Origin of the sequence: Collinsella sp. 1033st1_E11_1033SCRN_220408, from assembly GCF_039062465.1 — a bacterium.
GTDB lineage: Bacteria > Actinomycetota > Coriobacteriia > Coriobacteriales > Atopobiaceae > Parolsenella.
The window spans coordinates 1-57,671 of the sequence record NZ_JBCLNF010000005.1 but is presented as its reverse complement, the minus strand read 5'-3'; the positions used below and the strand labels follow the sequence as shown (position 1 = coordinate 57,671).

47 protein-coding genes and 1 pseudogene (1 of these 48 running past the window's edge) are annotated in these 57,671 nt (G+C 62.1%); 30 read left to right on the top strand and 18 right to left on the bottom strand.

From position 1 onward, the window contains the following. The 11 genes from rpsI to ABCN07_RS05635 all read left to right on the top strand — a co-directional run. Nucleotides 1-12 carry the final stretch of a 30S ribosomal protein S9 gene (gene rpsI / locus ABCN07_RS05685; RefSeq protein ID WP_293815297.1) on the top strand. Its footprint begins 384 nt before the window's first position, so the window shows 12 of its 396 coding nt (coding positions 385-396); its start codon lies off the left edge, out of view; its stop codon occupies nucleotides 10-12. Between the two features lie 386 nt (nucleotides 13-398). Further along, entirely contained in the window at nucleotides 399-2,246 is a 1,848-nt protein-coding gene (glmS, locus tag ABCN07_RS05680) for a glutamine--fructose-6-phosphate transaminase (isomerizing) (protein WP_343005783.1), read from the top strand. Between the two features lie 266 nt (nucleotides 2,247-2,512). Further along, entirely contained in the window at nucleotides 2,513-3,004 is a 492-nt protein-coding gene (gene acpS / locus ABCN07_RS05675) for a holo-ACP synthase (protein WP_343005782.1), read from the top strand. Between the two features lie 6 nt (nucleotides 3,005-3,010). Beyond that, a complete protein-coding gene (locus ABCN07_RS05670) occupies nucleotides 3,011-4,645 on the top strand; it encodes an NAD(P)H-hydrate dehydratase (RefSeq protein ID WP_343005781.1) in 1,635 nt (544 codons plus the stop codon). A 68-nt stretch (nucleotides 4,646-4,713) separates the two neighbouring features. Then, nucleotides 4,714-5,874, top strand: a complete 1,161-nt coding sequence (gene alr / locus ABCN07_RS05665) for an alanine racemase (protein ID WP_293815288.1) — start codon at nucleotides 4,714-4,716, stop codon at nucleotides 5,872-5,874. 12 nt (nucleotides 5,875-5,886) lie between these two features. Then, nucleotides 5,887-6,597: a uracil-DNA glycosylase gene (locus ABCN07_RS05660; protein ID WP_343005780.1), complete on the top strand. Its 711-nt coding sequence runs from the start codon at nucleotides 5,887-5,889 to the stop codon at nucleotides 6,595-6,597. Next, on the top strand, nucleotides 6,594-7,073 hold the full coding sequence (tsaE, locus tag ABCN07_RS05655) for a tRNA (adenosine(37)-N6)-threonylcarbamoyltransferase complex ATPase subunit type 1 TsaE (RefSeq protein ID WP_343005779.1): 480 nt from the start codon (nucleotides 6,594-6,596) through the stop codon (nucleotides 7,071-7,073). Before ABCN07_RS05660 ends, tsaE begins: the two co-directional genes overlap by 4 nt. Nucleotides 7,074-7,239: 166 nt before the next feature. Continuing rightward, complete coding sequence (gene tsaD / locus ABCN07_RS05650) at nucleotides 7,240-9,642, top strand: tRNA (adenosine(37)-N6)-threonylcarbamoyltransferase complex transferase subunit TsaD (protein ID WP_343005778.1); 2,403 nt, start codon at nucleotides 7,240-7,242, stop codon at nucleotides 9,640-9,642. A 150-nt stretch (nucleotides 9,643-9,792) separates the two neighbouring features. After that, entirely contained in the window at nucleotides 9,793-10,530 is a 738-nt protein-coding gene (locus ABCN07_RS05645) for a transposase (RefSeq protein ID WP_343005777.1), read from the top strand. A 40-nt stretch (nucleotides 10,531-10,570) separates the two neighbouring features. After that, nucleotides 10,571-12,631 carry an NAD(+) synthase gene (locus tag ABCN07_RS05640; protein ID WP_343005776.1) on the top strand — a complete coding sequence of 687 codons (2,061 nt, stop codon included), beginning with the start codon at nucleotides 10,571-10,573 and terminating at the stop codon, nucleotides 12,629-12,631. A 651-nt stretch (nucleotides 12,632-13,282) separates the two neighbouring features. Continuing rightward, nucleotides 13,283-14,563: a LuxR C-terminal-related transcriptional regulator gene (locus ABCN07_RS05635; RefSeq protein ID WP_343005775.1), complete on the top strand. Its 1,281-nt coding sequence runs from the start codon at nucleotides 13,283-13,285 to the stop codon at nucleotides 14,561-14,563. A 118-nt stretch (nucleotides 14,564-14,681) separates the two neighbouring features. Here the strand turns inward: ABCN07_RS05635 and ABCN07_RS05630 are convergent, their stop codons facing one another. After that, on the bottom strand, nucleotides 14,682-15,398 hold the full coding sequence (locus ABCN07_RS05630) for an ABC transporter ATP-binding protein (protein WP_343005774.1): 717 nt from the start codon (nucleotides 15,396-15,398) through the stop codon (nucleotides 14,682-14,684). Next, complete coding sequence (locus ABCN07_RS05625) at nucleotides 15,395-16,594, bottom strand: hypothetical protein (protein ID WP_343005773.1); 1,200 nt, start codon at nucleotides 16,592-16,594, stop codon at nucleotides 15,395-15,397. Before ABCN07_RS05625 ends, ABCN07_RS05630 begins: the two co-directional genes overlap by 4 nt. Nucleotides 16,595-17,058: 464 nt before the next feature. Here ABCN07_RS05625 and groES point away from each other — a divergent pair, with 464 nt between their 5' ends. From groES to ychF, 4 genes are all read left to right on the top strand, one after another. After that, complete coding sequence (groES, locus tag ABCN07_RS05620; RefSeq protein WP_293815268.1) at nucleotides 17,059-17,352, top strand: co-chaperone GroES; 294 nt, start codon at nucleotides 17,059-17,061, stop codon at nucleotides 17,350-17,352. 91 nt (nucleotides 17,353-17,443) lie between these two features. After that, on the top strand, nucleotides 17,444-19,081 hold the full coding sequence (groL, locus tag ABCN07_RS05615) for a chaperonin GroEL (protein WP_343005772.1): 1,638 nt from the start codon (nucleotides 17,444-17,446) through the stop codon (nucleotides 19,079-19,081). 370 nt (nucleotides 19,082-19,451) lie between these two features. Further along, complete coding sequence (locus ABCN07_RS05610) at nucleotides 19,452-20,723, top strand: 4Fe-4S ferredoxin (RefSeq protein WP_343005771.1); 1,272 nt, start codon at nucleotides 19,452-19,454, stop codon at nucleotides 20,721-20,723. An 84-nt stretch (nucleotides 20,724-20,807) separates the two neighbouring features. Beyond that, complete coding sequence (ychF, locus tag ABCN07_RS05605) at nucleotides 20,808-21,884, top strand: redox-regulated ATPase YchF (RefSeq protein WP_343005770.1); 1,077 nt, start codon at nucleotides 20,808-20,810, stop codon at nucleotides 21,882-21,884. A 549-nt stretch (nucleotides 21,885-22,433) separates the two neighbouring features. Here the strand turns inward: ychF and ABCN07_RS05600 are convergent. Together ABCN07_RS05600 and ABCN07_RS05595 are read right to left on the bottom strand one after the other, a co-directional pair. Next, complete coding sequence (locus ABCN07_RS05600; protein ID WP_343005769.1) at nucleotides 22,434-23,879, bottom strand: LCP family protein; 1,446 nt, start codon at nucleotides 23,877-23,879, stop codon at nucleotides 22,434-22,436. A 27-nt stretch (nucleotides 23,880-23,906) separates the two neighbouring features. Further along, nucleotides 23,907-25,379, bottom strand: coding sequence for an LCP family protein (locus ABCN07_RS05595; RefSeq protein WP_343005768.1), 1,473 nt, complete (start codon nucleotides 25,377-25,379; stop codon nucleotides 23,907-23,909). A gap of 298 nt (nucleotides 25,380-25,677) precedes the next feature. Between ABCN07_RS05595 and guaA the strand changes: the two genes are divergently transcribed. Further along, nucleotides 25,678-27,273, top strand: coding sequence for a glutamine-hydrolyzing GMP synthase (gene guaA / locus ABCN07_RS05590; RefSeq protein WP_343005767.1), 1,596 nt, complete (start codon nucleotides 25,678-25,680; stop codon nucleotides 27,271-27,273). A gap of 205 nt (nucleotides 27,274-27,478) precedes the next feature. Here guaA and abc-f read toward each other — a convergent pair. Together abc-f and ABCN07_RS05580 are read right to left on the bottom strand one after the other, a co-directional pair. Next, nucleotides 27,479-28,949: pseudogene (abc-f, locus tag ABCN07_RS05585) on the bottom strand (ABC-F type ribosomal protection protein). Between the two features lie 261 nt (nucleotides 28,950-29,210). Next, entirely contained in the window at nucleotides 29,211-30,497 is a 1,287-nt protein-coding gene (locus ABCN07_RS05580; protein WP_005987410.1) for an MFS transporter, read from the bottom strand. An 837-nt stretch (nucleotides 30,498-31,334) separates the two neighbouring features. On the opposite strand from ABCN07_RS05580, the gene ABCN07_RS05575 reads away from it, so the two are divergent. Then, nucleotides 31,335-31,502 (top strand): hypothetical protein, encoded by a 168-nt coding sequence (locus ABCN07_RS05575; RefSeq protein ID WP_157966984.1) that lies wholly within the window; start codon nucleotides 31,335-31,337, stop codon nucleotides 31,500-31,502. A 922-nt stretch (nucleotides 31,503-32,424) separates the two neighbouring features. On the opposite strand, the gene ABCN07_RS05570 is transcribed toward ABCN07_RS05575, so the two are convergent. From ABCN07_RS05570 to ABCN07_RS05545, 6 genes are read right to left on the bottom strand one after another with little or no spacing between them, the layout of a single operon-like run. After that, nucleotides 32,425-33,822 carry a HAMP domain-containing sensor histidine kinase gene (locus ABCN07_RS05570; protein WP_343005766.1) on the bottom strand — a complete coding sequence of 466 codons (1,398 nt, stop codon included), beginning with the start codon at nucleotides 33,820-33,822 and terminating at the stop codon, nucleotides 32,425-32,427. 26 nt (nucleotides 33,823-33,848) lie between these two features. Further along, nucleotides 33,849-34,511, bottom strand: a complete 663-nt coding sequence (locus tag ABCN07_RS05565; RefSeq protein ID WP_343005765.1) for a response regulator transcription factor — start codon at nucleotides 34,509-34,511, stop codon at nucleotides 33,849-33,851. 45 nt (nucleotides 34,512-34,556) lie between these two features. Continuing rightward, nucleotides 34,557-34,739, bottom strand: coding sequence for a hypothetical protein (locus ABCN07_RS05560; RefSeq protein ID WP_343005764.1), 183 nt, complete (start codon nucleotides 34,737-34,739; stop codon nucleotides 34,557-34,559). After that, nucleotides 34,732-35,547, bottom strand: a complete 816-nt coding sequence (locus ABCN07_RS05555) for a lantibiotic ABC transporter permease (protein ID WP_343005763.1) — start codon at nucleotides 35,545-35,547, stop codon at nucleotides 34,732-34,734. Before ABCN07_RS05555 ends, ABCN07_RS05560 begins: the two co-directional genes overlap by 8 nt. Beyond that, complete coding sequence (locus tag ABCN07_RS05550; protein ID WP_343005762.1) at nucleotides 35,547-36,317, bottom strand: hypothetical protein; 771 nt, start codon at nucleotides 36,315-36,317, stop codon at nucleotides 35,547-35,549. The genes ABCN07_RS05555 and ABCN07_RS05550 overlap by 1 nt, the downstream gene beginning before the upstream one ends. After that, on the bottom strand, nucleotides 36,314-37,042 hold the full coding sequence (locus ABCN07_RS05545; protein ID WP_343005761.1) for a lantibiotic protection ABC transporter ATP-binding protein: 729 nt from the start codon (nucleotides 37,040-37,042) through the stop codon (nucleotides 36,314-36,316). Before ABCN07_RS05545 ends, ABCN07_RS05550 begins: the two co-directional genes overlap by 4 nt. 195 nt (nucleotides 37,043-37,237) lie before the next feature. Between ABCN07_RS05545 and ABCN07_RS05540 the strand changes: the two genes are divergently transcribed. Beyond that, nucleotides 37,238-37,339 carry a TetR family transcriptional regulator gene (locus ABCN07_RS05540; protein WP_343005760.1) on the top strand — a complete coding sequence of 34 codons (102 nt, stop codon included), beginning with the start codon at nucleotides 37,238-37,240 and terminating at the stop codon, nucleotides 37,337-37,339. 40 nt (nucleotides 37,340-37,379) lie between these two features. Then, the gene (locus ABCN07_RS05535) at nucleotides 37,380-37,793 is read left to right on the top strand and encodes a restriction endonuclease subunit S (RefSeq protein WP_343005759.1); all 414 of its coding nucleotides are present in this window, start codon (nucleotides 37,380-37,382) and stop codon (nucleotides 37,791-37,793) included. Nucleotides 37,794-37,997: 204 nt separating this feature from the next. On the opposite strand, the gene ABCN07_RS05530 is transcribed toward ABCN07_RS05535, so the two are convergent. Both ABCN07_RS05530 and ABCN07_RS05525 read right to left on the bottom strand, forming a co-directional pair. After that, the gene (locus ABCN07_RS05530; protein ID WP_343005758.1) at nucleotides 37,998-39,149 is read right to left on the bottom strand and encodes an ATP-binding protein; all 1,152 of its coding nucleotides are present in this window, start codon (nucleotides 39,147-39,149) and stop codon (nucleotides 37,998-38,000) included. Beyond that, a complete protein-coding gene (locus ABCN07_RS05525; RefSeq protein WP_343005757.1) occupies nucleotides 39,146-39,820 on the bottom strand; it encodes a response regulator transcription factor in 675 nt (224 codons plus the stop codon). Before ABCN07_RS05525 ends, ABCN07_RS05530 begins: the two co-directional genes overlap by 4 nt. Nucleotides 39,821-39,910: 90 nt before the next feature. On the opposite strand from ABCN07_RS05525, the gene ABCN07_RS05520 reads away from it, so the two are divergent. The 6 genes from ABCN07_RS05520 (at nucleotide 39,911) to ABCN07_RS05495 (ending at nucleotide 44,745) form a co-directional block, all read left to right on the top strand. After that, nucleotides 39,911-40,057 carry a CD1871A family CXXC motif-containing protein gene (locus ABCN07_RS05520; RefSeq protein ID WP_342994854.1) on the top strand — a complete coding sequence of 49 codons (147 nt, stop codon included), beginning with the start codon at nucleotides 39,911-39,913 and terminating at the stop codon, nucleotides 40,055-40,057. Beyond that, nucleotides 40,050-40,952, top strand: a complete 903-nt coding sequence (locus ABCN07_RS05515) for a 4Fe-4S binding protein (RefSeq protein WP_343005756.1) — start codon at nucleotides 40,050-40,052, stop codon at nucleotides 40,950-40,952. Before ABCN07_RS05520 ends, ABCN07_RS05515 begins: the two co-directional genes overlap by 8 nt. Nucleotides 40,953-40,982: 30 nt before the next feature. Beyond that, nucleotides 40,983-41,954: a TlpA disulfide reductase family protein gene (locus ABCN07_RS05510; RefSeq protein WP_343005755.1), complete on the top strand. Its 972-nt coding sequence runs from the start codon at nucleotides 40,983-40,985 to the stop codon at nucleotides 41,952-41,954. 458 nt (nucleotides 41,955-42,412) lie between these two features. After that, complete coding sequence (locus tag ABCN07_RS05505) at nucleotides 42,413-42,928, top strand: DUF3800 domain-containing protein (RefSeq protein WP_343005754.1); 516 nt, start codon at nucleotides 42,413-42,415, stop codon at nucleotides 42,926-42,928. 393 nt (nucleotides 42,929-43,321) lie between these two features. Then, nucleotides 43,322-43,906, top strand: a complete 585-nt coding sequence (locus ABCN07_RS05500; RefSeq protein ID WP_343005753.1) for a type IV toxin-antitoxin system AbiEi family antitoxin domain-containing protein — start codon at nucleotides 43,322-43,324, stop codon at nucleotides 43,904-43,906. Beyond that, entirely contained in the window at nucleotides 43,903-44,745 is an 843-nt protein-coding gene (locus tag ABCN07_RS05495) for a nucleotidyl transferase AbiEii/AbiGii toxin family protein (RefSeq protein ID WP_343005752.1), read from the top strand. Before ABCN07_RS05500 ends, ABCN07_RS05495 begins: the two co-directional genes overlap by 4 nt. A gap of 544 nt (nucleotides 44,746-45,289) precedes the next feature. Here ABCN07_RS05495 and ABCN07_RS05490 read toward each other — a convergent pair. After that, nucleotides 45,290-45,643, bottom strand: a complete 354-nt coding sequence (locus ABCN07_RS05490) for a cupin domain-containing protein (protein ID WP_343005751.1) — start codon at nucleotides 45,641-45,643, stop codon at nucleotides 45,290-45,292. Between the two features lie 151 nt (nucleotides 45,644-45,794). Between ABCN07_RS05490 and ABCN07_RS05485 the strand changes: the two genes are divergently transcribed. The 3 genes from ABCN07_RS05485 (at nucleotide 45,795) to ABCN07_RS05475 (ending at nucleotide 48,313) form a co-directional block, all read left to right on the top strand. Further along, the gene (locus tag ABCN07_RS05485; protein ID WP_343005750.1) at nucleotides 45,795-46,121 is read left to right on the top strand and encodes a helix-turn-helix domain-containing protein; all 327 of its coding nucleotides are present in this window, start codon (nucleotides 45,795-45,797) and stop codon (nucleotides 46,119-46,121) included. 304 nt (nucleotides 46,122-46,425) lie between these two features. After that, nucleotides 46,426-46,956, top strand: coding sequence for a flavodoxin family protein (locus ABCN07_RS05480; protein ID WP_343005749.1), 531 nt, complete (start codon nucleotides 46,426-46,428; stop codon nucleotides 46,954-46,956). A gap of 79 nt (nucleotides 46,957-47,035) precedes the next feature. Further along, nucleotides 47,036-48,313, top strand: a complete 1,278-nt coding sequence (locus ABCN07_RS05475; RefSeq protein WP_343005748.1) for an ATP-binding protein — start codon at nucleotides 47,036-47,038, stop codon at nucleotides 48,311-48,313. Between the two features lie 102 nt (nucleotides 48,314-48,415). On the opposite strand, the gene ABCN07_RS05470 is transcribed toward ABCN07_RS05475, so the two are convergent. The 3 genes from ABCN07_RS05470 to ABCN07_RS05460 form a co-directional block, all read right to left on the bottom strand. Then, complete coding sequence (locus ABCN07_RS05470; protein ID WP_343005747.1) at nucleotides 48,416-50,650, bottom strand: DNA gyrase subunit A; 2,235 nt, start codon at nucleotides 50,648-50,650, stop codon at nucleotides 48,416-48,418. 81 nt (nucleotides 50,651-50,731) lie between these two features. Then, the gene (locus ABCN07_RS05465) at nucleotides 50,732-52,729 is read right to left on the bottom strand and encodes a toprim domain-containing protein (RefSeq protein WP_343005746.1); all 1,998 of its coding nucleotides are present in this window, start codon (nucleotides 52,727-52,729) and stop codon (nucleotides 50,732-50,734) included. Nucleotides 52,730-53,011: 282 nt separating this feature from the next. Next, entirely contained in the window at nucleotides 53,012-54,295 is a 1,284-nt protein-coding gene (locus ABCN07_RS05460) for an MFS transporter (RefSeq protein WP_343005745.1), read from the bottom strand. Between the two features lie 565 nt (nucleotides 54,296-54,860). Here ABCN07_RS05460 and ABCN07_RS05455 point away from each other — a divergent pair. Next, entirely contained in the window at nucleotides 54,861-56,450 is a 1,590-nt protein-coding gene (locus ABCN07_RS05455; protein WP_343005744.1) for an SHIRT domain-containing protein, read from the top strand. Nucleotides 56,451-56,641: 191 nt separating this feature from the next. Beyond that, nucleotides 56,642-57,598: a DUF4236 domain-containing protein gene (locus ABCN07_RS05450; RefSeq protein WP_343005743.1), complete on the top strand. Its 957-nt coding sequence runs from the start codon at nucleotides 56,642-56,644 to the stop codon at nucleotides 57,596-57,598. The last annotated feature ends 73 nt before the right edge of the window (nucleotides 57,599-57,671 follow it).

Genomic DNA, 57,671 nt, shown 5'->3' with positions numbered 1-57,671 from the left:
TCGAAGCGCTAAGTCTCAGGCATATTTGCTTGTCAGACCCGTCAGCCATTCGGCTGGCGGGCCTTTTTTTAACGAGAGACGGACCGGCGTTCCACGCGGCGTTCGCCTGCGATGTCTGCTCAGGTGGCGTTCGCCTGCAGCGAAGGCATCGCTTGCTGGCGCCGAACCCCCGATACGCCACTGTAAATATTCCGTGGTTGATATATCAAGCGATTAAATTTTACCTGCGATTATCCAGTTCCCCTAAATTCCACTGCTACTTTTTCGCAAACGAAACCTCCGGACGAAAAATCAGCCGCTAGGCTATTTCCCCGTAGGTTTGTCACCACGTTGCGAGGTCTTCGAGGGTGCGCCTCATCGCGCCAAATCGGAGCGCGACACAACGGAGGGAGAACGAAATGTGTGGAATCGTAGGCTATACCGGCTCTGAAGCCGTAAAGAACATTCTCATCAATGGCCTGAAGCGTCTCGAGTACCGCGGCTATGATTCTGCGGGCGTGGCGCTTGAGTTGGGCGACGGCGCCGAGACCCGCCTTGACGTGATCCGTCGCGTGGGTAAGGTCGCGGGCCTCGAGTCCGAACTTGACCACATGGACGAGGAGTCGACTTGTGGCATTGGCCACACGCGTTGGGCGACCCACGGCAAGCCCTCTGTCGCCAATGCCCATCCCCACACGAGCTGCGACGGCCGCATCGCGATCGTCCACAACGGCATCATCGAAAACTTTGCGGAGCTCCGCGAGGAACTTATCTCCCGTGGCCACGTCTTCAAGTCCGAGACGGACACCGAGGTGTTCGCCCACCTCATCGAGGAGGGCTACACGAAGACCGGCGATCTCATGGCCGCCGTCCGAGAGGCCTGCACGCATGTCGTGGGTGCCTACGGCCTTGCCGCTGTCTGTGCCGACGAGCCTGGCGTGGTTGCCGTCGCCCGTAAGGATTCGCCCATCGTTATCGGTCGCGGCGAAACCGGCTCTTACGTGGCCTCTGACGTGATCGCCCTCATCGATGCGACTCGCGACGTCGTCGTTCTCGAGGATGGCCAGTTCGCGAAGCTCACCCCGGAGGGAATCTCCTTTACCGACGAGACGGGCGCCGCGATCGAGCCTGAGGTCACCCACATCGACTGGGACATCGACATGGCAGAGAAGGCGGGCTATCCGGACTTCATGCTTAAGGAAATTCACGAGCAGCCGCGCGTCGTTCGCGACACGCTTGTCGGGCGTCTGAGCGCCGCTGGCGGCATCGACATCGATGAGCTTGGGCTTTCCCTCGAGGAGCTGAATGACGTCGACCGCGTCTATGTCATCGCCTGCGGCACCTCTTACCACGCCGGCCTCATCGCCAAGAACCTCATCGAGTCCTGGGCGCGCATTCCCACCGAGGTCGAGGCCGCGAGCGAGTTCCGCTATCGCGATCCGATCATCACGCCCTCCACGCTGGTCGTTGCCGTGTCGCAGTCAGGCGAGACGGCTGACACCCTCGCTGCCATCCGCGACGCGCGCATCAAGGGCGCCAAGGTCTTCGGCATCACGAACGTCGTCGGCAGCCCGGTGGCTCGCGAGAGTGATGGCGTCATCTACACCAAGGCGAACAAGGAGATCGCCGTCGCTTCGACCAAGAGCTTCATCGGCCAGGTCGTGAGCCTCACGCTTCTGGCGATGCTTCTGGGTCAGGTGAAGTACCGTCTCACCACCAAGCAGTGCCGCATGCTCTTCCGCGAGCTGGGCGATACCGCCGAGCAGATCCAGCACATCCTCGACACCCAGGGCGCTGCCATTCGCGAGGCGGCGCTCGCATGCAAGGACGCGCAGTCTGCGCTGTTCGTTGGCCGTGGCATGGGTGCCGCCATTTCCTACGAGGGCGCGCTCAAGCTCAAGGAGGTCAGCTACCTGCACGCCGAGGCCTACGCTGCCGGCGAGATGAAGCATGGCCCCATCGCCCTGATCGACCCCGGCTTCCCGGTCATCGCCGTGACCACCAAGAGCCCGACGTACGACAAGACCGTCTCCAACCTCAAGGAGTGCGAGGCCCGCGGCGCCATGATCATCGCGATTGCGACCGAGGGGGACGAGGAGATTGGCAAGATCGCCGACCATATCATCTGGGTCCCCAAGGTGCGCGACGCCTTCAGCGCCATCACGGCTACGGTGCCGCTGCAGCTCCTGGCTCGCGAAGTCGCGATTCTGCGTGGCTGCGACGTCGACCAGCCGAGGAACCTCGCCAAGTCCGTTACCGTGGAGTAGGGCGGAGACCTGGCAACTGGCGCCCGGCGGCGGCCTGGCGTCTGACGGCGTGGGCTGCGACGAGCTGCGACTCGCAAGACCTTGCGGTCTTGGTCGAAAGGAACAGGCCTCGCGTGGACACCGACTGCGCGCGTTAACTATGTCGAGGGAGGGGCACGCTGCCCCTCCCTTTTTTGTTGTCATCCTAGTCCGCTCCTTGTGAGACTCCTCCTCGAAGCGGTCTTCTCGCGCTAGACTAGATGGGATACCGAGAGGCTGGGAGGCTCATGGCACTGGCAGGAGTTGGCGTCGATATCGTCGAGATCTCGCGCATGGAGAAGATCTTGTCGCGTACCCCGCGTTTTGCTCTCCGCGTGTTCACGGACGAGGAGCGCGAGTACTGCGAGCACAGCACGCGTCCGGCGGCGCATTACGCGTGCCGCTTTGCCGCCCGCGAGGCGGTTCTCAAGGCGCTGGGCTGCGGCTTTGGCAAGGGCGTGCGCTTTGATGACGTGAGCGTCTCGAGGGATGCCACGGGCAGGCCCCAGGCGGTCCTCAAGGGCCGCGCGGCTGAGGTTGCCCAAGAGCGCGGCGTCCTGTCAGTCGCCATTTCGCTGTCGTTTACTCGCGAGATGGCAGTTGCGAACGCTGTCGCCACGACGGCGGAGACGGCCCCCAAGGTTGACGATGCACGCGATCCCCGCCGCGAGCTGGCGGAGTCGTTCAAGGAGGCACGCTCGATTATCGATGAGCTCGAGCGTGTCGATAACGGAAGGTGATCGGGTATGCAGCCGGTTCTTAATATCGAGGATATCCGCGCGGTCGAGAGGCGCCTCTCCGATGCGGGAGTGAGCATCTCCGAGCTCATGCATCGCGCCGGTGGCGCGGCGGCTCAGGAGGTTATGCACCTGGGCGACGTCTCGCGCGTCGTCGTCCTTGCGGGCTTTGGCAACAACGGCGGAGACGGCTGGGTTGCCGCCGAGGACCTCAAGGCGTCGGGCGTTGACGTTCGCGTGGTGACGCCTTGCGAGCCCGAGAACCTCCATGGTGACCTCGCTCCCATGGTGGCCCGCGCCGCCATCGAGTCTGGCGTGAAGTATCTGGTGGGTCCCTCTCGCGACGAGCTCGACCAGCTGCTCGGTGCGGCTGACGTCGTGCTTGACGCCATGCTCGGCACGGGTTTCCATGACGCTCCCGTCGCCCCGCTCTCCATTTGGATTGACGCGCTGAATTCCTCCGGAGCCCGCGTGGTCTCCGTCGACGTTCCGAGCGGCCTTTCCGCGCAGACCGGCCGTGCCCCGGGGGCCGTGGTGGTGGCGGACGTTACGATCACGATGCTCGCCCTGAAGCCCGGTCTTCTCTCTGACGATGGCCGCGACGTCTGCGGCTCCATCGTGGTGGCTCCGCTCGCGGAGCAGACAGCCAAGCTCGTGTACGAGGCGGATCCCGTGGCCTGGCGCTGCGAGACGGCGGATTACGTCGACGTTCTGCAGCCCCCCACGTGCGTGGTGGATAAGTACACGCGCGGTAGCGTCCTCGTGGTTGGCGGCTCGACGCGCTTCCCGGGCGCTGCGATCATGGCTGCCAAGGCCGCCGCGCGTGCCGGCGCCGGCTACGTGACACTCGCCGTGCCGGAGCCCGTTGCGAACCTCGCGCGCACGCACCTGCTGGAGATTCCCGTCGTGGGCCTTCCGGCGGATGCGGACGGCACCTTCTCCAATGCCGCGCGCGCCCAGGTGGCGGAGCTCGCCGCGCGTCGCTCGGCCGTGCTCGTGGGCCCTGGCATGTGCGTGACGGGCGGTACCGTGGGTGTCGTCTCCACGCTGCTCGAGGGCAAGACGCCGCTCGTCGTCGACGCGGACGGTCTCAACAGCATCGCGCGCCTCACGAACAACGCCCTGGACGAGTTCCCCGAGCTCCTGCGTCGCAGCGCCCCTCTCGTCCTCACCCCGCACCGTCGCGAACTGGGTAGGCTCGTGGGCCTTACCGGCGACGCCTCTCCTGACACCCTTACCTCGGCCCTTGACGCGGCGCGTCGTGTGGTCTGGGCAGATGGCGGCAGCGAGATCGTGGTTGTTGCCAAGGGCACCGCCACGGCTTGCGTGGGCGTCGAGGTGGCCCTGCTGCCCAAGCCAGGCCCCGCTTGCCTCGCGACCGCAGGCTCGGGCGATGTGCTTGCCGGCATCACGGCGGGCCTGCTCTCCCGTGGCGTCGAGACGGAGAACCTACCCACGCTCACGGCCCTCGCCTGCGAGGTCCATGGCTGCGCCGCGTCTATCGCCCAGGAGCGTTTCGGTTCGAGGGGTGTCATGGCGGCGGATATAATCGACTCCGTTGGGGTCGCGCTCGACGCGGTCGAGGACCGTGCGGCCTTTAGCGGCGCGGACATCGCCCCTGAGGCGGAGGGCGAAGAACAGTAAGACAGTGCACCGCCGGCGATGTCGGTGGTCGAGGGCCGGCCCTGCCGGCGACACGGAGGCGCATACCCATGGTTCAGCATAGGTGTCCGGACACGCGTTGGTCCTGGGTCGAGATTGACAAGGGCGCGCTGCGTCGCAATACGCGTGCGTTCAAGGAGAAGCTCGAGCCGGGCGTGCGCATGATGGCCGTCGTCAAGGCGGATGCCTATGGACACGGTGCCGTCGAATGCGTGAAGGTCATGCATGCCGCCGGCGCGGACCAGTTCGCCGTCGCCACGGTGGAGGAGGGGCTCGAGCTCCGCCGCGCAGGCGTCACCTGGCCCATCCTCATCCTCTCCGAGCCTCCGATGGAGTGCGTCCAGACCCTTATCGAGAACGACATCATGCCGAGCGTCTACACGCCCGAGTTCGCCCTTGCCTATGGGGAGTGCGCCGCGGCATTCGACAAGGTGGGCAAGTACCATCTCGCCATCGAGACGGGTATGACTCGCATCGGTGTGGGCTGGAAGGACGCCCTCGAATTCCGCCACAGCATCGATTTCCACCGCGGGCTTTCGTGTGCGGGCACCTTCACGCACTTTGCCACGGCGGATGTCCCCAATGACTGGACCTTCGGCCTGCAGTATCGCCGCTTTACCGAGGCCGTCGCCGAGATGCGCGCCGCTGGCGTTGACTGCGGCCTTGTGCACTGCGACAACACGCCGGCTACGGTGCTCCATCCGGAGACCCACCTCGACATGTGTCGCGTGGGCGTTGGCCTTTACGGCATGCAGCCTGCGGAGTCCACGCGCCCTCACATCTCCCTCGACCCGGTCATGAGTGTGCGCGCCCGCGTGACGCGCGTCGTGTATCCGCCGGTAGGCTCTGGCGTGGGTTATGGCCAGACCTACTCCGTCGCCAGGCAGAACGTTCAGATCGCGACCTTTCCGATTGGCTATGCGGACGGTCTCGCGCGTTCGCTTTCCGGCAAGATGGACGTCCTGGTCCACGGCACCCGTTGCCCACAGGTGGGAAACATCTGCATGGACCAGTGCATGTTCGCCGTAGACGTCAACACGACTCGCGCCGCTCGCCCGATGGACGAGGTCCACTACGGTGACCTCGTGACCGTCATGGGCGCGGACGGCGACGAGCGCATCACCGCCGAGGAGATCGCTGACCTGCGCGGAACCATCAACTATGAGGTCACGTGTAACTTCGGCGCCCGCCTCGAGAAGGTTTACATCTAGGAGGTTTTCCTCGTGTCCGTCATGAAGATCCCCGGCCACGTCAACCAGAAGCCTGGCGAGGTCATGCTCGAGGAGATCGAGAACCTGCTCGGCGACTGCAAGCGCTGCGAGCTCGGGCAGACACGCTCTCACCTTGTCTTTGGAACCGGAGACCACCATGCTCGCGTGATGTTCGTGGGCGAGGGTCCGGGCAAGAACGAGGACCTCAAGGGCGAGCCCTTCGTGGGCGCCGCCGGTAAGAAGCTGGATTCCCTCCTTTCCATCGCAGGTCTCACGCGTGAGGAGATATACATCGCCAACGTCGTGAAGTGCCGCCCGCCCGGAAACCGCAACCCCAAGCCGGACGAGATTGAGGCGTGCTCGCCCTTCCTGCGTGAGCAGATTCGTTCCGTCTGGCCTGACGTCATTGTCTGCTTGGGCAACTTTGCCTCGCAGTGGGTTCTCAAGACCGATCGCGGCGTGACGCAGCTGCGCGGCAAGCTCTACCAGCAGGGTCACTTCGTCGTGGCACCCACGTTCCACCCGGCCGCATGCATCTACCACTCCGATTGGCAGCCCCTGCTCGAGGAAGACCTCGCACGCGTGGGTGCTTGGCTTGCCGCCAATCCGCGCGGAGAGGTCACGGCTGCTGCGGCGACCGCCCACAACGTGAGGCCGGTCGCGGACGCTGCCGGCAAGAAGGCGCCCGCAGGCGCGGGTCTTCCGGAGGAGGCGGCGCGATGAACGGATGTTTCGAGAGCACGAGCCCCGAGGAGACGTTCGAGCTGGGCAGACGCCTGGGAGCCGTGCTCGAACCGGGCGACGTCCTGGTGCTCACGGGAGACCTCGGTGCCGGCAAGACGCAGCTCACGAAGGGCATTGCTGTCGCCATGGGCGTCGAGGACGAGGTCACGAGTCCGACGTTCGCCCTCGAGGCCGTGCACGAGGGCGAACGCATGCCGCTCTACCACTTCGACCTCTATCGTCTGCATGATGCCGAGGAGCTCGGCGACGCTGGCGTGTGGGACGTGCTTGGCGGCGATGGCGTCTGCGTCATCGAGTGGGGCGAGCAATTCTCTGACGAATTGGGCGACGAGCGCCTTGACGTGTTCGTAACGCGTGACGAGGAAGGCGCGGCGCCGGGCGAGGAGCCTCGCCGCGAGATTCGCCTCGTCGCGCACGATGCACGCGGCGAGGAGATCGTGGCCGCGCTGGGGTAGGGCCTGCGTCGCGAACGCGTGTCGCAGACGCGCGCTTTGCGTGTTGGGACGCCGCTTGGCGCCATGCATGTCGTTGGCATAGCGCTTGATGTCCCGCGCGTGCGTCGCGCGTGCTAGACGGCTACACTTGATGGGTTAAACGCACTGCCGAGAGGGGCCGTAACCCATGAGCCTAGCCGCATCTTCACACATCGTTCTCGCCGTCGATACCTCGACGGATATGCTCGCATGCGCCGTTGGGCGCGTCGAAGGCGAGCGCGTCGAGCTGCTTGCCGCGGGCGATCACCTGTGCCGTCGCCATGCGAACGAGGAGCTTGTGAACACGTGCGCCGGCGTGCTCGAGCGTGCCGGCCTTACGCGCGGGGATGTGGATTGCGTTCTCGTGGGGCGTGGCCCCGGCAGCTTTACGGGGGTGCGCATTGGCATCGCGACTGCAAAGGGCCTTGCCTGCGGCCTCGAGCGCCCGCTCTTTGGCGCCTCGACTCTCGATGCCGTCGCCTGGGGCGTCTGGAAGTCTGGCGTGCGCGGCCTCGTGGGTGTTGTTGGCGATGCCATGCGTCGCGAGGTCTACCCCGGCCTGTATCAGGTTGACGAGAGCGGTCCCGTGCGCCTGTTTGAGGTGGAGACCGTCGTCAAGGCGGCGGACGCCGTTGCCGCTTGGGCGGAGCGCGCGGACGCTGGGGAGATCATCCTCGCGGGTGACGGCCTTGCCAAGTACCGCGCCCAGTATGAGGAGGCCGGCTTCGCGCGTTTTGCGAGCGAGGATGCCTGGCATCCGGTGGGCGAGGGCCTGATTCGTGCCGCCGCGGCGGCTGGGGCGTTTGACGGCGAGAGCACCGCGCCGGCAAACAGCGGTGACCCCGCGCTCGTACTTCCCGTCTACACGCGTCTCTCCGACGCCGAGGAGAACGAGGCAAAGCGCCTCGGCCTCGCCTCTCCCGCAACCGTTACCACCACGGGGTGCGATGACGCACTCGCAGACCGTCACCTCCAGCTTCGCCCGGCAAACGCCAATGACCCGGCGGCGCTCGCGGCGCTTGAGCTCGAGGTCTTTGGCGATTCGAACCACACGCCCTGGAGCGAGAACCTGTTTGCGGATGACCTCGCGCTTCCCGGCCACATTTGGTGGGTCGCCCATGACGAGGGCTCCATCGTGGGTTATGCCGGAGGTGTCGTCGCCGGTGGAGAGATCCAGGTCGACAACGTCGCCGTGGCCCCCTCGCGTCGCCGCGAGGGTATCGCTGCGAGGCTGCTCGCCCGTGTGACCTATGACGCGCAGATGCTGGGCGCCACGACCTCCGTGCTTGAGGTGGACGTTGATAACGCAGCAGCTCAGGCGCTTTATGCGGGTCTCGGCTATGCCGAGGTCGGCCGTAGGCCTAACTATTATGGACAGGGTCACGACGCTCTCATCATGGAGGCGCAGCTTCCGCTCGTGACGCCAAGCCGCCACGACACGCCCGATCCGCACGCTTCCGTCCGCCCGTGGCCCATCGTGGCCGCTCCGCGCGACGACGCCGCGCGCGAGGCAATCGCTGCCGCTGGCCCCCTGATCCTTGCTATCGAGAGCAGCTGTGACGAGACCGCGATGGCCGTCATTGACGGCGCGGGCGAGATCGTCGCCAACGTCGTCGCCACCCAGATCGACTTCCACGCGCGCTTTGGCGGCGTGGTTCCGGAGATCGCGAGCCGTAAGCACACGGAGGCGATTGTCGGCGTCTACGAAGAGACGATGGCGAAGGCTGGCGCTCACTTTGGCGTCGACACGCTCGTTCCGGCGGACCTCGCCGCCGTGGGCGTCACCCAGGGGCCGGGTCTCGTGGGTGCGCTTGTGGTGGGCATCGCGTTTGCCAAGGGCCTTGCCTCAGCCGCTGTCCTGCCTCTTATTGGTGTGAACCACCTCGAGGGGCACCTCTTTGCGAACCTCTTCGAGACACCCGATCTCAAGCCGCCCTTCGTGGCGAGCCTCGTCTCGGGCGGCCATACGATGCTCGTCCACGTACGCGACTGGGGCGATTACGAGGTCCTCGGCCAGACCATCGATGACGCCGTGGGCGAGGCCTTCGACAAGGTCGCCAAGGCGCTGGGCCTGGGTTATCCGGGTGGCCCCGTCATCAGCCGCTTGGCCGAGAAGGGCAACCGCAAGGCGATTCACTTCCCGCGCGCGATGATGCACAGCGGCGATTACAGCTTCTCGCTCTCGGGCCTCAAGACCAGTGTCATCACCTACATCAACAACGAGAACCGCGCCGGTCGTGCCATCAACCTGCCGGACCTCGCGGCGAGCTTCGAGGCCGCGGTCATTGACGTGCAGGTGGCGAAGGCGGCCGAGGCCGTCTCGAAGACCGGTGCTCGCGACTTTTGCGTCGGCGGCGGCGTCGCGGCGAACCCCCAGCTCCGCGAGGCATACAAGCGCAAGTTCGGCCGCATGCACGTGCGTGTCACCGTGCCGCCCCTCACTGCCTGCACCGACAACGCCGCGATGATCGCCCTCGTGGCCAAGCGCAAGTTCGACCTCGGCGAGTTCTCCGACCCATCCATGGACGCCACCCCCAACATGAGCCTGTAAAAGTTGACAAAGGGACAGTCCCTTTGTCAACTTTCCTTTGTCAACTTTTGGCGTTCTACCTGCATAAAGTGATGCCGTTTTGTCAGGTTTTTTGCGAAGCGAACGGGTATAAGCCTCCTCACCTTAATCGACGGGTGGGGAGGCACTCTTATGCCGAGGGCTGCGCGCGCAAGGTCAGAATCCGGTTTCTATCACGTGGTCGCGAGGGGGAACGGCGGCCAAAACCTGTTCGAGGATGCAAGCGACTATCGCGCGTTTCTCGAGCTCGTCGCTGCGGCGGCCGAGAAGTGCGGCATGCTCGTCCACGCCTACTGCCTCATGTCCAACCACGTGCATCTCCTCCTCGAGGACCAGGGCGGTCGCCTCAGCGAATTCATGAAGTCACTCATCACGGGATACGCCATACGCTTCAACGCGAAGACGGGTCATATCGGCCACGTCTTCCAGCAGAGGTTCAAGAGCCAACCGATTGGGAGCGAGGCCTACCTGCTGCAGGCGGCGCGCTATATCCACAACAATCCTGCCAAGGCGGGCATTTGTTCGGCGGACGAGTATTTGTGGAGCAGCTACCACGAGTATGTGTCGGACGTCCGGGGAATCACGACCGTTTCGCTGATACTCGAGTTTTGCGGCGGCAGAGAGGGCTTCCGGGCCTTTCAGGCGCAGGGTGGGGGCGACTATCGCTTTGGTCAGCGCTCGCGGGTCACAGATGCCGAGGCCCGTGAGGTCGCGCTGCGTATCCTTGGCGATATTGCCCCGGGAGACGTCAAAGCGATGGAGCGACCGCGCCGCAATGCGCTACTCTTTGACCTTAAGGATGCGGGCCTGTCCGTGCGTCAGATCGAGAGACTGACCGGCATCGGCCGCGGGACGATAGCGAAAAGTTGACAAAGGGACTGTCCCTTTGTCAACTTTTGGGAGGTATGAGATGCGAGACGGATTCATTAAGGTTGCGGCGGTGACGCCGGCGGTGCGTGTGGCGGACGTCGAGTTCAACGTTGAGTCGTGCGCGGCGGCCATGCTCGCCTCCGATGCCCAGGTTATCGTGCTGCCTGAGCTCGCTATCACATCCTACACCTGCGAGGACCTCTTCTGGCAGGACGCCCTGCTGCGTGCCGCCGAGGAGGGCTTGGCGACCTTTGCTGCCAAAACGGCCGAGGTAGACGCCCTCGTTCTCGTGGGCGTGCCGGTGCGTGTCGCCTCCAAGCTCTACAACTGCGCCGCCATCCTCTCGCGCGGCGAGCTCCTCGGCCTCGTGCCCAAGCGCAACATCCCCACCTATGGCGAGTTCTACGAGGGCAGGCGCTTCTCCGCCGGCCCTGAGGACGTGACACTCGTGAGCTTCGCGGGTTTCGACGAGGTGCCGTTCGGCGCCGAGCAGCTCTTCGAGTGCGAGGACGTGCCCGGGCTCGTCGTCGCAGCGGAGATCTGCGAGGACCTCTGGGTTCCCAACCCGCCGAGCACTGCCGCTGCCATGGCGGGCGCGACGCTCATCTGCAACCTCTCCGCCTCGAACGAGCTCGTGGGCAAGGCGGACTACCGCCGCGACCTCGTGAGCGCCACGAGCGCCCGTCTCATCTGCGCCTACGCCTACGCGAGCGCCGGTTGGGGAGAGTCGACCCAGGACGTCGTCTATGGCGGGCACTGCCTCGTCGCCGAGAACGGCCGCGTTCTCGGCGAGGCCAAGCCGCTTGACGATAATCTGCTCGTTCGTGCCGAAGGCCCTGCCTGCACCGGTGCCACTTCCGTCGTTGACCTCGGCCTTATTGCCCACGACCGCCTGCGCATGTCGACGTTCGAGGTCGACCCGATGGCTTCGGGCTACGTCACCACGCTCTTTTCGCTCGAGCCGCGCGAGACACCCCTCGACGCGCGCTACGTGGATCCGCACCCCTTCGTCCCGGCAGACCGCGCCCGTCGTGCCGAGCGTTGCGAGTCGATCTTTGCCATCCAGGCCCATGGCCTGGCGAAGCGCCTCTCCCACACCCACTCCGCCCGCGCGGTCATCGGCGTCTCCGGCGGCCTCGACTCCACGCTGGCGTTGCTCGTCTGCGCTCGAGCCTTCGACCTGCTCGGCCTCGATCGTTCCGGCATCCTCGCCATCACGATGCCCGGCTTTGGCACCACGGATCGCACGCACGATAACGCCCGCGCCATGTCCGAGGCGCTCGGCTGCGAGCTGCGCGAGGTGAGCATCGCCGCGGCGGTTCGCCAGCACTTCGCGGACATCGGCCATGACGAGGCTGACCACTCCGTGACCTACGAGAACGCGCAGGCCCGCGAGCGCACTCAGATTCTCATGGACGTCGCGAACAGGGAGGGCGGCCTTGTGGTCGGCACGGGCGACCTCTCCGAGCTCGCCCTCGGTTGGGCCACCTACAACGCGGATCACATGAGCATGTACGGCGTGAACGCCGGCGTGCCCAAGACGCTCGTGCGCCACCTCGTGCGCTACGTCGCCGACGAGGCCCGTGCGAAGGGCGACACCGCGCTTGCCGCCGTGCTCGATGACGTGCTCGACACGCCGGTCTCGCCGGAGCTCCTGCCCGCTACGGGCGACGGCAAGATCTCCCAGAAGACCGAGGACCTCGTGGGTCCCTATGAGCTCCATGACTTCTTCCTCTATAACGTGCTGCGCTGCGGCTTTGGTCCGGCGAAGGTCTATCGCCTGGCGCTCGAGGCCTTTGCCGGCGACCGCGGCGGCCACGGCGGAAGCGACGGCAGCGCCGGCCACGGCGACGGCAGCGCCGACAGCCGCGTCGGCGGCGCGGATGCCGATGACGCCGCGGTTGGCACCTATGATGCCGAGACGATCATGAAGTGGCTGCGCAAGTTCTACTGGCGCTTCTTCTCGCAGCAGTTCAAGCGCAGCTGCCTGCCGGACGGCCCCAAGGTCGGCAGCGTGGCCGTGAGCCCGCGCGGCGACCTGCGCATGCCGAGCGATGCTGTCTGTGCGCTGTGGCAGCGCGAGCTCGACGGACTGGAGTAGCCAATGGGCGCGAGGCGGACATACCCTTGCCTCCGTCTCTTGGCCTTCATGCCGCTTGAGTGGCTTGCCCTGCTTGTTGGGGCACCTCAGGTGCTTGCGCCGCCGAGTCCGTTTGCCTGCGATGGGCTATCGCTCGCGTTCTCCACGCTAACGCCCGCGATGGCCTTGGCTGGGCTTGCGGGATGCATGGCGCCGCGTATCCGCAGAGAGCACGAGCGCGTGCTTGCCGTGGCCGGTGTGTTGGCGATGCTCGCCTACCTGTCTGGTTGCTGGTGGGGAGCGGCTGGATTCTCATGGGAGAGCGTGGGCTCCACCCCACGCGTCTCCAGTGCTCTGGCGCTGTCCTGCGTTGTCTGTTTGTGTGCAGCGCTTGCCTCGTTTACCTGCGGGTATATGGTCTCCGTCGACGCGGCTGAGTTCTCCGCTGGCGAACACGGCGAGCGTGTGTGGACGGCGGGGTGCGCGCTGCTTGCGGCCGCGTTGCTTGGGTTGTCTGCCCGCCTCATGCCCAACTGGACGCTCGTTAGAGTTTCGGCCGCTGCAGCTGGGCCGGATGACGAGCTGCTACTAGGAGCGTTCACTCTGGGTGGACTGGGCAATATGCCGGGGATGCGGCCGCTGAGTTCGGGGGTGCCTTCCTGTGGATTGGCCATGCTGCTGCCGTCGATCGCCTGGTCCGTTGTGACTCTTGGCCTTGGAGCTATTGCATTGCGTCTGCGGGCCTGTTCGGCACGTTCGATAATCCGCGGCTACTGCGCGGGACTATTTCTTGTGTGGCTTCTCAGCTCGCTCTTTCCCGTGCTTGGTCGTGCCCTGGTTTGGGGTATGTCGGTTCCTTTCGTGCTACTTGCGCTTTCGTTGGCGGTAATGGCCATTGGAGCCGCCTCTTCTGCGCGCAAGGCGGAGGAATGCGATGAGGAAATAGCGGATACCGGGCGCATCGGAACGGCGTTTGAAGGTTCTGGGCTGTCGCCGCGTGAGTCTGAGGCTCTGCGGCTTCGCCTGGTGGGGCTCTCCTCTGCCAAAGTTGCCGTTCAAATGGGGATTAGCGCCTCTACGGTGAGGAATTTGCAGTCGCGTGCGTTAGACAAACTGCGCGTGGCATCGATTGACGAGTTGCGAGCCGGGACGCCCATGGATAAGCCGCACCATGCGGGTGACGAGGCCTCTCGCTCGTGGCACATTCTGCTTCTCGCGGTGATTTGCATTGCCGTAGTGGTGGACTGGGCGCTCGGCCAAGACTGGGCTACGGATTACGTGGCAGTGATATTGCTGAGTCTCTGCCTGGTGTTTTATGGGTTTGTGAGTCCCGGAGGTGGCATGTCGCGCACTGCTCTTCGCGTGGCGCCGTCAATCTGTTTTGTGGGGTGGTTGCTGGGGCTTATTCCGCTACTTGCTCTGATTCTCACATTGACCATGGTCGTTGTCCGGCTCGCCGGCCATGGGGTGTGGCTCCTGCGCACCCCAGTGCTGGCATTCTCGTGTCTTGGGTTGGGAATGCTTCTCGGTGGCTACTCGTCATGGCTCGTGCCTCGTCTGCCGGCGCTTCTCGCGCTCATTTCGAATGACGAGGCCGCTATGGCATGTGCCATGCTTGCGGGCCTTGTCTCTGGGGCGTACGTAATTGCCGGGGCCGTCTCGCTCTTTCTCTCGGTGAGGGATGAACTTGAGTGGGCGTCAAGCAGCGCCGGGATGAGCGCCGATGGGGGACGGAGCCGCAGGCTGTCTGCCTATCTCGTGAGTCGCGGACTCAATGAAACCGAGGTAGATGTGGTAATGCTTCTGGTCGCTGGTTGCGACGGCGCCGAGATTTGCTCCAAACGCTGCCTCTCTCCCGGCGCCGTCAACTCCGCCCGTCGAACTGCCTATCGCAAGCTCGGCATCCATTCCCTCGTCGAGCTTGTTGACCTGTGCCAAGATGCTGTGAAATGAAAGCCGCCCGATGATCGCCGGGCGGCTAGGTTCTACCAGGTCGTTATGAGAGCCGCTAGGGCGTGAGCATGGCTTTTTTGGTTCTGCTTAGCATGCTCGCTCCTCCTGTCGGTTCTCTTTAGTGCGCTGGTGCGTTTCCTCCCTTTTCGTAAAGCTCGTGGTAGCGGGCGGCGCAGGAACCAGTGCGGTTTCTTATACGGTCGTGAAGCTCAACCTGCTTGTTGACGATGAAGGCGACGCGGTCGCAGGAAAGGTCAACGTTTGCGAGGTTGTGGCTAGACAGAACGATCGAGCGGCCGGTTCGCACGTAGGACCGCATGGCTCTTGTGACGGTTCCGACATTGGTGGGGTCAAGCGCGCTCATGGGCTCGTCGAAAAGGAGCAGGTTTGCTCCTGTTGCCATGGCGGTGGCAATGGAGGCGAGCTGCGCCATTCCTTGCGAACACTTTCGGATGGGAAGATTGAGGAATCCCTCAATGCCAAGGCGGGAGGATAGCTTTGCAACGTCTACCTGCGATCCCCAATAATCTCTGGCAAATTCGATGTTCTGCCGAACGGAGGCGCGCGGGCTCAGGACGGATGGCGACGGCAGGTAGAAGACGACCCTTTTCCATTCGACGGCGCTCGGATTGCGTGTGACCGATGTGTTCCCGCCGTCGATCTTGCATGTGACGTGCCTGCTCCATGGCTCATAGATTGACTCGAGCAGCGTTGTCTTGCCGCTTCCGTTGGGGGCGACGAGCCCCGTGACGGTGCCGGTGGGTATTTCGATGTTGGCGTTGTCCAGGACAAGCCTGTCTCCGCGTCGTGCACAAAGGTTGAGGAAGCCAATCATGAGAATCGCCTCGCTAGCTGCTTTGTTGCCGTGCGTTCGCGAGCCATGTCCGTAAAGAGGGCGATTGCCAGGAGGGCGATCGCGAATAGGAAGAGCGTCACGAGCCCAAGCTCCCACGTGGTGCCTGGAATCGCCCGGATATCAAGTCCGTTTGCATAGACCGGCAGTCCCACGACGCTTCCGCACGAGATGTATGAGCTGGGAAGATGCCGCGCGACCGCTCTCCATCTCGACGACTGAGACGTGTAAATGGGAATCAGGGGGCAGACGAGCAACGCGAACGCAACTCCCAACCCGCAGTGTGCCCGGACGGATTCTGCCGCCGCGACGAGTGCGACTACCATAAGCGACGCAAACGTCATGAGCGTGGCGTCCTGCGCGAGCACATCCCCGATGGTGCTCGAGCTCACGACCCCATCGGTGATGCTCACTACGGGGTATGCAAAGTCGCCGATGCCGTTCCTTATCGCTGCGAGAAGTGCTGCCGGGAGAAGTATGGCCGCGAGGCACGCAAACGACAGAGCGGACGCAACGGCGGTGCATGCCAGTCGCTTGGATGCTCGCGAGACTGGCGCCATTGAGACTAGAGTTCTGCTTCCGAGCCTCCTTTGGGAACCGCTCGTGAGCAGTGCCACTGGCAGCAGCAGAATGATTCCCGGCATGAGGCCCAGTACAAATGCTAGATAGTACACGGCCGGCATCTCTGTCGCGCTGGCGTATGCCTCGGGGTTTTCAAGGCCGGCCAATCGATGGATGAGTTCAGAGCGAGCGTACAGGCTTGGAGTCGACTCGGTGTGGCCGAGCTTCGCGCATTCGATCTCTACGTCGTAATACTGCGCGTAGGCGATGAAGAACTCTTTGCTCGGATAGGGCGCGTTTGAGGCGGCCGTGAGCGCTTCGAGCTCGCGCGCGTTGATGTCCTTGAGCGCGTCCGGTGCCGAGTCGTAGACGCCGCCCTCCATTCCGGTCAACAGGATCTCCAGGGTCTGGTTGACCTGCTCCTGGCCGATCGCCAGGTCGGAGAGCGTTGGATAGCCCACGAGTCCCGGGAGCAAGAAGAGCACCTGTGCGAGGACGAGCACGACAATGAACGTCTTGCTGCTCAGGCAATCGCTTAGGGATGTACGCACCATGGCTGCCATCGGGCTTCTGGGCACTTTGACGCCATCGCGGTCAATGCGGGTGAGGTTTCTCATGGCTCACTCCTTTCGGCCTGCCGATATCGTCCGTCCGAGACGGCGTTTTGTCTGTAGACAGTGCATATGAAATTGTCAGCGTGGGTGTCTACAGCACATCTGCCTCGATGTTTGGCAAGCAATCTACGGCCTCTCATCGAGCTTCTGCTTTGACGCATAAAACGGGCTGAACGAGGCTGACGTGCGGGGTCCTAATTCATTAATCGCGCCAAGGCAATTACCGTTCGCGGATTTGCCAAATTTGATTGCAAGGCAGCATTTTCCCTGCATAGGGGCGCTCACGTTCTTTACTCGAGCCGCTATCACAAAATCTAAGCGCGTTCGCAGAAGATTTTTTCAATCCGTCTGGTATAAGTTGGATTGTCTGGGTATCATTCTCAACGTTGGAATTGGCGATGCGGAATCGCAATCGCACGTTGGATATTCGTGCGCCCAGAAGGGCGCCCAGAAGGAGGTTCTTGGATATGACGACTCTCAAGCCGCTCGGTGACCGCGTCCTGGTCAAGCCCGCTCCCAAGGAGGAGAAGACCTCGACCGGCCTCTACATCTCCAGCGGTGCCCAGGAGAAGCCGCAGAAGGGCGAGGTCATCGCCGTCGGCGCTGGCAAGTTCACTGACCATGGCGAGCGCATCGCCCTGGACGTCAAGGTTGGCGACGAGGTCTACTACGGCAAGTTCGGCGGCAGCGACGTCAAGGTCGACGGCGAGGATTACCTGCTTCTCCGCGCTGATGACATCTACGCCGTCATCGAGGCCTAGCTCTTTCGCGGGCAATGCCCGCATTCCATGAAACTTCAACCGCGCGTGCCAAGACTCGGCGAAGCGCGGTCAACTCGAAAGGAAGCCACCAATGGCCAAGAACATTACGTTCGGCACCGATGCTCGTGCCAAGCTCGCCAAGGGCGTCAACACCCTGGCTGATGCCGTTACCGCCACCATGGGCCCCAAGGGCCGCTACGTCGCCCTCGAGCGCAACTTCGGTGCCCCCACGATCACCAATGACGGCGTCTCCGTCGCCAAGGAGATCGAGCTCAAGGATCCCGTCGAGAACATGGGTGCTCAGCTCGTGAAGGAGGTCGCCACCAAGACCAACGACACCGTGGGTGACGGCACCACCACCGCTACGCTCCTCGCCCAGGTCATCGTGAACGAGGGCCTCCGCAACGTCGCCGCCGGTGCTGATCCGCTGGCCATCCGTCGCGGCGTCGACAAGGCCGTCACCGCCGTCGTCGACTCCATGAAGGCCTCCGCCAAGAACGTCGACACCAAGGAGCAGATCGCTTCCGTCGGCACCATCTCAGCCTCTGACCCGCAGGTTGGCCAGAAGATCGCCGACGCCATGGAGGTCGTGGGCAAGGACGGCGTCATCACCGTTGACGAGGACAAGACCAACTTCGGCATCTCTGTCGACACCGTCGAGGGCATGCAGTTCGACAAGGGTTACATCTCCCCGTACTTCGCGACCGACAACTCTGCCATGGTCGCCGAGCTCGAGAACCCCTACATCCTGATGTCTGATCAGAAGATCTCCAACATCCAGGACATCCTCCCGGTCCTCGAGGCCGTCCAGAAGTCCGGCTCCTCCCTCCTCATCGTGTGCGAGGACGTCGACGGCGAGGCTCTCGCCACCCTGATCCTCAACAAGCTCCGCGGCACCCTGAAGGTCGCCGCCGTGAAGGCCCCGGGCTATGGCGATCGTCGCAAGCGCATGCTCGAGGACATCGCCGTCCTCACTGGCGGTCAGGTCGCCATGGAGGAGCTCGGCATCAAGATCTCCGACACCACCGCTGAGATGCTCGGTCGCGCCAAGGCCGTCAAGATTACCAAGGACACCACCACCATCGTCTCTGGCGCTGGCTCCAGGGAGGCCATCGACGAGCGCGTCGCCCAGATCAAGGGTGAGATCGAGCACACCGATTCCGAGTTTGACCGTGAGAAGCTCCAGGAGCGTCTCGCCAAGCTCTCCGGCGGCGTTGCCGTGATCAAGGTTGGCGCTGCCACCGAGGTCGAGCTCAAGGAGATCAAGCACCGCATCGAGGACGCCCTCCAGGCTACCCGCGCTGCTGTTGAGGAGGGCATCGTCGCCGGCGGCGGCGTCGCGTTCCTCGAGGCTCTGCCGGCTCTCGACCAGATTGATGCCACCGACGAGGAGAAGATCGGTGTCGAGATCGTCCGCAAGGCTCTGACTGCCCCGGTCAAGAAGATTGCCGAGAACGCTGGTTACGAGGGCTCCGTCGTGGTCGAGAAGATCAAGGGCCTGGCTGCCGGCGAGGGCCTCAACTCCGCCAACGGCGAGTGGGGCAACATGATTGAGATGGGCGTCCTTGACCCGGTCAAGGTTTCCCGCGTGACCCTCCAGAACGCCGCCTCCGTCGCTGGCTTGATCCTCATCACCGAGGCCACGGTTTCCGACGAGCACAAGGACAAGACCATCGAGGAGGCCATCACCGCTGCTGCCTCCCAGGCTGGCGGCCCCGGCATGTACTAAGCCCGATCGGCTAACCACCTGACGAGGCCCCGGGCCTTGCCTCGCAAATGTCCTCGCGCCTTTGGCGCTGCGGAATGTTTGCTACGGCAAGGCCCGGGGCCTCTGCTGTTTAGCGATGCGTACGGCTTGAGCTGCTTAGCAACACCGGTGTCGGGGCTTCTGCTGTTTACGCCGCCGATGCGTACGGCTTGAGCTGGCTGCGCTTGGTTGTTTGCTACGGCAAGGCTTGGGGCCTCTGCTGTTCGGCAATGCGCATAGATTGAGCTGTTGACGCTGAGGATGTCCTTTACGGAGGGGCATCCTCAGCTGTTCTTGGGTATGATTAAACAGTTGTGCCGCTGGGGAGCGGTGTGGTTGCGAGGGGAGAGACATGGCCGAGAAGCGCGACCTGCTCGATGAGTTCATCGACATCAAGAATGACTGGCAGTCGCTTTCCAATCCAGTCGAAGACATCACGAACGCCCTCGCGGCGAATCCCGAGGAAGTCGAGACGTGGAACCCGTCTGACTACAAGGACCGCCCCCGCGCCAACGTGAACAGCTGCATCGCTTGCCAGGGTAAGAGTACCAAGCTCTGCCATGCCTGCGCGGACGTCTGTCCGGTCAAGGCGATTGATTTCTCCGAGGGCTCGATCGAGGTCCTCGACAGTTGCCGTAAGTGCGGCCTGTGCGTGACGGCCTGCCCTGCCGGCTCCTTCACCTCGCCCCAGATCAACCCGCGCCGCCTCTACGAGCGCATCGTCCGCGCGGCGAGCGCCTACGAGCACGCGTATGTCACCTGCACGCGCGCCATCGGCCGCATGCCGCAGGAGAACGAGGTCGTCCTGCCGTGCATCGGTGACGTACCCGCCGAGGTCTGGTTCGCCATCCTTGCGGACTACAAGAACGTGAGCGTCTACCTGCCCCTCGGCATCTGCGACCGTTGTCGCAACACCACGGGCGAGGAGATGCTCGGCTCCCAGATCGAGCTCGCCGAGCAACTCTCTGGCAAGGGCATCGGCCTCGAGGTGGACGAGAAGGACCTCGACTACACCAAGAACCACGATTTCGAGCGCAAGGAGTTCCTCGAGAGCATGAGCAAGCAGGGCATGGCCGCCCTTGGCGCCGCCAACCCCGCCCTTGCTGCCGCTCGCACCATCAAGCAGAAGCTTGACGAGAACACCCGTCGCATCAATGCCATCACCCATGCGGTCGAGGGTGGCGCCGCCCCGGCGCCCACTCAGCGCCGCCGCGTGCTTACTCAGCGCCGCCAGCTTGTCATGACGACGCTCCAGCGCCACCCCAAGCTCGCCGTCCGTCTTTCTCCGCAGCGCCCCACCTGCGACCCTGAGCGCTGCAACCTCTGCGGCGACTGCGTCGACGTTTGCCCCACGCGTGCGTGCGAGCTTGCGGAGAACGGCATCTTCAAGGTCGAGAGCGCCTACTGCATCGAGTGCGGCGCCTGCCTCAAGGCTTGCGGCGAACATGCCCTTACCTGGGAGAAATACGAAGGCGCGGAGCTCGTCGTTCCCGATAAGGAAGAAGTCGAGCGCAAGAAGCGCCAGGCCGAGCAAAAGGCCGAGATGGAGAAGCTCAAGAAACAGGGTATGGCCCAGCTCAGGCGCGGCCTCGACATCCTCGAGAAGCTCGACACGGATAACTAGTACACTCCGGCGCGTGGCCCTGCGCCCGCGCCGAGCGACACCAAACCTCGAGGCTTCGCCTCGGAAAGCACGGAAGGATCAAACGTGGCACTTTCAATCGGCATCGTGGGACTCCCCAACGTCGGCAAGTCGACCCTCTTCACCGCACTCACCAAGAAGGGTGGCCTGGCGGCAAACTACCCCTTCGCCACGATTGACCCCAACGTCGGCATCGTCGACGTGCCGGATTCGCGTCTTCAGAAGCTCGCGGACATCGTGCATCCGGGCCGCATTGTGCCTGCGGCGGTCGAGTTTGTTGACATCGCCGGTCTCGTGAAGGGCGCGAGCGAGGGAGAGGGCCTCGGCAACCAGTTCCTCGCAAACATCCGCGAGACCGATGCCATCTGCGAGGTCGTTCGCTACTTCAAGGATCCCAACGTCATGCGCGAGGTTGGCCGCACGGCTGATTTCGTCGATCCGGCGGGCGACGCGGACACCATCATGACCGAGCTCATCCTGGCAGACCTCGGCACGCTCGAGAAGCAGCTCCCCAAGCTCGAGAAGGAGTCGAAGCGTGACAAGGAGCTCATGCCCAAGTTCAATGTGGCCAAGCGTCTCGTTGATTGGCTGAACGAGGGCAACCGTGCCTCCACTATGGAGATGACGGACGAGGAGCGCGTTGCCGCGAAGGGTCTCTTCCTGCTCACGATGAAGCCGATCCTCTACGTCGCTAACGTCGATGAGGATATGCTTGGCGACGATTTCGCGCCCATCGATGGCGTCACGCCCATCCCCATCTGTGCGAAGGTCGAGGCCGAGCTTTGCGACCTCGATGCTGAGGAGGCTGCGGAGTATCTCGAGAGCCTCGGCCTTGAGCAGCCGGGCCTCGACGTGCTTGCCCAGGCGGCCTACAAGCTTCTGGGTCTCCAGAGCTACTTCACCGCTGGCGAGATGGAGGTCAAGGCGTGGACGATTCCCGTCGGCGCCAAGGCTCCTCAGGCTGCTGGTGTCATTCACTCGGATTTCGAGCGCGGCTTCATTAAGGCCGAGGTCGCTAGCTATGAGGACTACGTTACCCTCGGCGGCGAGGCTGGTTGCAAGGCGGCGGGAAGGCTCCGAATGGAGGGCAAGGACTACGTCGTGGCTGACGGCGACGTGATGCACTTCCGCTTTAACGTTTAGACCTGAACGGCCGGGTCGGGTGGCCACTCTGCGAAAGGACATATCGCTTCGCGATCTCCCTTAGCCTTTCGCGCCGGGCCACCCGACCCGGCCTCGCTTTGCGTTGCAGCATAGCTCGCGGCTCGGACGCTCGTGGGTCCGGGTTGCGGGCTTCTTTTTTAGTGGTTGTCTGGCTGGATCCGGCTTGCGCTTTGGGAATTGGGTGCTTGTAGGGTTGATTGCGGACCTGTTTGTGCGGGTTTGCAAGTGGGGCGTACAACATATTTGAGATTCTGCGGCTGGATATTGCGGTTCTGAGCCCAAAAACAGATATGAGACTACGAGCACCACAAATAAAACCCCAGTTGAGCGTTTGCCAGCTGGGGTGAAAACTCGAAATCGAGCCGCAGAATCTAGAATTTGTTGTCAGGCGATACTCCCGGCGGCGCTGCAGTACGAGTTCTCCGCGTTCGAGCGGGCTGAGGCGCGGCAACGGCGTATTAATGGTGTGGACGCGTCTCCCGGGCGGCTTCTCGTATGGCTCGACCGCGCCTCGCGGCGGGCGCTCCCTTATTCCACGATGCCGGCGGCGATGCCGGAGGTGGGGTCTTGCGCGCCGTCAGCGTAGGGCGGCAGGCCTCGGCCGACGCGGTCCATCATTTCGGCCCAGGCATCCTGGTTGACGCGCTCGTACCAGACGGCGTTCTCGTAGCTCGACACCGTGGGCTCGAGTGCAGAATAGAGATTCTCCGCCATATCGAAGCCAGCGAAGCGCGCGCCGAGGAACAACAGGTCGAAGCCCGTAAGATCCGTATTTACGCTTGCAGATCCTGCGTTTAGGGTCGCCAGCAGCATGAACGGGTTGCCTGAGAGGGACTTCTTGAGAATCGCGCCAAGCACCATGCGCTGATTCGCCGTGCGGAAGTAGTCGCCGGCGCCGTACTGGTCATAGGCATGGCGCGCGCGGCAGAGCTTGAGTGCGTCGTCACCGTTGAGCTCCTGAACACCGGCCTTGATATCCGCGCCGGTGTAGTCGGGGTCATACACGTCAACCGGCACGTTTACCGTAATGCCGCCGATGGCGTCCACCACGGAGATGAACTGGTCGAGGTCAATCTCGGCATAATGCGAGATGGGAACACCCGCAAGATCTGATACGGCCTTGATGAGCATGGGTGGCCCGCCGTAGGTATAGGCGGCGTTGATCTTTTGCTCTCCGTAGTCTCCGCCGAGATTGACGCACGTGTCGCGTTGGATGGAGATGAGCGTGAGCTTCGCCGCGATGGGGTCGACGCGAGCGAGGATGATCGAATCCGTGCGATATACGCCGCCCGTCGCTCCGGTCTCTTCGCGGTATGCGTCCTTATCCGTACCAACGAGCAACATGTAGAAGGGCTGACCCGGGAGGACGGGCCTGAGCGCGAGGCGCGTCTCGAGCGACACGCCGAGGTTCATGCGCACCGTGATGAGAACGGCAAAGGCGAGAAGTGCCGCAAGCGCGCCAAGAAGCACGCGCTTTGTGATCTTGAGCGCACGGCGTGGATTGAACTCGCGCCGCTGGGGGAAACCTGTCCCGCCAGCCTGCTCGCCATAGCCGCTCTGCGGGTCGCTGTAGTCGTTGCGTGCCCAATCCGGGCCGCCTGCGTGACGGCGTCTGCGCAGGATGCCTCCGTTGTCGCGCTCCTGACGCATCTGGCGGTAGCGGTTCACGTCCTCCGCCTGCGAGTGCGTGACGGTGTGCGGTTGCTCAGCCCGCGGCGTGCGAGCATGGGGGTCACCGGCAGAGTACGGCTGGCGCGTGGTCTGCGAGCCGGACGTGCGCGAGGGCTGACCTGCGTCCTGATAGCCGGCTTGCGAGCTCGGCTGATAGCCCGCCTGGTGCGTGGGTGTCGCGTTGCCGCGCGAAAAGCGCGACCCAGACTGAAACGTGCCCTCGGCATGACGGCCTTGGGCCGCAGCGCCCCTAGCGCGCTGCTCTTCCTCGCTCATCTGCCTGTGCTCGCGCCTGGGCGACATAGCGCTCTCCTTTGGCGACCAAAGCTGCTAGTTGTTGGCCATGTCCGCGCCGAGTACCACGATGACGTCAGCCTCGCCAGCGTACGTGCCGTCATCGGCGACGACGTTCGAGAGGCCAAGCGTGTCAGCGACCGCCTCGGCCTTGGCACGGTTGCCATCGCCTACGTAGATGATACGGGTTGATGAGTAGTCGAAGGAGTCCGCCGTGGCGGCAGTCGTGTCAAAGCCGTGATTCGAGAGCGTGGACGCAACTCGGCCGGCAAGACCCGAGACGCCGGCGCCGTTCAGCACCTTGACGGAACCGGAGTACTCGGTTTCTGCGGATTCACCGCTGCTGTCAGAGGAGGAAGCGGCCGCGCTGCCGTCAGAGTTCTTCGTGGCGGTACCAGCACCAGCGATGCCCAGCGCAGTGTCCTCGTCCTCGCTCTCGTAGGGGGAGAGGCCCTGGTTCACGCGGGTCATCATCTTCTGCCAAGCCTGGGTGTCGCAGATCTCATACCAGGTGTCGTTCACGTACTTGGAGTTGGTGGGCTCCATGCCGCTGAACATGTCGGTATCCATGTTGAAGCCTTGGAACTGCGTGGCGAGAGACAGGATGTCTGCCACGGAGAGGTCGGTCGAGACGGAATCCGCAAGCGTGGTGACCGTGGAGGCTATGGTTGCCGGGTCGCTCGCGAGAATCTTTCTCAGGATGGCGCCGATGACCATGCGCTGGTTGGCGGCACGGTAGACGTCGCCGTCGCCGTACTTGTCATAGGCGTGGCGCGCGCGGCAGAGCTTGAGCGCCTGGTCGCCGTTCAGGGTCTGCTGGCCGGCCTTGATGTCCGCGCCGGTGTACTGCGGGTCATAGACGTCGACCGGGACGTTGACCTCGATGCCGCCGATCGTGTCGACGACGGAGATGAACTGGTCGAGGTCAATCTCCGCATAGTGGGAGATGGGAACGCCCGCGAACTTGGAGATGGTCTCGACGGTGTAGGACGCGCCGGAGACGTTCTGCTCGCCTGATTCCTTGCGCTCGGCGCCGATGGAGTAGGCGGAGTTGATCTTCTGCTTGCCGTAGGTGCCGAAGTCCACGAGCGTGTCGCGGTGAATCGAGACGAGCGTTACCTGCTTCTCCGTCGGGTCGACGCGGGCGAGGAGGATGGAGTCCGTGCGATAGGCGCTCTCGGCGGAGCCATACTCGTTGCTTCCGGAACGGTACTCGTCCTTATCGATGCCGATGAGGACCATGTAGAACGGATCGCCCGAGCTAGCCTCCGTGAGGGTACCGTGAAGGGCGGAGTCGCTTGCCATGCCAAAGCTGCCCGAGATGCGCGTCATGAGGGCCCAGGCTGCGGTGGAGGCAAGAACGGCGACAACACCAAGAACGATGAGGAACACCTTGAGACCCTTGCGGCGACCGCGCTTGCGACGGGCTCCGGAGTAGCGCTCCATTGCCTCCGCACGGGAGTAGTCGCTGGTGCGGTTCTGGGGGGTTTCGTTCCTGCGTTTGGGCATGCAAGCTCCCTTGACGGACGTGCCTATAACGAAACAATGGTACTAGCGCGGGCATGACGCTGCGAAAAGTCCATAGGAACGTTAGCGTATGTTCACAAACAAGAATCGCGCGCGCACGTAGTTGTATTGACGTGGCTGGCGTATTATTGGACGCGTCAAATTCGTGACTTTGCTAGCACCCGCGGCGCGCGCCGGATCAGCGATTCGGCGTGGTTCCTGCTTCCAAGTCGCGCGACTCTCGTAAATCTCGAGCCCACGCGCTCGTGACCCTTGCAACCCTCGTCCCACGGAGGAGCCCATGCAGAACAGCCAGCAGAAGGTCATCGTCCTCGACTTCGGCGCCCAGTACGGCCAGCTCATCGCGCGTCGCGTTCGCGACCTGAACGTCTACTCGGAGATCATGCCGTGCGACGCCACGGCGGCCGAGATCGCTGCGGAGAACCCCAGCGCCATCATCCTCTCCGGTGGTCCCGCGAGCGTGAACGCCGAGGACGCCCCGCGCGTCGACCCGGCCATCTACGAGATGGGCGTTCCCGTGCTCGGCTTCTGCTACGGTCACCAGATCACGGCCGTGACGCTGGGTGGCACCGTGTTCCACCCCGAGGTGGGCGAGTATGGCCGCGCCGAGCTGCACGTGAAGGCCGACAGCAAGCTGTTCGCCGACACCCCGGCGAACCAGACGGTCTGGATGAGCCACTTTGACGCTGTGAACAACGTGCCCGAGGGCTTTGTGGTGACGGCGAGCACCGACGTGTGCCCCGTGGCCGCGATGGAGAACGCCGAGAAGCGCATCTACACCACGCAGTTCCACCCCGAGGTCAAGCACACCGAGTACGGCCAGCAGCTGCTCAAGAACTTCCTGTTTGGCATCTGCGGGCTCGAGGCCAACTGGTCCATGGACAACCTCGTGGAGACCATGACGGCGCAGTTCCGCGAGAAGGTCGGTGACGACCGCGTGATTCTCGCGCTGTCCGGCGGCGTGGACTCCTCCGTGGTGGCAGCTCTTGGCGCGCGCGCCGTGGGCAAGCAGATGACCTGCGTGTTCATCAACCATGGCCTGCTGCGCAAGGGCGAGCCCGAGCAGGTCGAGGAGGTCTTCACCAAGCAGTTCGACGTTGACTTCATCCACGTGCACGCCGAGGACCGCTATGCCGAGCTCCTTGCCGGCGTGACGGAGCCGGAGCAGAAGCGCCGCATCATCGGCACGCAGTTCTGGAAGGAGTTCTTCGCGGTCGCCCAGCAGCTCGAGACCGACGGCAGGCCCGTGAAGTACCTCGCCCAGGGCACCATCTACCCGGACATCATCGAGTCTGGCGCGCGCAAGACGGGCGGCAAGGCGAGCACCATCAAGAGCCACCACAACCTCATTCCGTTCCCGGACGGTGTGCACTTTGACCTTATCGAGCCGCTCGACCACTTCTTCAAGGACGAGGTGCGCGCGCTGGGCCTGGCTCTGGGCCTACCCGAGCACATCGTGTTCCGTCAGCCGTTCCCGGGCCCGGGCCTTGCCATCCGCATCATCGGTGCGGTGGACAAGGAGAAGCTCGAGATCCTGAAGAACGCCGACGCCATCGTGCGCGAGGAGCTTGACGCCTACAACCAGAGACTGTTCGAGGAGACGGGCGACCGCAACTCCGAGCACAGCTGCTGGCAGTACTTCGCCGTGCTGCCCGACATCAAGAGCGTGGGCGTCATGGGCGACGAGCGCACCTACCAGCGCCCGATTATCCTGCGCGCCGTTGAGTCCAGCGACGCCATGACGGCCGACTGGGCGAAGCTGCCCTACGACGTGCTGGCGAGGATCTCCGGCCGCATCGTGGCCGAGGTGCCCGGCGCCAACCGCGTCTGCTACGACATCACGTCCAAGCCGCCCGCGACGATCGAGTGGGAGTAGGCCGATAGGGTTCTGACCTGCGATTTTGAGTGCCGCACTGTGCCGCTGAGTTTCGTTTCGTACGAGAGTCATGACAAAGCCACCAGCGACGGAGATGAGTAAAAGCGATTAAAGAGCCTCCGTTCCCTGCGTTGGGACGGAGGCTCTTTCTTTGCCGTTTTACTCCCTTGTCTCCGTTCGGGGATTATTTCTTGCTCATTTAGGGCTATTCGCGCTGAAAGATTTTGACTAGCTTGGTGTCCTTTATTTCGTAGACAATGTCTGCGACGTTCTCGACCAGCCTCTTATCGTGGGAGACGAACACTATCGTTCCGGCATAGGCGCTCATCATCTGCTCGAGGGCTTCGGCGCTCTTGATGTCCAGGTAATTTCCAGGCTCGTCCATGAGCAAGATGTTGTATCTGCCCAGCAGCATCTTCGCGAGTAGCAGCTTGATGACTTCGCCTCCCGAGAGAACGCCAACGTCCTTTGTCAGGTCGCGCGGTCCGATTCCCATAGAGGCGAGGATGCCTCGAATTTCGGTCATGCTGTACTCGCAACCATCCTGCATGAACGAGATCGCAGACTGACGGGCGTCGAACTTGTAGCCTGTTTGCTCGAAGTAACCGATCTCTGCCTTGGGAGAGATGTTGATACCGTCGGCGCGTCGAGCGATTGCCTTCAGCAGGCTGGTCTTTCCTGTACCGTTGCCACCGGTGATGGCCACTTTGGCACCGAGCGGTATCTCGAATTTCGCGTGGTCATAGAGCATGCAGTTGCCGAAGCTCAAGCTGAAATCGTCTGCCGAGATGGGAAATTTACTATGCAGTTCCAGGGCCTTGCTCTGGCGGAACCGCACGGCGCGAATGCTATCTGGGGCCTCAATCCCTTCGAGCGCTTCGAGGCGCTTCTCCATGTCCTTAGCCGCCTGGTACATCCTCTTCTGTTTGGTGCCGGTTGCTTTCTGATGCCCCAATCGACCTGCATACTCGTTGCTTTTTTTTCGCAGCCTTCCGCTTGGCGTCGACCTGCCGTGCTTTTTTCCGTTGTTTTTCGATGGCGGCTTCGAGGCGATCGCGCTCGCGCATCGCCTCTTCGTATCGAGTCGCCTGAGCTTTGCGCTCTTCTTCTTTCTGTCGCAGATAGTCGGAGTAGTCACCCCAGAATTCGGAAATACCGCCGTCTTTGAGCTCCCAGATCTTGTCTACCACCTGGTCGAGAAAATGACGGTCATGGCTCACGATGAGCAGAGCCCCATCAAATGCCTTGAGTTGTCCGACGAGAAGGCGGATGCCGTCTTGGTCGAGGTGGCTCGTAGGCTCGTCGGCGAAGATCGCGCTTGCATGCTGGGAGAGTGCAGAGGCAATCTTGGCGCGTGTTTCCTCCCCGCCGCTCATCGTCTCCTGCGCCACTCCGGCGACGTTGAGACGGGAGAGCATCTCACCACTGTCCTGAGCCGCATCAAGGTCGAGTTCATCGAGTTGGCCGATGAGGGCAATGCTGCCGAAGCGCCTGACGTCGGCGTCCGCAATGGTAAGATTGCCGCTCAGAATTTTAAGCAGGCTGGTTTTGCCTGCGCCATTGTCTCCCACCAAGCCGATGCGATCGTAGGAGTAGATTTCCAACTCTTCGATATCTAGGATATCGCGGCCGGCATATTCCAAAAAGATGTCTTTAGCTTTGACTATGAGTTCCATAGGTTGAACCGCCTTTTGTGTATTAGCGTTTTACTGGAAGCGCAGCCATGCCAAAAAAGATTGCTCACGTCGATTTTTCGCCTTTGCCCAATTGCCGGCGCGAGCGTTTTGACCTTGCGCAAGCCGGCAAATCCGAAAATGATAGTTGGCGACGAATAAGGAGCGCGATGCGGAATGTCGGTGCAATACCTCGTCGTCGCAAGGGCTTGAAGGCTGACGCTTGAACCGATGGCTGCTGCCTCTTTTTTTCGAATACTTGGGCTATTGAATCTGCCCGGTATCTCTTTTCCCCGCGTTTCGGACGCTCGGAGCAAGCAGCATAGCCATCGCAAGCAGTACCATGGTCGCTCCAGAGCCGACGAACCATAACGGAGCTCCAAGCAGATCCGCAAAAACGGAGGGGGCTGCGAGGCCCATGGGCATGGCCCACGCCATGATGGTTCCGTAGAGGCCGAAAACGCGGCCTAGGTACTCAGGAGGTATCTGCTCCTGCATAAGGGCAGTCTGGGTTCCCGCGTACAACGGGGAGCATGCGCCCATAAGAAAGCTCACCGGCAGGAAAGCAGCGAACAATGACGGGCCGAGCGATCCGGATACGATTGCGGCAATGCCGAAGCCGGCAATCGCGGCGACCATGGTGAACGACCTATTGCGGAACCCTCCCGTGGCCGCCAAAATGCCGGACCCAGCCAGCATGCCTGCAGAAAAAAGGATTTCCACCAAAGCGGCATCCCCCGTGCTACCGCCAAAATGCCCCAAGGTCATTATTGGGAACAATGCCGCGAGCGGAGAGAACGCGAAAGCGAAGACGAACCCGCACCAAAGAAGGGCGAACAGCCCCCTGTACTCCCTAATCAGCTTGTAGCCGTCCGAAATCTCAGAGAAGAGCTCTCGAACCTTATTGGAAAAGGACAAGCTGCGGTCGGCTTCATCGAGGCCCCCTGCGTCTATCTGTGCGGCGAGGACGGCTAAAGAAGCGAAAAGCGCTCCCAGCACGTCGAGGACAATCATAGCGGTAATGCCCGCCACGGGATAAATCACTGCTGCAAGCGCGGCGCCAAGAATGTATCCGCCGGACTGAATCGCCTGAGTCACCCCCGATAGGCGAACGAGATGCTCTGGCGGGGCGAGATGGGGCGTGAGAGATTGGGAGGCTGGCGTGTAGAACGAAGTACCAACTGCACGGAGAAACAGGGCGATGAGAATTAGCCATGCAGGTAAGCTGCCGGCCAACGAGGCAATCGCCAAGGCGGCACCCACCGCGGCAATGAAGAGGTCGGCGCCGATGAGGACACGTTTCAAAGGCAGTCTGTCGACAACGGCGCCCGCAAGGATTCCGAACAAAGCAATCGGCAGAAAGCCTGCCAGCGATGCTAAGGAGAGGAGAGAAGACGACCCTGTCGTGAGGGCGAGATGCCAAATAAGACCCATTTGGAGAATCGAACTCGTCAATGTCGAAACGAGCTCCCCGCCCCATACGAAACAAAGCTTGAATTGCCATGAATGGCACAGCAGAACAGACCTGCCCCGAGAGGTTTCAAATATCATGGTTATGTCCAATCGTGAAATGGCGTGCAGAAAAACAGCGCGACGCCACAACAGCGCCGCTTTCTAGGCGCTCATCCACGTGCGGAAAAGACCAACCACGACACCCCTCCTTTGTTAATTCGGTCTGGCAAACCATGTAATATTAACGAGGCTTGAGTTTGCCTGTCAAGAATCGAGCATCGGTAAGGGCAATCCTCTCTGGCCATTCGATTCCTTTTGTATCTTTGGTTGCATAGGTGACCCGCCAGGGCTATTACGCGTGGAAGAGGCGCCTGCCGAGCTGGCCGATGAGGCGCTGAAGATGGCCCTGGTCAGGCGAAACGATCCCAAGGGATGCGTACATCATTCGGATAGTAAGAATGTTGCCAGCAGGTTTTGCGGCAACCGCAAAGGAGCCGTATCCTGCAGCTGGAATCACGTTGCAGCATCCTGACCCGCATTCCGATTGGCGGACGGCCCGCTTCGGCATCCTGACCAGCACAGCGATCGAGCCTTGTCATTCCTTGGATATGCCGGTTGCTCGGGGCGGTCCCGACGGAGGCCCTCGCCTCCCCGGTCCGTGACCCAAGAAGGGCAAGCATGCTGATCTGCATGGCTGGTTCCTCCTTTATGTAGACGACCATGCAAAGAAGGGACAACCGAGGAGGCAGGTTACTGATGCGGGCTCCCGCACGCCCATGACTACCCGACGGGCTGTTTTTCATCTCCGATGCCCGCATTGCAGCATGAACGAATGTGCCTCGACATCTCTGCTGGCATGGTACGACTGGGATCGCACCTCGACGCATCCTTGCGCATACTGCCTTCCAAGTTTCGAAACCGGGAAGGAAAGTGTATGTGAGCGACGATATCGGCGCCGATTCGACGCTCGAGAGGGAGATTGCGCCGATTCTATCCATCGGGGATGCATTCCCGAAGATTCTCATCACTCGCACGAGGCATGAGCCCCATACCCGGGAGGGCGTGCTCGTGCTGAATTTCGCGAGGTGGCTGCTTGGCGGGTAGGGTTCTGAACGTCGCATTGGGATATCGCGCGACAGGGCACGCAGGGCTGTTTGTGCCCGCACGGGAAACGCCGTCGCCATGCGGGCGGCCTGTCGTGTCCGATTAGCCTTTTGCTAAACAGGCTTACGCCAACTCATGGGCAAGCCACCTGAGACTATTCACTTTGCTTATCGTTGACAAAGACCTGTGGCCTGCGGTTTTGTGAACGGCTCGTAAGCCACCCGCGTCGACTCACTTACTGTTGAAGCTGGTGGTTTGCAGGCTCAAAGGCGGTTGAGTTTCAAAACGGGCGTTTTTCGGCGATATCGAGCCTCCAAAGGCGGCTCTCCGTGCCCCTTGGGACAAAAATAAAAACTCAATACTCTGAGTTTGAAAATGGTTTTTGAAGTTGTCCCAGCTTTTGTCCCCGAAGCCGATGAAACGCGACGTCGCGTCATTCAGCGGCACTCACTTCGAGATGCCGCCGAAAACTGGGTGCAACTGGAGTGACGAGACGGCAAAACTATAACCACCGAGTGGGAGTAGGCTGACAGGGTTCTGACCTGCACTTTTGAGTGCCGCACTGTGCCGCTGAGTTTCGTTTCATACGAGAGTCATGACAAAGCCGCCAGCGACGGCGGTGAGTAAAAACGATTTCCTAGCCTCCGTTCCCTCGTTGGGACGGAGGCTTTTTCTTTGCCTTTTTACTCCCTTTCATCTGAGATTTCGCCATTTACTCCCCGTGTTTCAAGACGACAAGGCATGGGGCGGTATTCGGAGGAATGGGAGTAAGGATTCATTCCGGCGGCGGACGAGATGGCGACTCGCATCGCCGACATACTCATGCACATGGGCGGCGACTAGCCAGGGCGATCCCCGCAACGGGCATTATTATCCGGGAAGCGTTTGGTTGCGAGGCACGCCGGTGTGAGGGCCTGAGCCGTCAGATCCCGCACAGGGGGACCGCGATGGTGGCCGCCGCGCCGCCCGAGGGGCTGTTGGCGAGCGAGACGGAGCCCCCGTGGGCGCTCGCGGCCTCGGAGGCGGCGTGGAGGCCGAGCCCGTAGTGGCGGCCTCCGTCGCGCGAGGAGCGGGAGGAGTCGTCTGTGAAGAGGCGCTCGCAGCCGCGTTCGAGGGCGGCGGGAGAGAAGCCCGGTCCGTCGTCGGACACCTCGATGACGAGGTGTCCGCCCGCGACGTCGCAGGAGACCGCCACGCGCGAGCGCGCGTGCTCGGCGGCGTTGGCCACGAGGTTCGCGGCGGCTCGCGCCAGGGCGGTTCGGTCGAGCGGGGCCTCGGGCGCGCCCGCGACAGCGGGGCCCGTGGCCGCGTCGAGCGTCACGCCTCGCGCCCGGGCGATCTGGGCGGCCTCGGCGAGGACCTGCTCGCAGAGCTCGGCCGGCCGCATGGCTGCCCTCTCCGCCCCGCCGGACCCGCGCGAGGCCTCGATGAGCAGGCGCACGTAGCCGTCGAGCCTTTCGACACTGCCGGCTATGTCGCGCGCGGCGGCCGCGAGGTCGGCGTCTTTCTCGTCTTCCAGCTCCTCCGCCACGAAGTCGGCGTTGGCGCGCAGCACGGTGAGCGGCGTCTTGAGGTCGTGGGCGAGCGAGGCCACCTGCTCGCGCTGCCCCCGCTCCGCGGCCCAGCGGGCCTCGAGCGACTCGGCGAGGGAGGCCCGCATGGCGTCCATCGCGGCGAGGACGTCGTTCACCTCGCGCACGTTGGTGCTGCCGACCGCGAAGTCGAGCTCCCCCGCGCCGACGCGCCCTGCCGCATCCGCGAGCGGCGCCATCTTGCGCGAGATCACGCGGCTCGCGCGGCGCGCCACGAGCGCGAGCGCGAGCGCGCTTCCCGCCGCGGCGCCGACGAGCATGAGGTTCTGCGGGTTGGGAAGCAGGCCGGCGAGGTCGCGCGAGACCCACTGCGGCAGGTACTCGCTGACGAGTGCGCAGGCCCCGCCGCCCTTGAGCGGGAACGCGGCGTAGGTGAGGCCCGAGCCCCCGCCCTCGATCTCCACTGTGCCTGGATCCGCGGCGAGTGCCGCACGGGCCATTTCCGCCGCGCCCTCGAGCCGCGTGCCTTCGAGGTCTGTCATCAGCACGTATCCGTCCTTGTTCAGGATGAGGTAGCGGTACGCCGTCGGCACGTCCTGCTGCCCGCAGACGCCGTCGCGTGCCAGGCCCTCCGCGACCTCGCGCGCATTGGCCGGCCCCCAGCTTGCCTCGTAGACGAAGCCCGCGTTGATCGCCGCGGAGAGCGCCATGAACGAGGCGAGCCACGCCGTGGCGACCGCCGCGAACGCGTAGGCGAAGTAGCGCGCGATGACGAAGGAGAGCGGCATGCCCCCGCGACCTCGCGCCCCGGTCCTCAGAGCTGCCACTTGTACCCCATCCCCCAGACGGTCGCGATCGGATCGGCACCGGCCTCGGAGAGTTTCCTCCGGGCGCGGCTGACCTGCATGGATATGGCCGCGTCGTCGGCGTCGCTCTCCCAGCCGAGCACCGCCTCGCGGATCTGCGCGCGGCTCATGACCTGTCCGGGGTGGCGGGCGAGGTACTCGCAGATGGCGTACTCGGTGGGCGTGAGCGGCATGGCCTCGCCGTTCACGGCGAGGTCGCGCGCCCCGAGGTCGATCCGCACCTCCCCGAAGGAGAGGACGTGCGAGCGCGGCCGGCGCTCACGGCGTAGATGGGCCGTGACCTTGGCGCGCAGCTCCGCGGCCCCGAAGGGCTTGCGGACGTAGTCGTCGGCGCCCAGGCCGTAGCCGGCCACGGCGTCCTCCTCGGTCACGCGCGCGGTCAGGAAGATGATGGGCCCGTCGAAGTCTGGGCGGATCTGTCGCACGAGCTCGAAGCCGTCGAGCCCCGGCATCATGACGTCGCAGAGCACGAGGTCGAAGCGCGAGAGGTCCATCCCCGGGACCGCCGTCGGGTCCGCTGCCTTGACGACCTCATGGCCGTCGCGGCCGAGGACGCGCGCGAGCGCGTCGAGGATCGCCCGCTCATCATCCACCGCCAGTATCCTCGCCATGTTCGACCTCCTGAAACTCCCGTCGGCATTGTATTAGCGCCGCGCTCAGCGGTCCAGAGCCCCGCGCGCAGCCGCGGGCGCCCACATGGCGATCTCAGGGTTGGGCAGCGCGCGGTCGGCGATCGAGCGCAGCGCCGACCCCCAGCCGGCGTCGAGCAGGGCATTCCCGCCCAGGACGAGCGCTGCGGAGAGGAGGGCGAGCATGGCGGCGAGCGGCTTCCTACGCATCTGCCCTCCCGTCCTCGAAGCGGCAGAACCAGGCGATAAGGACGGCGGCGGCTGCCAGGGTGAGCACGAGGCCAGCGAGCGCAGTCGTGAGGAGAGGGCCCGCCGCGCGTGCGGCGTCGATGAAGGCCTCTACCCCGAGCGACCCCAGGCGCGCGGGCCAGGCGAGCGGCACCCAGCTCAGGGGCGTCGCCAGGGCACCGGTGAGCTCGCCGGTCATGAGGCCGTGCGCAAGTCCGCCCACTGAGAAGAACGCGAGGAGCATCCCCGCCGCGCCGGCGCCGATGACGGCGTTGCGGCCGAGGCGCAGGGCCACGCCGAGCCCCAGCGCGTAGAGGGGCAGGCTGCCCAGCACGATGCCCGCCCAGGCGGCCGCAAGCGGAGCGGGCCCGAGCGGCAGGCGCCCGGCGACGGCGAGCACGGCCCCGAACACGCCGAGCGCCACGGCCAGCGCGCCCGCGCCGAGCGCCGCAAGGGCGAGTAGCTTCGCCGCGACGGCGCGCCCGCGCGAGGGGATCGCCGTGAGGTTGGCGAGGCGCCCGGCAGCGCGCTCCTCGTCCACGGCGAGCCCGCAGACGATGGCGGACATGAGCGGCATGAGGGCGCCGAGGAACTGGGCGTAGGCGTCCGCGCCCAGCGCCGGGTCCCATCGGGTTACGGAGAAGTACTCGCCGCAGGCAAGACCGGCTGCCAGGCCGCAGACGAGGTGCACCGCCGTGAGCGGGGAGCGCGCCAGGCGCAGGGCCTCGGAGAGCAGGGCCCGCGGGAGAGTCATGCGCGGCGTCGGGCCGGAGAGTCGTGTCACGGCCATCACCTCTCCTCGGAGCGCGCGAACCAGGCCGCGCCCGCCGCCGTGAGCGCGGCGAACGCGAGCGCGCAGACCGCAAGGCCCGCCAGTGTGAGCATGCCGTCCGCCGCGAGCGCCCCGCCGAGCGCCATGTCCGCCGCGAGTGGCTCGCCGCTCGGCAGCACGGGGATGAAGCTCGTGGGGATGACCATGCTCGCCGACGGCGGAAAGAGCTGCGGCAGCGGCACCAGCGACCAGGCGAACCCACCCACGAGCTGTGCGGCGAGCGGGCAGAAGATGCCCGCGAGCATGCCGAGCCGCGCCGTGAGGAAGAGCCCTGCGGGGATCATCCACGCCGCGGTCACCGTGTTGACGAGCGCGCAGAGGAGCATCGTGAGCGTGCCCGCGGCCGTGAGGCCCTGCGAGGAGAACGCCGATCCCGCGAGGTAGATGCCGAAGACCACGAGGTTCGAGAGCGTGCAGAGCGCGAGGCACCAGAGCGCCTTGGCCCACCAGGCGCGCCCGAGCGGGAAGCCCAGGCCCAGAAGCCCCCGCATCCGCGTGCGCGCGTCCGCCCGCGCGACGCACGCCACCACGAGCGAGAGAGCCACGGGCAGGAAGAGCGCGTACCAGTAGTTCCACGCGCTGAAGATCTGCACGCCCCGGTAGGGCATCGCGCCGAGCAGCGGCATCGGCAGCGCCATGAGCACGGCCAGGCGAACCGGTGCCGCGTGGCGCGACTTCAGGGCCTCAGCGCGCAGGCCCGCGAGCAGGCCGCCTTTCTCGCCCGTCATGCCGCCACCTCCCCGCGCGCTCGTCGCCCCTCCCGGCAGACGCTCATGAAGAGTTCCTCGAGGTCCTGCCCGGGTCGAAGCGCATCCTCGTAGGCGAGGCGCCCCCCGTAGATGATGCCGATGGTGTCCGCCATCTGCTGCACCTCGGAGAGGATGTGGCTCGAGACGATCACCGTCGTGCCCGCCGTCGCGAAGCCGCGGATCTGGTCGCGCAGCTCCTCGATGCCGATGGGGTCGAGGCCGTTGGTGGGCTCGTCGAGCACGAGCAGGCGTGGCCGGGCGATCAGCGCCAGCGCGAGCCCCAGGCGCTGCCGCATGCCCATCGAGAAGCGCCCGGCGCGCTTCTTCCCGGTGTCCGCGAGGTCCACGGCGGCGAGCACCTCATCTACGCGGCTCTCGGGAAGGCCCAGCAGCGTGGTGCGCACGCGCAGGTTCTCGCGCGCGGTGAGGTTGGGGTAGAGCGGCGCCTCCTCGATGAGGCTGCCGATTGCGTAGAGGTCCTCGCGGCGCCAGGCGTGCCCGGCAAAGAGGATCTCCCCGGCCGTCGGCCGCAGCATCCCGCAGATCATCTTGAGCGTTGTCGACTTGCCGGCGCCGTTGGGGCCGAGCAGCCCGTACACCTCGCCCTCGCGGATATGAAGGCTCACGTCGGCCACGGCATCCTGCGCCTGGTCGCCGCGGCCGAAGCGCTTGGTGAGCCCGCGCGTCTCGAGCATGTAGCCCATGGGTTCGTCCTTTCTCTTCCGGGCGCGCGAGCCGAGTCGCCGTGCCCGCGCGCCTTACCTTTCGGGTTCACCATCCATGGTGGGGCGCGTTTCTAACGAAGCTGTAACGGCCGTTGGGCTCTTTTGGCGCCAGCCCTTCTCGACCCGTACGCCACTCATGGTGTGTTTATCGCGATAACAAGGACGGAGGTGCCCGTGGCACGCAATAAGTACCCGGAGGAGACGGTCGAGAAGATTCTCGACGCTGCCGAGCGGCTCCTCGTGGAGCGCGGCTACGAGCGCACCACGATGATCTGAAGAGCAATGCGCTAAGCCGAAAAAGGCAAACCCTGGAGACGTGATTTTCGTCATAACGAGCAAGAATATCGAAGATGTCTGCACACCATTGGTGTGGGAAGGCGAACAGCCGGTTGCAATCAGCGGACACTCTTGCGCGTATGCGACCGAAAGCATTATCCCGAGACACCTGGCATATTTAGCTACTGCTCAGGACTTTCAGATATCCAAACGAAAAGTGGTGAAAGGAACAAAGGTAATCGAAGTTGCGCCTGTGGACTTATCGAGGGTCGAGATCCCCGTTCCGTCCATCGGCACCCAGCGGAAGGTCGTCGACATCCTCGACCGCTTCGACACCCTAACGAAATCGCTCACCGACGGTATCCCCGCCGAGATCGAGGCACGTCGGGCGCAGTACGGGTACTACCGCGACCGCCTACTCGACTTCCCGCGCAAAGCGATCGGAACTGAATAGTCCGATGGAACCAGGGCTGCCGCTAAGGGCCTCCCAACGTTTGTTACGGTTGCGAACTCTTCGATAGCCATATGGGCGGCGCGACGGAAAATTGCCGGTCTGAACCGCGAGGCCCCAGAATGGCGCAATTCAAATTCGCAATAGCAAAGGTTGCGAGGCCGTGCAATTATGCAGGCCCGCACCATGTCTCGCGGTATCGCCATTTTAGCGATCTGATTGCGCTGTGGTCCGTTTTGGAAGGGTCACGAGCATCACGGTTCCGTTCTCGGAGCTTGTTTCGACTTCCGCGGTGCCGCCATGGAGCGTCGCAATCTCCCAAACAAGCGCTAGCCCGAGCCCTGCGCCGCCGTATGCCCTGCTGCGGGATTTATCCAGGCGAAAGAACGGCTGGAAGATGCTCTCACGGTACTGCTTGGGTATTCCCGGGCCCTGGTCCTCAACTCGCAGGAACACGCGGCTGTCGTTGTCGCGGATAGAGACGTTGACGGTCGAGCCAGGGCGGCTGTAACGGATAGCATTTTCGACCAGGTTAAACACCAGCCGATAGAGAAGCGTGTCGCTTCCGATTATCAGAGCGCATCCACTGCAATTGAGAGCGATGTCTTTATGCTCGGCAAGCGGAGCGAGGTCGGTGAGGACTTCTTCGGACAGGGGGCCAAGCTCAATATCGTCCTCGCAGGGAACGCTGCGGAGCTCACTCATCTCAAGCAGCGCCTTGGTCATTCGCGACATCCGCTCGGTTTGTTCTTGTAACAGGCCGAGCAGCTCGGCTATTTGGGGCTGCGACGTGGGGTGTTCGGAGACAAACAGTTCAATCTGCGCTTGCATAAGGGCGAGCGGGGTACGCAGCTCGTGTGCGGCGTTGCCGGTAAACTGACGCTGTGCAGAGAACCCTTCGCCAAGACGAGCAATCATGTCATTGAAAGAGGCGCTGCATCTTTGTAGCTCGGCGGGCACATCTTCGTTGAGTCTGGTTTCGCTTAGGTTGTCAGGCTGCACGCGCTCTACCTGGGCGGCAAAATCCCGTAGCGGCTTGAGCGCGCGGCCGCTCACAAAGTATGCCAGCACGCCGCCAAGTAGCGTGACTCCAGCCGTGATGCACCAGGCTGTCGCGCCAAAAGACTCCTGTGCGTCGTTTACGACGATCGTGACCTCGTCATCGAGGGCTGCTTTTGTTGGGTCAAACGCCTGGGGCGAATCCACGCCGGCAGCGTTAAAGGACGAGATGCCGCTGCCGATGGCATCCATGTAGCGCATGCCCGTATAGCTGATCAAGCAGTTCATCAGCACGCACGCAGCACACGTGAGCAGCGCCGTCATGATCGTTATGCGCCATTGCAGCGAAAGCCTTTTCATTCGCCATTCTCCATAACGTAGCCCTCTCCAATCCGATTGCGAATCGGGTCGTATCCCAAAGCGATGCGTAGCTTTTTGCGGAGTGACGAGATATGAACGCGGGTTGCGTTGCTAAAGCTGTTCACGCTGCTATCCCAAACGTGCTCGATAAGCTCCTCTTGACTTACCGGACGCCCCTGATTAAGCATCAGGTATTCCAAGATTCCCGTTTCCTTGCGCGTAAGAGATAAAGCCTCGCTGTCCACGGAGGCGATGCGCGCCTTGGTGTCAAAGCGGAGCTTTCCGCAGGTTAAAACTATGTCGCTTTGTGTAAAGCGCCTGAGGGTAAGGCTGCGAATCCTTGCCGCAAGCTCGTCCAGATGAAACGGCTTGGTGAGGTAATCGTTGGCGCCGGCATCGAGTCCGGCGACTTTATCGGATACTTCGCCACGTGCGGACAGAATCAGAACCTTGGTCTCGCAGTCGGTTTTCCTAAGTTCCCTGAGTACGGTCATGCCGTCGATACGGGGGAGGTTGAGGTCGAGTACCACGAGGTCGAAGGCCTCAACGTTCAGTAGGTCGAGCGCCTCCTGTCCGTCGTGACAGCAGTCGACGCTGTACGCCAAGTTTCGCAGGCTGCGCGCGATTGCATCGCACAGTGCTCGCTCGTCTTCGACGATCAAAATACGCATAACAGTCTCCTTGCACATTCCAAATCGCGCTTAACACGGATTTTATGGTCGATATGGTCCAATGGTCGCGTAGCGAAAGGAGTGGTCGAGTTGTTCAAAGCGGTAAAACCCGTGGTACAGGTCGCTTTGTTGATCGTCGGAATTGCCATGGTGTGCTTTGGCGCTATGCGTGGCGAGGCGGATGCCGTGCTGGCCAAAGCTATTAGGCTGTGCTTGGAGTGTATCGGAATTGGATAAAAGAGAAAACGCTGCGTCGCATGTCTTGGCCCGATTTCGAGGATTCATTCAGGCGGCGGCGACGCTGGTCACCAATATTCACCTGCCCAACTTTGCCAAGGGTAGCATCTATCAGGGTGCGGGAAAAACAGTTTGTGTACCTGGGCTTAACTGCTATTCGTGCCCCGCGGCATCGGGTGCGTGCCCCATCGGGTCGTTCCAGTCGGTGGTAGGTTCATCCAAGTTCAACTTTTCTTACTACGTTACCGGTACGCTCATTTTGCTCGGCGTGCTGCTGGGACGCTTTGTATGCGGCTTTCTGTGCCCGTTTGGCTGGCTTCAGGAGCTGCTTCACAAGATTCCCGGCAAAAAGCTTTCGACAAAAAGGCTCAAGGCGCTTACGTATATCAAATACTTCGTGCTGCTGTTTGCCGTGGTAGTGCTGCCCGTGCTGGTGGTTAATGATGTGGGGATGGGCGACCCGTTCTTTTGCAAATACGTCTGTCCGCAGGGCGTGCTCGAGGGCGCCATTCCTCTGGCCATTGCCAATGCCGGCATTCGATCTGCGTTGGGCCAACTCTTTACTTGGAAACTTGCTGTTCTCATTGCCGTGGTGCTGCTGAGCGTTTTGTTCTACCGCCCCTTCTGCAAATGGATTTGCCCGCTCGGCGCATTCTATGCGCTCATGAATAAGGTGTCCCTACTGGGAATTCGGGTCGATGCATGCAAATGCGTCTCGTGTGGCAAGTGTTCAAAGGTTTGTCAGATGGACGTCGATGTGGTCCGCGCGCCCAATCATGCCGAATGCATCCGGTGCGGAAAGTGCATCGGGGCCTGCCCCGTTGATGCCATCAGCTATCGCTATGGCCTGGATGTACCGGCAGAAAAGCTCCCCCTGACCGCTGATAAAAAGTAAAACATGCTTCGACAAAACGGAGGAATGACTATGAAGCTCTCTAAGATTGCGGCCCTGTTTATGGTGCCGGTGCTGGCCTTGTGTCTTGTGGCGTGTTCGGCACCTGGTGGCAATGCGAGCGAATCTGCGGGCTCCGATCCTAAGATCGCAGAGCTCATTGCGCAGGAGCCGACCAATGCCGATGAGGCCGCCGAGCTGTATGCAAAGCTCATGCAGAAGGAGAACGATATCCTTTCGAGCGATAGCGCACTGTGGGAAAAGGTGTTTCTTGCCGCCAATAAAGATATGCCGATGATCGAGGACGGCGGCAATTACGGCGATTTCCTGCTCAAGACCATCGACGGTGCCAAGGATGAGTTTACGGCGGATGAGCTTAAGACGCTCAAGGCCGGTGCGCATCAGATTAAGGAGATCGAGGACAAGCTCGAGAGCCTGGAGAAGGAGTTCCCCGGCTGTGGAAGCACGCCGAGCGCAGGCGAGAGCGTCGACGCTTCGGCCGCGGGCATGACGGCTGGCGCCAATGCTTCGAGCGAGGCGACGAAGTTCCCCAGCTTTACGGGCAAGGACCTGGATGGCAACGACGTGAGCAGCGACGAGCTGTTCTCTAAGAACAAGGTCACCGTCATGAACTTCTGGTTTACCACTTGCAAGCCGTGCGTGGGCGAGCTGGGCGATCTTGAGAACCTGAATCAGGAGCTTGCCGAGAAGGGCGGTCAGGTCGTGGGCGTCAATTCCTTTACGCTCGATGGCAACGAGGACGCGATTGCGGATGCTAAGGACGTGCTGAGCAAGAAGGGCGTGACATATAAGAACATCTGGTTCAAGTCGGATAGCGAGGCCGGTAAGTTTACGTCAAATTTGTTCTCGTTCCCGACAACGTATGTCATCGATCAGAATGGCAACATCGTAGGGGATCCAATCGTGGGAGCCATCAGCTCCGCCGAGCAGCGCGCAGCGCTCGACAAGCTTATCGACCAGGCGATTGCGAATAGCGAGCAGTAAAAAACGCGCAAAGCATAGCGAGGATCGTGTGTCGCTGTGCGAAGTAGCCCGTTGCTCCGTAAGATGGGCCCTGCCGAAAAGAGGTCCCGTTCGGGTTATATTCCTCGCTCCGCCAGACCTGGCTGTATCGCCTCCAGGCTTTCACCGGTGCCGCGCCCTTCTAGGTCAAGTGGGGGACAATGCCCGATATCGTGTGGCGACGGCATGCGTTCCGTGGCGGCGCCGAAAGCCGGGTGCAACTGGAATGATGGGACGGCAGAACTGGGACTATCGGGTGGGAATAAAGAATCTCGCCGTCCCGAGGAAAACGGGTGTGATCAGAGTCGGTTCGTACAATTGTTCGAGCAGTTTCTGAAATACCATCACAGGCGTGATATATAGATTTTGGTGGCTGATTCAGCTACCTCCAAGTGCCGGGGGCTTATCCCCCGGCTTTTGTTCTATCTAGGGGTGTTTTATTGGCGCGAGACCTGAGCATATTCGTCGACGAGAGCGGAGACCGTGGCGGAAAAGCGCGCTACTATTTGCTCGCGCTCGTAATCCATGACCAGGCCGATTCCATATCCGACAAAGTTGCGCGCTACGAGGAGTCCCTCCTCAGGTCCGATTTGCCGAACATACCGTTTCATTCAGAGCCACTGCTGAACGGTCATGGACCGTACCGAGGGATGTCCCTTGAACAGCGGAAGAAGATGCTCTACTCGTTCAATGTCCTCGTGCAGAGGCTCCTCGTCAAATACGCGACGTTCGCATACCGAAGAAGCGAGTTCGACGACCTCGCGAAGCTCACTGCCCGCATGAAGCGGGACATCTCCGGGCTCCTGTTCGACCACCTCGACTTCTTTCAGGCGTTCGACGACGTGAAGGTCTATTACGACAACGGCCAGGACATCGTCAAGAAGGCTCTCGACCAGTCCTTCGGGTTCGTCCTCTCCAAGGTGATCTTCACGAGTCCTCCTTTCGGGCTGATTTGAGATTAGCTGGCGCGAGAAGCTGGGCTTTCGACGTTCAACCAAGCTGCGCTATCGAGGAACCAAGATGCAGGCAGGACGAGCTGGATGGCGTGAGAAGATGGGAGAAATAGGGCAGAACCGCTTTCGCGATCCCGTCCCGCAAACCCAAGGGTTTCTAACTGAATAAATATTAGGCAGAGAAACAGCCTCTTATCAACCTCCCCGTACAACAACCGTCGGCAGCGAAGGCACATAGGCGAAGCAAGCAACTGCGTTTTTGCCAGATGAGCTTCTTGCACGTCTCCTTCAGGATGCCCTTCTTGAAGCCAAGCACGATACCTGCGTCGCAGTTGTACATTCATGCTGAATATTAGATAATATTCAGCATGAATGTACTGAATGGAAGGAGGCCCAATGACGGCTCTGACGGACATGGCCGCAAGCCGCAACGGCTACATCACCTCAGCGCAGGCGACAGACGCCGGCATCCCCAGGCGCGAGCTCGCGGAGGCCGTACGCTCCGGCGAGCTCGTCCAAGTTGACCGAGGCCTCTATGCGCTTCCCGGCATATGGGAGGATCCCCTCTACGTCGTGCAGCACCGCTTCTCGCGCGGAGTTTTCTCGGATGACACGGCGCTCTTCCTTCACGACATGACGGACCGTCCCCCCTTTGTTCCGACGATGACCTTTCCCAGGAGCTACAACGCAACCGCGGCGCGGGCAACTGGGCTTACGTGCCGCACCTGCGCCGACAGTGTTCTCAATTTGGGCCTTTGCGAAATCAGGACTCAGTACGGCAATATGGTCAGGGCATACGACGTCGAAAGGACGCTGTGCGACCTCGTCCGCGGCCAGGGGGCACCGGATACCCAGCTGATCACTCCGGCGATGAGAGCCTATGTACGAAGCGAAAGCTGCGATCCCATGAAACTTATCGCCTATGCTCGACGCCTCGGAGTGGAATCGAAGATTCGCAATTATCTGGAGGTGCTGCTATGAGGACGAAGAACGCCATGCAGCTCAAGGCGCGCATCAACGCCAGAGCGAGGGAGGCGGGCATTCCTGCGCAATCCCTCATGCAGAGCTATCTCTTTGAGAGGCTCCTCGAACGCCTCTCGAAATCAAAATGGCGCGATAACGTCATCATCAAGGGCGGCATGCTCATCTCCTCCCTCGTAGGGGTGGCATCCAGAACAACGATGGACCTCGACACGACCATAACGGGATTAACGCTGACGCATGAATCAGCCGAGAAGATCTTTAGCGAGGTGGCGGCGGTCGATGCTAACGACGACTGGAGCTTTGAGTTCGAGCGCGCCGAGGATATCAGGGAGACCGACGACTATCCGGGGATACGCGTGTACTTGAAGGCGATGTATCCGCCCATGGTGGTGCCCCTCAAGATTGACGTCACCACGGGCGACAGCATTACGCCCGGCCCCGTCGCCTATGACTACCCACTCCTGTTCGACGAGGGAAGCGTTGGCCTGATGTCCTATCCTCTCGAGACGGTGCTCGCTGAGAAGCTCGAGACCGTCGTCTCGCGTGGTGTGGCAAACACGAGGCCGCGCGACTTCTATGACATACACCTGCTCTGGAAAACCAGGGGCGGCGAGTGCGAGATCCCCACTTTGCGGGAAGCGCTTGAACATACATGCGTCAAGCGCGGCAGCGTGCGGATGGTAGCGCGGTGGCGACTGGTCCTCGACGAAGTCGCAACTGACAAGGCAATGCTCGCGCAGTGGGGCAGATACGCAAAGAAGAACCCCTATGCAGCCGGCATCGAGCTGATGCAGTGTTGCGAGACGGCAAAAGAGATCCTGGCCGCACTCGAATAATCCCACACGCATCCTGGCTACCCGACTCGTCGACGAAGATGCTGAGTTCCCGCGCTGTTCTCCTGGATAAGAAAAGTGCCGGGGAAAACGTCCCCGGCACTTGGAAGCCTTCCTAATGGAAAACCGATTACCTTGTATCATGCACTGTCTGATAATTCAAGGGAACTTGAAGCGTTTCCGGCCGCTGGCGAAATCCTGGAACCTTTCGAAGCCCGAGGTTCGCCAACTCATAGGCAAGCCACCCAAGACCACTCACCTGCCCACCGACGATGAAGCTCCGCAACCTGCGGTTTTGCGAACGGCGCGAAAGCCACCCGAGCTAATTCACCTACAATTGCAGCTGGTGGCCTGCACGCTAAAGGGCACCTGAGTTTCGAAACGGGCGTTTTCGGCGCTATTGAGTCCGCAGGGACCATCCGCAGTGCCCTTTGGGACAAAAACGAAAACTCAATGTCCTGAGTTCAAGACGAGTTATTCCGAAGGGGGCATGCGGGCGGTGTCGGGCCTGCGTGGCTCCCATGGCCCCTCGCGCGCTGATCGCGAATTAGAGCATGATGGCGTCGTCGGCCGTGAAGGCGTCGAGGGACCCCTGCTTGACCTGGATGCAGACGTACGTGATGCCCGAGTCGGACGCGGCACGGAACTGGCGGTGCGCGGCGGGGGAGACGCGCAGCCAGTCGCCGGCGGCAAGCTCGATGTCCTCGCCGTCGATCGTGGCCGAGCCGGCGCCCTCGAGCACGCCATAGATCTCCTCGTTATTCTTGTGCGCGTGCACGAACGGAACGCCAGCGCCGGCGGGAAGCTTGTTGACGCTCACCTCTGCTCCGGTAAGCCCGAGCACTTCGTGCAGCTCGACGCGGCCCTCATTGCCGATGTTGGTCTTTGCGTAATTGGCCATAATGGCTCCTCTCCTGAGGCTGATTTACCTTGCAGGCATCTCCTGCGTGGGATACATTCAACGCAAAGGCACATGCAAATACGAGTACGCACAAATTTGTAACTGCGTATCTTTTTTTGAAACCGGCACGATTGAGGAAAGTGGGTCTCCCGTGAAGGCGAAAGAGGAACTCCCGGAGTGTCCGGTCGCGACGGCGGTGGCGCTCATCGGTGGCAAGTGGAAGCTGCTCATTATCCGTAACCTGCGCGTACGCCCCTGGCGTTTCAACGAGTTGCGCCGTGACCTTGAGGGAATCTCTCAGAAGGTGCTCACCGACAGCCTGCGTCAGATGGAGGATGACGGGCTGGTCTCTCGCCATGACTATGGCGAGAATCCTCCCCGCGTCGAGTATGGCCTCACCGAACTCGGCCGCCAGATGATACCCGTCATGGACTCGCTCGCAGACTTCGGCGCCTATTACAAGACGATTGTTTCGTAGCGGGCGCGCTGCTTGGAGACGCGTCCCATGGTGGGCGCAAGCGCCCGGGCGGCCTGCGCTCGCCACGGGCGATGCGCGGAGGCGGCGGAAGGTCTAGTGAAACGAAGCGCCGCAGTGCACCCGCGCCCCCGCTTTTGCGGTTTCGTAATCGCCGGTCGGCGAGGATTGTGCAGGCGTGATCTTACGTAAGGCTATTTGGTTTGAGCAAAGAAGTGATAAGCGGGCGATTGAATAGCTCCATCCGCTTTGGTAATAACAAAAAGCAGCGTGTCGCGCTCCTGCGACACCGGGAGAGGAGAGCCCTATGAACATCGTTGTATTGAGTGGTAGCCCGCGCAAGGGCGCCAACACTGACACCATGGTCGACACGTTTGCTGAGGCTGCGCGCGAGGGTGGCCACGCGGTCGAAGTCGTGCGCGTTGCCGGCAAGAAGATCGCCGGTTGCCTGGGGTGCCAGTACTGCTTCGAGCACGAGGCCGCTTGCGTGCAGAAGGACGATATGGCCGGCGTGATTGAGTCGCTCAAGAACGCCGACATGGTCGTGTTCGCTTCGCCCATCTACTGGTTCGATATCACCGCGCAGGAGAAGGCCGTCATCGACCGTCTGTACGCCTTCGGCGCTACGGGTTTCCCGTTTACCAAGACTGCCCTTTTGCTCGACAGCCACAGCGAGGGCGTCTATGACGCGGCAATCGCTATGTACAAGGCTACCTGCGCGTATTGCAAGTGGGAGGATCAGGGCATCGTCACCATCGGCGGCATGACCGAGCGTGACAGTATGACATCGTCACCCAAGCTCGAAGAGGTGCGTGAGCTCGCTCGCAAGCTCGCTTAACTTTGCGTTGCTGAATATCTGTCGAGTATATAAGACGGATTATCATATAATCTGTCGAGCATATAAGACGGATTGGGGAATGATGAATAGGGAGATTCTGAAAAGCGTCATCTTCGACCAGCATGAGATTATTCGCAACGCAGATATCGTCCATCGTCGATATTTCCTTGATGCCCAGGCCAACTACGTCGTAACCGGTTTGCGCCGTGCTGGAAAGTCGACGCTCCTCTATGGTCTTGTTCAAGACCTGGTCGCGCGGGGTGTTGATTGGCGCCGGATCATCTACATCAATTTCGAGGACGAGCGACTCGCCGAGTTCACTTTGTCGGACTTCAACGACATTCTCGTGGTCCAAAGTGAGCTGAGTGACGAGGAGGGCTTTTTCTTTCTTGACGAGGTTCAAAACATCGATGGTTGGGAAAAATTCGCACGTCGTTTGGCTGATTCTGGCCGTCGAGCATACATAACGGGAAGCAACGCAAAGATGCTGAGCGCGCAAATCGAGACGACGCTTGGTGGCCGCTACCTGACGAGGTATGTGACACCTTATCGATTCGACGAATATCTCGATGCCACCGGAAAACAATACGACGAGGCGGCCGTGTACTCGACGTCTGGTAAGGGTGCGATTTCGGCAGCCTTTGAGTCGTTTTATGTTGACGGGGGCTTTCCCGAGTCGCTTCGCTATGGCATGCCGCGAGAGTATGTGGAGAGCGTTTATCAAAAGGTGCTTCTGGGAGACATCGTTGCTCGAAACAACGTGCGTAACCCGCAGACGATGAGGGTGTTGATGAAGAAAGTCGCGGAGACGGTTCATAATGAGGCGTCGAGCACGATGTTCTACGGCATGTTGAAGGGCATCGGATACAAGGTCAGCAAGGACTCGGTGATCAATTACCTTGCTATGGCCCAGGAAGCCTATCTCATCTTTCCCGTTCGCAATGCTGTTGCCAAGTTTATCGAGCGTGAGGGAAACCCCAAGTACTATTTCACAGACAACGGGCTGCTCAACCTGTTTCTCTCAAAAAAGGAGCCGGTTCTTCTGGAAAATGAGGTCGCGGTCGCGATGCTCGATAGGTATGGTGACGAGCTCTGCTATCTCAAATCGCCAAAGAACGGCATCGACGTTGACTTTTATGTGCCCGATGAGGGACTTGCCGTTCAAGTTGCCTATTCGCTTTCGGAAAGTGCTAATCCACGCGAAGTGGGTAATTTGATAAAGCTTGCGCGGATTGACCAAAATGTCCGTCGTTTGCTTATCGTCACAAAAGAAGAGGACGGATCCATCGAAAAGGATGGTCTGAAAATAGAAGTGATTCCGGCTTGGAGGTTTTTGCTTGAGCTTGCAAGCAGATAATTCGAACCGTATGCAAGGGCCCCGGAGTGCGATTAGTCGTGCTCCGGGGCCATCGTTTAAGGATTTGTGGCGGTTCGACTTCCGCGGTTTCAGCCGGTCGCGCTAGTCGAACAGGCTCGGCATGTCGCTTTCCTTCATGAGGGCACCGGCGCAGGGGAGGGCCTGGGCGCAGAACTTTTCTGCCCAGACATCGCTTCCCAGGAAGTCCTCGATCGTACCGACGGCGGTGACGATGCGGCCCTTCTTGGCCGTGAAGGCCTGGACGCCCTGGGTGTTGGTGGTCGTCTTGGTCTTGAGCAGCGACGTGTTGAAGTTCATCAGACGGCCGTCGTTCGAGACGAGCGCGATGTCGCGGTCCTCCTTGAGCACCTGGGCGAACAGCAGCTTGGACCCGCCATAGATGGCGTTCTTGAGGCGTTTACGGTTGGTCTTGGTCACGTACCCCGCCAGCGCCACGCGGACGACACGGCCGTTCTCGAAGGCGAAGAGCACGTCTGCTTTGTAATCCTCGGGATCGATCACCCAGATGACGTTCTCGTCCGGCTCCATCTCGAGGTCGGTCGGCAGGTAGGAGCCGAGCTGGGCGGACTTGGTGTCCTCGAACGCCGCGACCTTGCACTTGTACACCTGGCTCTTGTCGGTGAACACGAGCAGCTCATGCGTGTTGGAGGACGGGAACTCGATGAAGGGCTCGTCTCCGTCCTTGTACTTGAGCGCCGCACCTGTCTTGAGCACGCGGTCCGTCATCTTCTTGAGGTAGCCGTCGCGCGAGAGCATGATCGTGACCGGGTACTCTTCGACTTCGGGCTCCAGGCTCACCTCGATGACATCGGCCGGGTCAACGCGGCCGGTCTTGCGCGGCATCACGTACTTCTTGTTGACTGCGGCCAGCTCGTCGCTGATAACCTGCTTGATCTTGTCCTCGCTCGACAGGATGTCCTCGAGCTCGGCGATTTCGCCCTCGAGCTTCTCGATGTCCTTGGTGCGGTTGAGGATGTACTCCTCGTTGATGTTGCGGAGCTTGATCTCGGCGACGAACTCGGCCTGCGTCTCGTCGATGCCGAAGCCCTTCATGAGGTTGGGCACGACCTCCGCCTCGAGCTTCGTGCCGCGGATGATGGCGATGGCCTTGTCGATGTCGAGCAGGATCGCCTCGAGGCCGTGCAGCAGGTGCAGGCGCTCTGACTTCTTGTTCAGGTCGAAGCTCACGCGTCGACGCGTGGACTGGACGCGCCACTCGACCCACTCGTGCAGGATCTGGCGCACGCCCATGACGCGGGGGTAGCCGTCAACCAGCACGTTGAAGTTGCACGAGAACGAATCCTGGAGCGTGGTCATGCGGAAGAGCTTCGCCATGAGCTCGTCGGGGTTGACTCCTCGCTTGAGGTCGATGGCGATGCGCAGGCCGGAGAGGTCGGTCTCGTCGCGGATATCGGCAATCTCGCGCACCTTGCCCTCCTTGGAGAGCTTGACGATGCGCTCGATGATGATGTCGGTCTTGGTGGTGTACGGAATCTCGTAGACCTCGATGATTCGCTCCTCGGGGATCCAGCGCCAACGCGAGCGGATCTGGAAGCTGCCGAGGCCCGTTTCGATGATGCGCTCCATCTCCTCGCGACGGTAGATGATCTCGCCGCCGGTGGAGAAGTCGGGCATGGGCATGTACTCGAGCAGGTCGCACTCGGGATTCTCGAGGTAGTGCATGGTGGCGGTACAGACCTCGTTGAGGTTGAAGCCGCAGATGTCGGACGCCATGGCGACGCCGATGCCCTTGTTCGCGGACACGAGGATGTTGGGGAACGTGGTGGGCAGCAGGCGCGGCTCCTTCATGGCACCGTCGTAGCTGTCGACGAAGTCCACGGGATCCTTGTCGATGTCCTTGAAGATCTCGGCGCAGATGGGGGAGAGCTTCGCCTCGGTGTAACGGGAGGCCGCATAGCTGAGGTCTCCCGAGTAGTACTTGCCGAAGTTGCCCTTGGACTCGACGAAGGGCGCAAGCAGCGCTTCGTTGCCCGTGGCGAGGCGCACCATCGTCTCATAGATGGCTGCGTCACCGTGGGGGTTGAGCTTCATGGTCTGGCCCACGATGTTGGCGCTCTTCTGGCGCTCGCCCTTGAGCAGCCCCATCTTGTACATGGTGTAGAGCAGCTTGCGGTGCGAGGGCTTGAAGCCGTCGATCTCCGGGAACGCTCGCGAGACGTTGGTGCTCATGGCGTAGGGCATGTAGTTGGTCTCGAGCGTCTCCGTGATGGGCTGCTCCGTGACCTCGGAGTGCAGGCCGATGACGTTCTCGTCGTTGACTTGCTTCTTTTTAGGCTGCGTCTTCTTCTTTGCCACGATTCCCTCTTGAAACGTCTGCTTTGGCTGGTCTGTTGAGTTGGCGCGGTTGGGCTGCGTTGCCCTGACTGCGCCTTCGCGTTACTGCAGGTCCAGCTGGTCTAGATACTCTTTGCCGTGCTCGGCGATGTGACGCTTGCGCCCCTCGTCGTCATTGCCCAGCAACAGGTTGAACATGGTCTCCATCCTCGCGATGTCCTCGGGCTCGACCTTGATCAGGCGGCGCGTCTCGGGGTTCATGGTGGTGAGCCACATCATGTCCGGATCGTTCTCACCAAGACCCTTCGAGCGGTTGATGGAGCACTTCTTGTCGCCGATCTCCTTCAGGACGTCGTTCTTTTCGAGCTCGGTGTAGGCGAAGTAGGTCTTCTCGCCGCAGTTGATCTCATAGAGCGGCGACTCTGCGATGTAGACATAGCCCTCGTCGATGAGCGTGGGCACCAGGCGGTAGAGCATCGTCAGGATGAGCGTGCGGATGTGGTATCCGTCGACGTCAGCATCCGTGCAGATGATGACCTTGCTCCAGTTGAGGTTGTTCAGGTCGAAGGTGGCGAGGTTCTTGATGCGCCTGTCGCTGATCTCCACGCCGCAACCGAGGACGCGCATGAGGTCCATGATGATGTCGGACTTGAAGATGCGCGGGTAGTCCTCCTTGAGGCAGTTGAGGATCTTGCCTCGAACCGGCATGACGCCCTGGAACTCCGCGTCGCGAGACGTGCGGATGGCGCCTGCCGCGGAGTCGCCCTCCACGATGTAGATCTCGCGGCGGGTCTTGTCCTTCGAGCGGCAGTCGATGAACTTCTGCACGCGGTTGGCCATGTCGGTCTTCTGCTGCAGGTTGGTCTTGATGCTCTGGCGGGTCTTCTCGGCGTTCTCGCGGGAGCGCTTGTTGATGAGCACCTGGTCCACGATCTTGCTGGCGGCGTCCTTGTTCTCGATCAGGTAGGTCGAGAGGCGCTCCTTGAAGAAGGCCGTCATCGCCTGCTGGATGAAGCGGTTGTTGATGGCCTTCTTGGTCTGGTTCTCATAGGAGGTCTGGGTGGAGAAGCAGTTGGTCACCAGCACGAGACAGTCCTGGACGTCCTGCCACTTGATTGAGCTCTCGTTCTTGTTGTACTTGCCCTGGCTCTTGATGTAGGCGTCGAGGGCGCTGGTCAGGGCGCTGCGGGCCGCCTTCTCGGGCGAGCCGCCGTTCTCAAGCCAGGACGAATTGTGGTAGTACTCCTGCATCTGGAAGGTGCGGGAGAAGCACATGCACGCCGTGATCTTGACGTTGTAGTCTGGCAGGTCATCGCGGTCGCGGCCACGGCGGTCCGCCTCGATGAAGAAGGGTTCGGTGAGGTAGTTGGCACCGACCTTCTCGAGCACGTAGTCCTCGATGCCCTTGGGGTAGCAGAAGTCTTCCTCGGTGAAGCTGCCGTCCTCGCCCTCGATGCGCAGGCGGAAGGTGACGTTGGCGTTGACCACGGCCTGGCGGCGCATGGTCTCGCGGTACCACTCGTCGGGGATGTCGATCGAGGTGAATACCTCGAGGTCCGGACGCCACTTGATGGTGGTGCCGGTGCGCTGCTCATCGGTGGGCTCGACCTCAAGGGCCTTCTTCTTGGAGCCGACGACCTTGCCCTTCTTGAAGTGCAGCGAGTATTTGTTGCCGTCGCGCCAGACGGTGACATCCATGTACTCCGAGGCGTATTGGGTGGCGCACGAGCCCAGGCCGTTGGTGCCGAGCGAGAAATCGTAGTCGCCGCCCTGGTTGTTGTCGTACTTGCCGCCGGCGTAGAGCTCGCAGAAGACGAGCTCCCAGTTGAAGCGCTTCTCGGTGGGGTTCCAGCCCAGCGGGCAGCCGCGGCCGTTGTCCTCCACCTGGATGGACTTGTCGGCGAAGGCGGTGAGGGTGATCAGCTTGCCAAAGCCCTGACGAGCCTCGTCGACCGCGTTGGAGAGGATCTCGAAGGCGGCGTGCGCGCAGCCGTCGAGACCGTCCGAGCCGAAGATGACGGCGGGGCGGAGACGTACACGCTCCTCGTCTTTGAGCTGACGAATGCTGTCGTTGCCATAGTTTGCGGTGTTCTTTGCCATGCTCGCTCTCTCGATGCTCCCTGCCGGCGCCTGACTTTCATCGGGCGTGCCTATTGGTTGCGACCCCAGCACCGCGGCGCGATGCGCCAGCCGCTGCGTCTTCGTGTGTTTGGGGCCGGGTAATTTGGTTTAGATAAGCAACTTAACATAGCCCGGCGTGTCGGCTGCCCCTTCTGACACGAAATCCATCGAACAATCGTTCGAACGTGAGCGCGGGACGAGGGGGCTGGCGCCGATTGCGACACCTCGGCGTTCGCGCTGCTCTGTCGCTGGCGCCTCGCCTTATTTGCTCGGCAGGAACCTCGCGCCGGCGATCGCCTGGGCGACAAGCGCCACGCCGGCGATTGTCCACAGCACAAAGTAGCCGCCGCCGGCAATGGCGATGCTGCCGAGGCTGCTGCCAATGCCGCCTCCCGCGAAAACGCCCAGGCCGATGAGTCCGGTGCAGAGACCCGTGTGCGAGGGGTCGATATCCATGGAGAACGAGACGAGCGTGGGCTGTACCAGTATGTAGCCCAGGCCGAGGCACGCCGCGGCGGGGAGCGCGGGCATCCACGAGCCCGTGATTGTCGACGCCGCTAGCAGGGCCGTTGCGATGACGCCCGAGGTCTCGCCCACGGCGATAACGCCCCGCTGGCCCCGAGCCTCGCCGATGCGGCCGGAAATGCTGCCGCCGGCGAGGCAGGCGAGGCCGTAGAACATCATAAGCAGGCCCGCCTGGGTGGAGGAGAGGCCGCACCTCTCGGCCAGGAAGGTGCCCATGAATCCGTACACCCCGAGGAAGATGATGCCGGTCGTGAAGGCGACGAAATAGATGGCGCGTCCGGGTCCAAAGAAGATTTGCGCCGCGTGGCGGAGAAACGCCGCGGGCTTGAAGGGCTCGCGTTCAGCTGAGCCGACCGCGCCCGCGCCTGCGACGCTCACGCTGGCGTCTGCCGCGTCGGCGGTGCCCACGCCTGCGGCATTCACGTCGGTGCCCGGCGCGTCGACGGTGCCCGCGCCGTCCATCTCGTCGAGGTACCTCAGACGCCTGACGCCGAGCCAGGCAGCTGCGCCGAGTATGCCAAAGCAGATAAATGCCGCGCGCCACCCCACAAGGTCGCAGATGAGCCCGCCGAGGCCTGCCGAAAGGCCCTGGCCGGTAAACGTGACGCCCATGAGCAGGCCCACGGCGCCCTGTCGGTCCTCCTCGCTCACGACGCTGCCAACGAGCGACTGGTTTACGCTGATGATTCCCGCGGCGAAGCAGCCGGTGACGATTCGTGTCACGACGAGCGCCTCGAGCGTGGGTGCTGCGGCGCAAAGCACGGTGCTCACGGCAAGGCCCGCGACGATGACGCAAAGGAGACGTACGCGTCCAACGGCGTCGCCAATGGCACCACATACGGGTTGCAGCAGCCCGTAGGGCGTGAGGTATGCGGTGAGGATGATCGTCGCGGCTGCCGGGGCGATGGCGAGCGTCTGGGCGATCGCCGGGAGTGCGGGAGAGACAAACCAGTTGTCTGCGGCGGAGACAAGCCCGCAAAACCCGAGCGTAACGACTATCTTCTTTTGCGTTGGGGTCATGGGGCCTGCCTTCGAGTCTGTTCGGCCGGATACGGCGTCTCGTTCACTATAAGTGCGTGAGGGAGTAGTGACGTTCCTTATTTGACTCGACTATAAGCGGCGAATAAATGAGGGGATAGCGACTGTGAGCAGCCAAACGATTCCCGGACGAGTAGTCCCCTCTTTTAGCGTTACAAAACCCCAGGTGATTTGCTCGCTCAAAAACCGGCCACTTGCCCAGAGGCCATTTGGCTGCTCACTGTCGCTATCCGCTAATAAACCGGTGGGAAAACGAGCGTCTGACGCCTGTTTCTGAACCGGTTTTATAGGGCTGAGTTGGATTCGGGGAGCAAAAACCGCGCGAGCTTGTATTTCGCATGCCGGGATTCCTGCCGCACTTGGTTTGCGGGGGGCTGTTGAGCGGCGTAGCTAGTCTGAATTGCTGTAGACCGGGCAGCAAGAATTTAATAAACTGACATTTTTTAGCTGCATCGAACCCTTGATGCGGCGCGAGCGTCGTTTTTTGTCCGCACGGGGAGCCCGATGCTCTGTCTACGGTTGTGGTCGCGTTTGAAAGTAGGTTTTAGTGAAGACGCTTGGCAGGGCGCTCGCCCTTATGACGATGCTCGTATCTTGCGTGTTTGCGGTGCCCACGTTGGCGTTTGCCGCGGAGTCTAACGTCTACGAAGTGGGTGATAGCGCGGAGTTCAACAGCGCCGTTGCTGCCATCAACGGGAAAACGGGCGAAGATTACGTCATCAAGCTGACTGATGACATTGAGTTATACGGTGCATCTTTCAGCTCTGCCTGCACTACCACCATTCTCGGAAACGGTCACACCATCACTTTCCCTCGCCGAGACACCTCTCTTTACGTTCAGGAGGGCTCGCAGCTGAATCTGGGGTCCACTGATGGCAGCGACGCGCTGACCATCAAAGGCGGATCCGAACAGAACAATGACGCCCCCGGCCTTCTGCACGTTGCGGGCACCTGCAACATGTTCTCTGGCGTGACGATTTCTGACCGTGAGGGCAACGCCTACTACGGCGGTGGCGTCACTGTGGAGGGCGGCGCGTTCCACATGTATGGCGGCACCATCAGAAACTGCGGCATAAACGGTGGATCCATCTGCTGGGGTGGAGGAGTCGCGGTGATGTTTGGCGGATCGTTCATCATGGACGGCGGCGAAATCACGGATTGTTACGCGGACTCTCCTGACGGATATACCAGCTTTGGCGGCGGCGTGTTCGTGGCGTATGGATCGTTCTTCACCATGAATGGCGGAACCATCTCGGACAATCGTGCTGACGTAGGCGGCGGTGTCATGTTCTCCGACAACTCCGCCGTGATGAACATCAATGGAGGAGCCATCACCGGCAACAAGGCCGCGATATGCGGCGGCGGCCTCGCTGCGACAAGGAACAGCGGAGCGGTGATCGTGAACGGCACGAAGCTCTGCAACAACGTCGCTGATGGTGCGGCGTCTGACGTTTACCTTGCCAATACGCCGGCGCAGCTGTCTTCTGCCAGAAACATGGGTGAGCGCTACCTTGGCAGTAAGCCGGATGACGTGACCAACAAGAGGATCGACGGTTGGTATGTCGACGACGAATCTTCTCGCTACGTCGATCAGTCGAAGGATGAGCGCCGGGAGTATCCCGGCTATGCCACCATCGGCTCTGGGGACGAAGTCTGTCTGATTGCGGCGGGCAGCGGGTCCCTTTCTGAGTTCCATGCCAAGTACGAGTTCCAGAGCGCCACGCCGGGAATGTCGCTGCCGGACGATGTGCTGAACCTGACGCCCAAAGATACGAAGGCCTATGCGACGAACGCCACGCTGAGCGCCATTGCGCCGACCAAGTGCGTGGTGGAGGTGCCCGGCGGCACGTGGACGTTCAAGGGCTATGACCGGGAGTCCGTGGTGGCAGATGCCACTACGGCGGACTCCGAGGGCAACGTGACCTTTGTTGGCGAGTGGGAGTTCACGGAGAAGACCGGATCGTCGACCGGCTCGGGGGACGGCTCGAACGGTGCCGCCGGCGGGTCGCAGGGTGCGCAGGGCGGGGCCTCTTCTGGGCTTCCCCAGACGGGAGACGTTGCAAGTGCGGCTCCCTATCTTGCGCTAGCCGCTTCCGTCGCGTCGCTGCTCTCCGCGCTTTGGCTGTCTAGGCGATAAAGACGAAAACCTGAAAAAGGGACAGTCCCTTTTTCAGGTTTGAGCTAGTAAAACTGACTTGCAAAGATGTGCCCCTCTGGCGAGAGCATTCGCTGGAGGGGCTTTTTGCGCGCCTACGGAGTGGCACGCCAGGGATGTCCGCATCAACCCGTAAGATGGAGGCATACGCATCGAGTGGGGGGGGAGTGAGCATGGGTCTTCGATTCCACAAGTCCGTGTCCCTGGCAAAGGGCATTCGCGTCAACCTGAGCAAGAGCGGTCCGAGCCTGAGCCTCGGCCCCAAGGGTGCCACGCTCAACATCAGCAAGAGGGGCGTGTATGCCTCCGCCGGCCTGCCGGGCACGGGCCTTTCCTATCGCACGAAGCTCGGTGGCTCCAAGCGCTCGTCCAAGTCCTCTGGCGCGAGCAAGGCCAGGAGCGTCGGTTCCGGTTCCGCGAGGTCCGTCGCCGCGGAGCGTCCGCGTCTCTCGCCCGCTCTCGAGGAGCAACAGCGCGTCTGGGCTGAGATGCAGGAGGAGTCCGAGAAGGAGAGCAGGGAGTTCATCGACATCTACAAGCTCGCGCCACAGGTCCTCACCGCCGACGAGCTCTCGCAGCACCTCTCCGCCGCCGCCTTCACCACGGGTGAGCAGGGGCAGCGCGCCCTCGAGGCCGCCCTTTCGACAGATGACGAGGTCATGGCGGACCTCGTGGAGGAGTGGCTCTCCAACCTCGAGATTCCCGCCACCGTGAGCGCCCAGATCGGGTGCGAGGACGGCCGCCTCTACCTCGACCTCGACCTTCCGGAGATCGAGGACCTACCCCAGACGACGACCAGGCAGCTCGCCTCGGGCCAGGTGAAGGTCGTCGACAAGACCCAGAAGCAGCTCAAGGAGGAGTACGCAATCTGCGTGCTTGGCCTGGCCTTCTTTATGGCCGCTAATATCTTCGACCTCAATGCGAACATCGTGGAGGTCACGGTCTCCGGCTACACGCAGCGCAGGAACAAGGACGGCGACATGACGGATGACTACCTCTACTCCGCCAGGTTCCCCAGGGAGCAGCTCCGCGCCACCACGGTGACCAACCCGATCGAGGACATCAACGCCTTCGAGAGCCGCCTCAAGCTTGGGCCGACCTTCTCGTTCGGGTCGATCAACCCGTACTAGCTGTTATGTGCCATGACGTTGTTTACACCGAGTATGCGTGACATCGGAGGCAGGCCCCCGCACGCGCTGTGCG

Excerpts from the sequence above, each read along its gene's own strand:
- glmS (WP_343005783.1), top strand. The coding sequence starts at position 399 with ATGTGTGGAATCGTAGGCTATACCGGCTCTGAAGCCGTAAAGAACATT.
- acpS (WP_343005782.1), top strand. The coding sequence starts at position 2,513 with ATGGCACTGGCAGGAGTTGGCGTCGATATCGTCGAGATCTCGCGCATG.
- ABCN07_RS05670 (WP_343005781.1), top strand. The coding sequence starts at position 3,011 with ATGCAGCCGGTTCTTAATATCGAGGATATCCGCGCGGTCGAGAGGCGC.
- alr (WP_293815288.1), top strand. The coding sequence starts at position 4,714 with ATGGTTCAGCATAGGTGTCCGGACACGCGTTGGTCCTGGGTCGAGATT.
- tsaE (WP_343005779.1), top strand. The coding sequence starts at position 6,594 with ATGAACGGATGTTTCGAGAGCACGAGCCCCGAGGAGACGTTCGAGCTG.
- tsaD (WP_343005778.1), top strand. The coding sequence starts at position 7,240 with ATGAGCCTAGCCGCATCTTCACACATCGTTCTCGCCGTCGATACCTCG.
- ABCN07_RS05645 (WP_343005777.1), top strand. The coding sequence starts at position 9,793 with ATGCCGAGGGCTGCGCGCGCAAGGTCAGAATCCGGTTTCTATCACGTG.
- ABCN07_RS05640 (WP_343005776.1), top strand. The coding sequence starts at position 10,571 with ATGCGAGACGGATTCATTAAGGTTGCGGCGGTGACGCCGGCGGTGCGT.
- ABCN07_RS05635 (WP_343005775.1), top strand. The coding sequence starts at position 13,283 with ATGCTGCTGCCGTCGATCGCCTGGTCCGTTGTGACTCTTGGCCTTGGA.
- ABCN07_RS05630 (WP_343005774.1), bottom strand. The coding sequence starts at position 15,398 with ATGATTGGCTTCCTCAACCTTTGTGCACGACGCGGAGACAGGCTTGTC.
- ABCN07_RS05625 (WP_343005773.1), bottom strand. The coding sequence starts at position 16,594 with ATGAGAAACCTCACCCGCATTGACCGCGATGGCGTCAAAGTGCCCAGA.
- groES (WP_293815268.1), top strand. The coding sequence starts at position 17,059 with ATGACGACTCTCAAGCCGCTCGGTGACCGCGTCCTGGTCAAGCCCGCT.
- groL (WP_343005772.1), top strand. The coding sequence starts at position 17,444 with ATGGCCAAGAACATTACGTTCGGCACCGATGCTCGTGCCAAGCTCGCC.
- ABCN07_RS05610 (WP_343005771.1), top strand. The coding sequence starts at position 19,452 with ATGGCCGAGAAGCGCGACCTGCTCGATGAGTTCATCGACATCAAGAAT.
- ABCN07_RS05600 (WP_343005769.1), bottom strand. The coding sequence starts at position 23,879 with ATGTCGCCCAGGCGCGAGCACAGGCAGATGAGCGAGGAAGAGCAGCGC.
- ABCN07_RS05595 (WP_343005768.1), bottom strand. The coding sequence starts at position 25,379 with ATGCCCAAACGCAGGAACGAAACCCCCCAGAACCGCACCAGCGACTAC.
- guaA (WP_343005767.1), top strand. The coding sequence starts at position 25,678 with ATGCAGAACAGCCAGCAGAAGGTCATCGTCCTCGACTTCGGCGCCCAG.
- ABCN07_RS05580 (WP_005987410.1), bottom strand. The coding sequence starts at position 30,497 with ATGATATTTGAAACCTCTCGGGGCAGGTCTGTTCTGCTGTGCCATTCA.
- ABCN07_RS05570 (WP_343005766.1), bottom strand. The coding sequence starts at position 33,822 with ATGCCGCTCTCCTTCGTCATCGCGCGCTACTTCGCCTACGCGTTCGCG.
- ABCN07_RS05565 (WP_343005765.1), bottom strand. The coding sequence starts at position 34,511 with ATGGCGAGGATACTGGCGGTGGATGATGAGCGGGCGATCCTCGACGCG.
- ABCN07_RS05560 (WP_343005764.1), bottom strand. The coding sequence starts at position 34,739 with ATGCGTAGGAAGCCGCTCGCCGCCATGCTCGCCCTCCTCTCCGCAGCG.
- ABCN07_RS05555 (WP_343005763.1), bottom strand. The coding sequence starts at position 35,547 with ATGGCCGTGACACGACTCTCCGGCCCGACGCCGCGCATGACTCTCCCG.
- ABCN07_RS05550 (WP_343005762.1), bottom strand. The coding sequence starts at position 36,317 with ATGACGGGCGAGAAAGGCGGCCTGCTCGCGGGCCTGCGCGCTGAGGCC.
- ABCN07_RS05545 (WP_343005761.1), bottom strand. The coding sequence starts at position 37,042 with ATGGGCTACATGCTCGAGACGCGCGGGCTCACCAAGCGCTTCGGCCGC.
- ABCN07_RS05530 (WP_343005758.1), bottom strand. The coding sequence starts at position 39,149 with ATGAAAAGGCTTTCGCTGCAATGGCGCATAACGATCATGACGGCGCTG.
- ABCN07_RS05525 (WP_343005757.1), bottom strand. The coding sequence starts at position 39,820 with ATGCGTATTTTGATCGTCGAAGACGAGCGAGCACTGTGCGATGCAATC.
- ABCN07_RS05510 (WP_343005755.1), top strand. The coding sequence starts at position 40,983 with ATGAAGCTCTCTAAGATTGCGGCCCTGTTTATGGTGCCGGTGCTGGCC.
- ABCN07_RS05500 (WP_343005753.1), top strand. The coding sequence starts at position 43,322 with ATGACGGCTCTGACGGACATGGCCGCAAGCCGCAACGGCTACATCACC.
- ABCN07_RS05495 (WP_343005752.1), top strand. The coding sequence starts at position 43,903 with ATGAGGACGAAGAACGCCATGCAGCTCAAGGCGCGCATCAACGCCAGA.
- ABCN07_RS05490 (WP_343005751.1), bottom strand. The coding sequence starts at position 45,643 with ATGGCCAATTACGCAAAGACCAACATCGGCAATGAGGGCCGCGTCGAG.
- ABCN07_RS05480 (WP_343005749.1), top strand. The coding sequence starts at position 46,426 with ATGAACATCGTTGTATTGAGTGGTAGCCCGCGCAAGGGCGCCAACACT.
- ABCN07_RS05475 (WP_343005748.1), top strand. The coding sequence starts at position 47,036 with ATGATGAATAGGGAGATTCTGAAAAGCGTCATCTTCGACCAGCATGAG.
- ABCN07_RS05465 (WP_343005746.1), bottom strand. The coding sequence starts at position 52,729 with ATGGCAAAGAACACCGCAAACTATGGCAACGACAGCATTCGTCAGCTC.
- ABCN07_RS05460 (WP_343005745.1), bottom strand. The coding sequence starts at position 54,295 with ATGACCCCAACGCAAAAGAAGATAGTCGTTACGCTCGGGTTTTGCGGG.
- ABCN07_RS05450 (WP_343005743.1), top strand. The coding sequence starts at position 56,642 with ATGGGTCTTCGATTCCACAAGTCCGTGTCCCTGGCAAAGGGCATTCGC.